Origin of the sequence: Burkholderia sp. BCC0398 (genome assembly GCF_902833245.1) — a bacterium.
Taxonomy (GTDB): Bacteria; Pseudomonadota; Gammaproteobacteria; order Burkholderiales; family Burkholderiaceae; genus Burkholderia; species Burkholderia sola.
In genome coordinates, this window is sequence record NZ_CADFEM010000004.1 from 288,356 (window position 1) to 346,026 (window position 57,671).

A 57,671-nucleotide genomic window follows, 5' to 3' on the forward strand; every position below is an offset into this window, starting at 1 on the left:
GAACCGCTTCTACCTGAACCGGGCTGGCTGATCGCGCGTAGCGGCTTGTCGCCATCCTACCTTTTCAAACTTCGATCCCAAGGCGGCTCGTTGCCGCACGCTGCAGTCAGGTAGTCGACGAACCGTCGAACCTTGAGCGGGATGCGCCGCGCACTCGGGTAGACCGCCTGTATCGTCAACTCGGTTGCTCGGTAGCCTGGCAGTAGCGCGACGAGCTCGCCACGTCGCACATGCTCCCCGAAGACGAAAGTCGGGCCGTACGCGACGCCGGCGCCCGCCAACGCGGCAGACAGCAGCATCTGGGTGTTGTTGGCAGCGATTCGACAGGGCCCTTCGATGACATGCGCGCGGTTTTTCGCATCGAATAATGTCCAATCCCCGGCCGAGACGGCCTCGCTGAAGACGAGCCGCTGTGCATGAACCAGATCACTCGGCTTACGCGGCATTCCATGCCGCTCGATGTACGCTGGCGACGCGCATATGACCATTCGACATGGCGCGATGCGACTTGTAACGAGCGCGCTGTCCTGCAGCTTCCCAATTCGGATGGCGACGTCGATGCCGTCCTCCAGGAGATCGACATAGCGGTCGCCGAGCAGCACTTCCACGTTGACCTGCGGGTGGTCCTTGAGATAGCGGGCCGTGACCTCGCCCAAGTGCATCGCACCGAACGTGACAGGCGCCGCAACGCGTAGAACGCCGCGCGCCGTGCGTTGCGAATCGTGTGCTTCCCGGTTGGCGTCTTCGAACGCTTCCAGGATTTGCTTGCTGCGAGCGTAGTACGTCTGGCCGATATCGGTCAGGCTCAAGCGCCGCGTGGTGCGTTGCAGAAGTCGCGCGTTCAGTTGAGCCTCGATCGCACTCACGTGCTTTCCGGCCATCGCCGGCGACAATCCAAAGCGCCGCGCGGCCGCGGCCAGACTGCCCTCTTCGACAGCAGCGACGAACACGCCAAGGCTGGTCAATCGGTCCATTTTCGCCCCCGCCTGATTCGATAACACCATTATCGACTGCCGCTATCCCGCGTGCAATTATCAAATTGCAGGCGCGACACTACGATTCATCCATCCAACCGAGAAGAGGCAGCGCAAATGGAAATCGAAGCGAATGGCACGCGAATCCACGTGACCCAAGCCGGCCAGGGCGACCCGGCCCTGGTGTTCCTGCATTACTACGGCGGCTCGTCGCGGACATGGCAACGCGTGACAGACCTGTTATCGAGCCGATATCGCACCGTCGCCACTGACCATCGGGGCTGGGGCAAGTCCGATGCGCCGGCGGATGGCTACGGTATCGCCGATCTCGCTGCCGACGCCGAGGGCGTCATCGAGACACTGGGTTTGCAACGCTACGTACTCGTCGGTCATTCGATGGGTGGCAAGGTCGCGCAGTTCATCGCGTCGCGACGGCCGAACGGGCTTCAAGGCCTTGTGCTGGTCGCGCCATCGCCACCATCGCCGATGCTGCTTTCCGCGGAAGAACGTGCGACGCTGACGGGCGCCTATCAATCGCGCGAGTCGGTCGAATTCGTTATCGACCACGTACTTACCGCCAAACCGCTCGACACCGCCTGCCGCGAAATGGTCATCGAGGATAGCCTGAAGGCTGCGCCGCAGGCTAAAGCCGCCTGGCCGGAGGTGGCGATGCGCGAAGATATCAGTGCGGCGGTAACTTCGATCGACGTACCGACGATCGTCCTCTCCGGGGAACTGGACCAGGTGGATCGCGTGGTCACATTGCGAACGGAACTGCTGCCGCGTATTCGGCAAGCGACCATGCATATTCTTCCTGGCGTCGGCCACTTGGCGCCGCTAGAGGCGCCGACCGAAGTTGCGCGACTCATCGAAGACTTCGTTGCTGCGGCAAAACCTGAATGGCGTGCCGCACCCACCGCACAATGAGCACCCGACGCCCACGGCGCGCAGACTCACTCTTCGTGCGGAATTCCGTCGATCGGACATTCCGGCGTGCCGGGTGTTGCGCGCGTGAGCGCTTCGACACGGCGACGCGTGGCGTCGGGATCCGCAATCCAGTCGCGATAGAAGCCGAACGGACATTCGGCGACGCCATTCGCGCCATCGCCGGAATGGATCGTGCCGGTATAACCGCGATGCAGCAGCTTGTACAGATGGTTCTGCGACTGCATGTTGCGCCGCGCGTCGCGAATCATGCCCAGCGACAGCTCCGCATACTGCACGCCCATTTCCTCCTCGCCGCATTCGCCGAGCGTGCGCCCGTCAAACCCGACGATCGCCGAATGGCCGAAGTACGAATACACGCCGTCCCACCCCGTGGCGTTGGCCACGGCCACGTAGGTGTTGTTCATCCACGCCATCGCCTTCGCGACCATCACCTGCTGCTCTTTCGCCGGATACATATAGCCCTGGCAGCGCACGATCAGCTCCGCGCCATTCATCGCGCAGTCGCGCCAGATCTCCGGATAATTGCCGTCATCGCAGATGATCAGGCTGATCTTGAGGCCCTTCGGCCCATCCGTCACATAGGTGCGGTCGCCCGGATACCAGCCTTCGATCGGCGTCCACGGCATGATCTTCCGATACTTCTGCACGATCTCGCCGCGATTGTCGATCAGCACGAGCGTGTTGTACGGCACCTTGCGCGGATGTTCCTCGTGGCGCTCGCCCGTGATCGAGAACACGCCCCACACGTTGGCCTTGCGGCACGCCGCCGCGAAAATATCCGTCTCTTCGCCGGGAATCGCGGACGCCGTATCGAACATCTCCTGGCGGTCGTACATGATGCCGTGCGTGGAATACTCGGGAAACACCACGAGATCCATGCCCGGCAAACCCTGCTTCATGCCGACCACCATGTCGGCGATACGCCGCGCGTTGTCGAGCACCTCCGCCTTCGTGTGCAGACGCGGCATCTTGTAGTTGACCACTGCGACGCCCACACAGTCGCGGCTACTCGAAATATCACCCTGTCGCATGACGCTTCCTCCTCTAACACGTACACGTTGACGCCGCGCGCGATGGCCGCTGCTTCCGCGCATCGGCTCGCGCGCGGCACACCTTAGTGGCTGATCATCCACGGCCGTCCCGCCGGCCGCTTGAGGCCGTCCGACGCCGTGCCTGCGAGTTTCGACGCGCCGCCCGAGCAGCAACTGCAACCGGCGCGATGGCGTAGTGGCGGCCCGTCGCCGGACTGACGCGGCGCGTGCGCGGCACGTTCGTTGGTCGTGTGTGCGGCGCGGCGCGTACCTCCCATCAACGCCAGTGATGGCGCGCTGATGACGCGCCCGCCTTCGGCGCCGCAATCGGGACAGCGGCACGGTTTCTCGCGATCCGCGATGCGACGCATGACGGAGAACGGCCCGCAGCTCGCGCATTCGAAGTCGTAGATTGGCATGACGGCCTCCTATTCCTGCGTCATTTCAGTGTGTCGGTCACGCGTTCGCGAGATCCGGCGAACACGGCAGATCGACGCCGCCCTGGATGTGCCGGATCGGGCCGTCGGCATTCGGGCGAATGTCGAAGTCGAAGATCTGCGTGGGCAGCCACAAGGTCGCACACGCGTTCGGAATATCCACCACGCCGCTGATGTGCCCCTGCACCGGCGCACAGCCGAGCAACGAATAGGCTTGCGCGCCCGAATAGCCGAATTTCTTCAGGTACTCGATCGCGTTCAGGCACGCCTGGCGATACGCGGTGGTGACATCGAGATAATGCTGGCCACCCTGTTCGTCGACCGAAATGCCCTCGAAAATGAGGTAATCGTTATAGGTCGGCGTGATCGGGCTGGGCTGAAAGACGGGGTTGCGAATCCCGTATTTCGCCATGCCGCCCTTGATGAGATTCACGCGCATATGCACCCAGCCGGCCATTTCGATCGCGCCGCAGAACGTGATCTCGCCGTCGCCCTGGCTGAAGTGCAGGTCGCCGACCGACAGGCCCGCGCCATCCACGTACACGGGGAAAAACACCTTCGAGCCGCGCGACAGATCCTTGATGTCGCAATTGCCGCCGTGCTCGCGCGGCGGCACCGTGCGCGCGCCCTGCGCGGCGGCCCGGTCGCGCGCGTCGCCCGCGAGCTTGCCCATGTGCGCGGTGGCCGCGAATGGCGGATTCGCGAGCGGCGGCACACGATCGGGCGCGGTGGCGATCAGGCCGGTTTCGCGCGCGTTCCAGGTCTCGAGCAGCGCCGGGTCGGGCAGGCAGCCGATCAGGCCCGGGTGAATCAGGCCCGCGAAATTCACGCCCGGAATATGGCGCGAACTCGTGTACACCCCGTGAAAATCCCAGATCGATTTCTGCGCGCTGGGGAAATGATCGGTGAGAAAGCCGCCGCCGTTGGTCTTCGAAAAGAAGCCATTGAAGCCCCACTGACTATCGGCCTTCGCGCCGATGTCGAGCAGGTCGACCACCAGCAGGTCGCCGGGCTCCGCGCCATGCACGCCGACCGGGCCGGACAGAAAGTGCACGATCGACAGGTCGATGTCGCGCACGTCGTCGGCGCTGTCGTCGTTCTTGATGAAGCCGCCGGTCCAGTCGTAGGTTTCGAGGATGAAATCGTCGCCGGGCTTGACCCAGCAGGCCATCGGAATATCGGGGTGCCAGCGGTTGTGCACCTGTTCGTTTTCGTAAGCCGACTGGTTCAGATCGACCTTGATGAGAGTCTCGGGCATGGCGTTCGCTCCTGGGTTCGCGGATTGACATACGGCGCGGCGCGCGAACGCCGCGCCGCGCTCAGACGGACAGATATTCGCGGATGCGGTCGGTGTCGCCCGCATCGCGCGTGCTTTGGTGCACGAAGCGCCCGCCCTCGATGACGAACAGGCGGTCGGCCACGTCGAGCGCGAAGCTCAACACCTGCTCCGACACGACGATGGCGATATGGCGGCTCGTGCGAATCTGGTTGAGCGCCTTGGCGATGTCCTTGATGACGGACGGCTGGATGCCTTCGGTCGGCTCGTCCAGCAACAGCACTTTCGGGTCGGTCGCGAGCGCGCGCGCAATCGCGAGTTGCTGTTGCTGGCCGCCCGACAGATTGCCGCCCTTGCGCTTTCTCATGTCGAACAGCACGGGAAACAACGCGTAAAGTTCGTCGGGCACGCGCTGGCTCTGCGCGTTTTCGAGGCCCGTCTGGATGTTTTCCTCGACGGTCAGCGACGCGAAGATCTGCCGCCCTTGCGGCACGTAGCCGATGCCTTTCGACACGCGGCGGTAGCTCTCGTCCTTCGAGACGTCGGCGCCGGCCACGCGCACGGTGCCGCGATTGGCGGGCAGCATGCCGATCAGCGCCTTGAACAGCGTCGTCTTGCCCATGCCGTTGCGGCCCATCACGGCCACGCTTTCGCCTTGCGCAACGGCAAAGCCGACGCCGTGCAGCACCTCGCTCTGACCGTAGCTGACGACGAGATCGTCGACTTCCAGCATGATGTGTTCTCCGTGTTGTCGTTCGGTTGCCGGCTCAGTGGCCCAGGTACACGTCGATCACGCGCGGATCGGCCTGCACCTGCGCCATTGGTCCTTCCGCGAGAATCTTCCCCTGATGCATGACCGTGACCTTGTGCGCGATGCGCTCCACGAAGGCCATGTCGTGCTCGATCACGATCATCGAGCGGTTGCGGCAGATGCGGTCGAGCAGATCGGCGGTCAGTTCGCGCTCGCGCACGCTCATGCCCGCAATCGGCTCGTCGAGCATCAGCAGTTCGGGGTCCTGCATCAGCAGCATGCCGATTTCGAGCCACTGTTTCTGGCCGTGCGACAGCAGCCCCGCTTCCAGATCGAGCGTGCCGGCGAGGCCGATTTCATCGGCCACGTCGCGCACGCGATCGGCCACGTCGGCGTCCTCGCGATACGCGAGCGCGCCGAACACGCTGCGTCCGCGCGGAAACGACACTTCGAGGTTCTGCGCCACGCTCAGGTTTTCGTAAATCGACGGCGTCTGGAACTTGCGGCCGATCCCTTTACGCACGCGGCGGAATTCCGCGAGATGCGTGATTTCCTCGTTGCGGAACTTGATGCTGCCCGCCGTTTCCTTCGTCTTGCCGCAGATGAGATCGAGCAGCGTGGTCTTGCCTGCGCCGTTCGGGCCGATCACGACGCGCAGCTCGCCGCGTTCGAGATAGAGATTGAGCGAATCGATCGCCTTGAAGCCGTCGAACGACACGGTCAGGTCTTCGATCGCGAGCAGAAAGTCGGTATTGCTCATGCTTCATGCCTCCTCGTTCGCCGCGCCGAGCAGCCGCCGCACGCGCGGGCGCACATGCTCGTCGTACAGACCCGCCAGCCCGTTCGGAAACACCATCACCACGCCGATGAACATCGCCGCCATCAGATAGAGCCAGAGGTTCGGAAAACTCTCCGAAAACCAGCTCTTGCCGAGATTGACGAGAATCGCGCCGTATACCGCGCCGACCAGCGACATGCGCCCGCCGACGGCCGCATAGATCACCATTTCGATCGACGGCACGATGCCGACGAACGACGGCGACATGAAGCCCACCTGCAGCGTGAACATCGCACCGCCGATGGCCGCGAGCATCGCCGCGAAACAGAACGCGAACACCTTGAACATGGCGACGTCGTAGCCCGAGAAGCGCACGCGGTCTTCCTTGTCGCGCATCGCGAGCAGCAACGTGCCGAGCTTGCTGCGCTGAACCCAGCGGCACGCGAGCAGCGCGCCGATCAGCAACGCGGCGTTCACGAAATACAGCACAAGCTTCGCGTGATCCGTGCGGATGTCCCAGCCGAGCAGCGTGCGCAGGTCGGTGATGCCGTTCACGCCGCCCGTATAGCCCTGCTGGCCGATGATCAGCACCGACAGAATCAGCGCGACCGCCTGCGTGATGATCGCGAAGTACACGCCGCCCACGCGCCGCTTGAACATCGCATAGCCGATCACGAACGCGAGCGCCGTCGGCACGACGAGCACCGCGAGGATCGAGAACGGCAACGAGTGAAACGGCTTCCACCACGTGGGCAGTGCGGTGAGCTGGTTCCAGTCCATGAAGTCGGGAATGCCGGGCGTCGTCTGCGTGTGCGTGGCGGCCGGATCGGATGCCTCGAGCTTGAGAAACATCGCCATCGCGTAGCCGCCGAGGCCGAAGAACACGCCCTGGCCGAGACTGAGCACGCCGCCGTAGCCCCACGCGATCACGAGGCCGATCGCCACGAACGCGTAGGTCAGGTACTTGCCCATCAGGTTCAGGCGGAACGTGTCGAGCGCGAGCGGAAACACGACCACGATCAGCAGCGCGAGCAGCACGATGCCCGCGTAGCCCGACGCATCGAGTCGCGCCACGCGCACGCGCCAGCCGGCCGGCGGCGCGCCCGGGCCGGATCGCGGGGATACGCCGCTCGCCGCGGATTGGATGGGTTCCATGTCCCTCTCTCCAGTCGAATGAAGCTGTCAATGACGCTTGTGCATGAACGCACGCTCAAACTCGCCGCACCTTCGACGCAAACAGGCCTTGCGGACGCAGCATCAGAATCACGACGACGGTCAGCAGCGTGAGCACGCGCGCAATCGAGCCCGACAGAAAGAACTCGCTGATCGACTGCATCTGCGCGATGCCGAACGCCGACGCCACGGTACCGAGCAGGCTCGCCGCGCCGCCGAACGTCACGACGAGAAACGAATCGACGATATACAGCGAGCCGCTCGTCGGTCCCGTCGAGCCGATCGCCGTGAAGGCCGCGCCGGCCACGCCCGCGATCCCGCAGCCGATCGCGAACGTCATGCGGTCGGTGCGCCGCGTGTTGATGCCCGCCGCGTTCGCCATCGGCCGGTTCGCGACCGTGGCGCGCACGCGCAAGCCCCAGCGCGACCGATAGAGCGCGAGCAGCAGGCCGCCCGTCATCAGCAGCGCGAGGCCCATCACGAACATGCCGCTCACCGGAATGTCGAGGCCGGGCGTGGGCTCCCACGAACCCATCAGCCAGTCGGGCAGCGCCGGACTCACCTCCTTCGGCCCGAAGGTCGAGCGGAACACCTGCTGCATGCCGAGGCTCAGGCCCCAGGTGGCGAGCAGCGTGTCGAGCGGCCGCTTGTACAGATGGCGGATCAGCGCCCATTCGGCGAGCCAGCCGGCCGCGAAGGCCAGCGCGAACGCCGCGAGAATCGCGAAGAAGAAATACACGGGCGTGAGCGCGTGCCAGACGTTCTGCGAAAACCACGAAAACAGGTAGACCGTATACGCGCCGATCGTCATGAATTCGCCGTGCGCCATGTTGATCACGCCCATCTGGCCGAAGATCACGGCGAGCCCGAGCCCCATCAGGAGCAGGACGCTGAAGAGGCTCAGACCGGCGAAGCCCTGCATCAGCGTGATGTTGAAAATATCGGTAGCGGACATCGAACGCTCCTCGCGCGGCGGCGTCATCGGCCGCCGCGCCGCTGCGGTTGACGGATTACATGTAGCCCTTCGGGAACGGATTCGGCTGGATCGGCTGCTCCGACTGCGCGACGACCTTGAACTGGCCGTCCGCCTGGCCCTGCCCGATCAGCGAGCGGCTCCACAGGTGATGGTTCGCATCGACCTTCGCATAGCCTTGCGGCGCGTTCGCCACTTCGATGCCGGCCGAATGCGCGACCACCTTGTCCACGTCGAAACTGCCCGCGCGCTCGCACGCGGCCTTCCAGATCCACGGGCCGAGATAGGCGGCCTGCGTCACGTCGCCGATCACCGACTTCTGGCCGTAGCGCGCCTTGAATGCCGCGACGAACTTCTTGTTGTTGTCGGTATCGAGCGACTGGAAGTACTTCATCGACGAATAGAAGCCCGCGAAGTTGTCGCCGCCGATGCCGAGCACTTCGTCCTCGGTCACCGACAGCGTCAGCAGAAACTGCTTCTGCGGCGTGATGCCCGCGGCCTTGAGCTGCTTGTAGAACGCCACGTTCGAGCCGCCCACCACGGTCGCGAAGATGCAGTCCGGGCGCGCGAGCTTGATCTTGTTCATCAGCGACGCGAACTCGGTCGTGCCGAGCGGGTAGTACTCCTCCCCCACCACCTTCGCATGCAGATGCTGTTCGATATGGCGCCGCGCGATCTTGTTCGACGTGCGCGGCCAGATGTAGTCGGAACCGATCAGGAAGAAGGTCTTGGCCTTCTTCGTGTTCGACGCCCAGTCGAGCGCCCAGACAATCTGCTGGGTCGCTTCCTGGCCCGTGTAGAACACGTTCTTCGACTGTTCGAGGCCTTCGTAGAAGGTCGGGTAATACAGCAGGCCGTTGTCCTTCTCGAACACCGGCAGCACAGCCTTGCGCGAGGCCGAAGTCCAGCAGCCGAACACGGCCGCGACGTGGTCGTTCTCCAGCAGCTTCTTCGACTTTTCGGCGAAGGTCGGCCAGTCGGACGCGCCGTCTTCCTGAATGATCCGCACCTTGCGGCCAAGCACGCCGCCCATCGCGTTGATCTGCTCGATCGCGAGGCGCTCGGCCTGGATCGAGCCGGTTTCGGAAATCGCCATCGTGCCCGTGGCCGAGTGGAGCTGGCCGACCGTCACGGTCGTATCCGTGACCGCGAGGCCCGTGGTGTTGACCTTCGCCGTGGGCGGCGTTTGCGCCAACGCGCCGCGCGGCAGGCCCAACGCCATCAGCGGCGCGGCGGCGAGACCGCCGAGCATTTTCCGGCGCAGCGGCGAAGGCTTCCGGGCTTCGTCATCGAGTCGATCGTCTGCGGACATCACGTTCTCCTTATCGGGCGCCCGGCGCGGATCGCTGCGGGCTGGGTCGAGGTTGGACGCAATGTAGAAAGCCAATTTGACGATCGAAATACGTCAATCGACGTATTTCCGGCGCACGTACTGGAATGTAATTTGCATTGCAGGGCGATCCTGGGCGCCGTGGTCCGCCGTTGTGCCGTTCACGCCCCGCTCGTGCCGCTTTCGCACCAATTCGGATCATCGTCATGTCCCAGAGTCACCCGTCAATGGGCGCGCCCGGTACCCAACGCATCGTCAAGGTGCGCCGCGACTACAACGCGTGGGTCGGCGACGAAACCCTCGAGGACTACGCGCTGCGCTTCACGCCGCGCTCATTCCGGCGCTGGTCGGAGCTGCGCGTGGCCAATACGGCGATCGGCGCGGTGTCGTTTCTGGTGCTGGAGGCGATCGGCGGCAGTCTCGTCGTGAACTACGGCTTCACGAACGCGTTCTGGGCCATCGCGGCCGTCTCCGTGCTGATCTGGCTGACCAGTTTGCCCATCAGCTATTACGCGGCGCGCTACGGCGTCGACATGGACCTGCTCACGCGCGGCGCGGGCTTCGGCTATATCGGCTCGACGGTCACGTCGCTGCTGTACGCGGTGTTCACGTTCATTTTTTTCGCGCTCGAAGCGGCCATCATGTCGCTGGCGCTCCAGCTGTATTTCCATATTTCGCTGGCGATCGCCTACGTCGTGAGTTCGCTCGTGGTGATTCCGATCGTCATGTTCGGCATCACGCTGATCAACCGCCTGCAAAGCTGGACGCAGCCGCTGTGGCTCGTGTTGTTCGTACTGCCCTACGCCGCCGTGCTGTGGCGCCATCCCGACCTGATCGCGCAATGGACCACCTTCGCGGGCTTCGCGCCGCAAGGCCGCGCGTTCAGCCTGATCGCCTTCGGTCAGGCGTCGACGGTCGTGTTCGCGCTGATCGTGCAAGTGGGTGAACAGGTCGACTATCTGCGGTTCCTGCCGCCGCTCACCGCGAAGAACCGCACGCGCTGGTGGTTCGCGCTGCTCTCGACGGGGCCTGGCTGGATCGTGCCCGGCGCGCTCAAGATGCTGGGCGGTGCCCTGCTCGCCTTCATCGCGCTCCAGTATGAAGTCGATGCCAGCCACGCCACCGAGCCGACGCAGATGTACCTCGTCGCCTATCATCTGCTGCTCGATCCGCTGGGGCTCGCGAGCTGGGCGCTGCCCGCGATGACGCTGTTCGTGATCGTCTCGCAGTTGAAGATCAACGTGACCAACGCCTATGCGGGCTCGCTCGCGTGGTCCAATTTTTTCGCGCGGCTCACGCACAGCCATCCGGGCCGCGTGGTGTGGCTCGTGTTCAACGTCATGATCGCGTTGCTGCTCGTGGAAATGGGCGTGTTCGATGCGATCGCCAAGGTGCTGTCGCTCTACGCGAACATCGCGATCGCGTGGATCGGCGCGTTGTTCGCCGATCTCGTCATCAACAAGCCGCTCGGCTACAGCCCGCGACATATCGAGTTCAAGCGCGCGCACCTCTACGATGTGAACCCCGTGGGCGTCGGCGCGATGCTGATCGCGGCCGCCGTCGCGATGCTGGCGCATAGCGGCCTGTTCGGCGCGCTCGCCCAGGCGATGTCGTCGTTCATCGCGTTCGGCGCGGCGTTCGCGTGCGCGCCCGTGCTCGCGGTACTGACACGCGGTCGCTATTACATTGCCCGCGCCGCGCAACCGACCGGCGACGCCACCTCGCTGCGCTGCGCGATCTGCGAAAACACCTTCGAACCCGACGATACGGCGTACTGCCCGGCCTATGGCGGCACGATTTGCTCGCTGTGCTGCTCGCTCGACTCGCGCTGCCACGACCGCTGCAAGCCGCACGCGCGCTTCTCGTCGCAGGCCGGCCGCGCGCTGCATCGCGTGCTGCCCGGTGCGCGACTCGGCCCCGCCGCGCTACGCCTGATCCACTATGCGAGCCTCGTGTTCGCGATGCTCGCGGTGCTGGGGAGCGTGCTCTATCTGATCTGGTCGCAGAGCGCGACGTCGATGAGCGCCGCCGGACCGTCGATCGGCCATGCGCTCTCGGGCAGTTTTCTGAATATCTTTCTCGCGCTCTCGCTGGTGGGCTGCATCGCGGCCTGGTGGTTCGTGCTAGAGCGCGAAAACCGTCGTGTCACGCAGGAAGAATCGCAGCGGCAAAACGAATTGCTGATGCTGGAAATCGACGCGCATCAGAAAACCGACGCGGCGCTCAAGCGCGCGACCGCCGCCGCGGAATCGGCCAATCAGGCCAAGAGCCGTTACGTGTCCGGCTTGAGCCACGAGTTGCGCACGCCGCTGAACAGCATTCTCGGCTACACGCAGTTGCTGCTGCAGGCGAAGGAAGAACTCACGCCCACGCGCTACAACGCCGTGCGCACGATCCATCGCAGCGGCGAGCATTTGCTCGCGCTCGTCGACGGTCTGCTCGACATCGCGCGCATCGAGGCGGGCAAGCTTCAGTTGAACATCGCCAAGGTATCGCTTGCCGATTTCGTCGCGCATCTGACGTCGATGCTCCGTCCGCAGGCGCTCGAAAAGGCGCTCGCCTTCGATGTGCAGACGGCCGGCCGGCTGCCCGCCACCGTGCGCACCGACCAGAAGTGCATGAGCCAGATCCTCACGAACCTGATCGGCAATGCGATCCGCTTCACGTCGAGCGGCACGATCACGCTGCGCGTGAGTCACGGGCTCGATACGCTCAAGTTCGAGGTGATCGATACCGGCCCCGGCATCCCGCCCGCCGAAATGGAGCGCCTGTTCCTGCCGTTCGAACGCGGCGAAGCGGCCCATGCGTACGATCACGGCGCCGGCCTCGGACTCACGATCTGCCGCCTGCTCACGCACGCGCTCGGCGGCAGCCTCGAAGTGGACAGCGAAGTCGGCCACGGCACGCGCTTCGTGGTACGCCTGTTCGCCCCGGCCGTCGACGCGGCGGCCGAAACCCCGACCGAACTCGCGTCGATTCGCGGCTATACGGGTGCGCGCCGCACCATTCTCGTGGTCGACGACCTCGACGACCAGCGCGATATCGTCGTGCAATTGCTGACGCCGCTCGGCTTCGACGTCGCCGAAGCGGCCAGCGGCACCGATGCGCTGCGCTGGCTGGCGATGCACACGGCGGACGCGATCGTCATGGACATTTCGATGCCGTTGATGGACGGCTACGAAACCAGCCGCCTGATCTCCGAGAATCAGTTGTCGAGCGCACCCATCGTGCTGCTCTCCGCCAACGCGTTCGCCGACGACCGCGATCGCGCGAGCGCGACCGGATGCAAGGGTTATCTGGTGAAACCGCTGCAGGTGAATCTGCTGCTCGACAAGCTTGCGCAACTGCTTGCACTCGACTGGATCGCGTCCGATATCGGCGCGAGCGCGCCGGTCGCGACAGCGCCGCTCACGGCCGCCGTGTGGCCGCGGGGGCTCGTCGAGCATCTGCATGCGCATCTCGAAGTCGGCTACGTACAGGGCGTGATCGAACAGCTCGACGCCGCCCGTGAGGCCTGGCCCGCGTTGCGGGATCAAATCGACGCGTTGCGCTCGTTGGCGGAACGTTTTCAGCTAAGGGAACTCGAGCATGAACTTGACCGACTCGCGCGCGGCGCGGACGCATGACGCACACACCCCGATCGCGGCCTCCCCGATCGTCGAGGCTCCGGCCGTGTGGCTGCGCGAACGGCCCATGATATTGATCGTCGACGATACGCCGGAGAACCTCGCCTTTCTCTCCGATACGCTGCAGGCGCACGGCTACGCGGTGATCGTCGCGCTGTCCGGCGACGACGCGCTCAAGCGCCTCGCGCGCGTGACGCCCGACGTGGTGTTGCTCGACGCAATGATGCCCGGCATGGACGGCTTCGAAACCTGTGTGCGCATCAAGCAGGACGGACGGCACGAGCATCTGCCCGTCATCTTCATGACTGCATTGACGGAAAGCGAGCACGTCGTACGCGGCTTTCGCGTGGGCGGCATCGATTACGTGACCAAGCCGGTGCAGCCCGAGGAGTTGTGCGCACGCATCGGCGCCCACGTGCGGCGTTCACGCGCACAGTTGTATGCGGAGGCCGCACTGTCGCTCGACACGCGCGCGGCGCTGATCGTCGGCGCGGACGGCACGATTCGGTGGCAGAGCCCTCAGGCTGCGCATCATATCGCTGCATACACGGCCGCGCATGACGACCGCTTCGATGCCGCGCAAACCACGAACGCGCGCGATACCGAGGCGCCGCCGAAACTGCCTGCGCCGCTGCGCGCCTGGTTCATCGACTGGCTCGCGCGCGGCGCCCAGGACGACGCCGTGCATGAATTCGGCTCGGGCCAGATACGCCGCTCGGCCAGTGCGACGCTCGGTCCGGAGCCGGGTGAATGGATCGTTATCCTCAAGGAAAGGGACGACACGGTGCATTGCAATGCGCTCGCCGAACGCTTCGGCCTGACCATGCGGGAGGCCGAAGTGTTGCTGTGGGTGTCGCACGGCAAGACGAACCGCGATATCGGCGACATTCTGGGCATCGCCCCGCGCACGGTCAACAAGCATCTCGAACACCTGTTCCGGAAGTTGCATGTCGAGACCCGTGCGGGAGCCGCCGCAGCAGCGATCAAGATGCTCGAGCGCACGTGAAAAGCTACCGCTTTCCCGCATATCGGTGGCGCGAACGTTGCTGGCGGGGCGATGCGTTGAACGACCGTCCGAACGATCGGCGGATAGCGGGTGCCGCCAACGATAGCCAGTCGGCAGCCCGATGCGCGAGATCCGTCGATTCCTAGGGTCTGTTTACATATGGAACGCGCATGCGAATGCCCGAAATCGCTCGTCCCCCAAGGGGACTTCCTCCGGGGCGTATGGCAAGGAGTGAGGAGCGCCGTTTGGCCGAGCCAAACAAGCGACGAGCGACGCCGCCATACGGGCGATTTCGGGCATTCCCGTGGAATGATTTTTTAATTTGGGGTTGCCACGAGAACGGCCGTTCGCCACGTTGCGCTCCTTGCGAATACGTCAGTATTCGCGGCGTCGCGCGCCTCGCGAGCGGCCGTTCTCGTGGCAACGCATGCGCGTTCCATATGTAAACAGACCCTAGCGCACCAGAATGCGTGTCAGCGCTCAACGCGCGAGCGATGCGAGCGCCGCCGTTATCTCCGCCACCGTTCCTCGCCCGTCACTTTTCCGAACAGCGCGTGCTCGAATGCCCGGTTGAGTTCGGTCAGCTTCGCGTCGAGCCGAGCCAGTTCCGGATGGGCCGGTAACGGACGATCACCGGATATCGCGAGCGTTCCGTGCCCCACGTTCGCGGCCGCGTCGAGTCGCATCGAGCGACTGTGATCCAGATCGTCCATCAACGCATCGATTCGCGTGACGATGGCTGCGCGTGAATGCCGTTCGAATCCGACAACCGAGCCGTCGGCTTCAGCAGGCAGGAGCGTCGCGACGATCCGGCCATGCAGCCAGCAAGACAGCAGCGTGTCCGACAACCGTCGCGCATCGCCGGATACGCGGAACATGCTCCACGCAGCCAGCGGCCTGATCGCCATACGCACGTCGTGAAAACGGCGATCGGCCGCGCGCATCTGCGCCGCCTCCGGCCGCGTGCCATCGTCGCGCTCGTGCATGAGTTCGCGCAGCGCCGCCAACAGGTTGTGCGAACGCATCGCGATGTGGCGCGACGCCGCCAGTGGCATCACCAGCATCGCCGCCGCGAGCGAAACCGCGCAGCCGATCAACACCTCGCCGATACGCAGTTCCGCAAGCGTTCCGATCTCGAAGCCCAGTTGCGCATAGACGACGCCGATCAGCACCGTCAAAAAGAATACGCCGCGCCCGTAGGCATGCAGGATGTGGTACGCCCAGGCAAACACGCACACGCCCATGACGATGACCACGACTGCATTCGCATGATGAACGGCACTGACGACGAGTACGCTCGCAAGCGCGCCGGCGAGCGTGCCGACGACACGTTGCGTGCCGCGATAGATCGTGTCCGCACACGAATACGTGCCGAAGAACACGACGAACGTGCTAAGCACCGCCCACATCCATCGCTCCGACGACAGCGTCTCGCCGATCAACATCGCGGCGCACGCAGCCGCCACGGCGCGGATCGCCGGCAACCATGCAAGCGTGCGCCAGCCGGCGCCCCACCGAACCGCACGCGCATGCGGCGGGGACGCGGGCGGACGTGTGGCGGTCCTGCGCGCCGCCACGTCGCCGGCGACGGCATCGAAGCGCGCAATCGCCGCGCGTAGCGCCGCGGCGGCGGCATCCGTCCGGTCGTGGTTCAGCACGCGCCGGGCGGCTGCGAGCTCCAATGCGACGAGCGCGGCGTGCAATGCACGCGCGTCGCGTTCACCGAATGTCGACGCATGATTCTCGAGTGCGATGGCGGCTTCGTTCAACGCGAGCAAATGCGCCATCGCATCGAACTCGCCCGCGTCCGACACGGCGCTTCGCGCAATGCATGCCGCGTGCAGCGATACCGAGCGCGCGATGAGCCGGGGCGTGTGCGCCGCATGCGTCGGCAACAGCATCCGGCAGACGAGCACGACGCCCGCCGGGCCCGCGATCGACATCGCCAGCATGTGGCCGACCTGTAGCGCGGCCGGATGCAGATAGAGGCCAAGGTAGTACATCGCGATCGCCAGGAACGCACATCCGATCGTGCGCGGCCCTTGAGTCTGGCACAGCATCGAACAGAACAGGACGATCACGAAACCCGCCTTGCCGACCGCTGGCCACGCACTCGCGACGGCGGCCGCGGCGAAACTCGCGCATGCGACGCCGTATTGCCACGCCAGCGATTCATACCAGTCCAGCCGGCGAGCATCGCGCAGGAAGAGCGGCGCGATCATCGCGAACAGTATGCCCACGGCGCCGGTGGTGATCGCGAGACCGAGATGCAGCGCCGATGCAATGCCGAGCGCGCCGACGAGCACGCTCGCGAGTGCGGCGCGCACACCGCCCAGCAGCCGGTGAAGACCGGGGTCGACAATGAACAAGCGGTCCATGGCGCGTGACAACGAAACAGCTGACATGATCAAAGCATTCCAGGAGGCGGCACGGCTGCTTCCGGCCGGCATGCCGGCCGCGGCTTTCAGGACGGCCGCCACGACACGCGATGGCCGCCGTGCCGAACTCAAAACACGCGGTCCACCCAGCCGTGGCGATCGGCTTCGCGCCCGTTCTGGATATCGAGCAGCGCCCCCTTCAGCCGCGACGTGACCGGCCCCGCGCCGCCTTCGCCGATCGTGAAGTCGTACGCGCGACCCTTCACCCGGCCGATCGCCGTCACGACCGCCGCCGTGCCGCAGGCGAACGCCTCGACCAGCCGACCGCTGCGCGCGTCCGCCTGCCACTGCTCGATCGTGTAGCCCTCCTCCCGCACCGTGTAATTCAGTTCCCGAGCCAGCGTGATCAACGACGCGCGCGTGATGCCAGGCAGAATCGTCCCGTTCAGCGGCGGCGTCTGGATCGATCCGTCGTCGAACACGAAGAACACGTTCATCCCGCCCAGTTCCTCGATCCAGCGGCGTTCGACCGCATCGAGAAACACCACCTGCTCGCAGCCTTCGCGAGTCGCCTCCGCCTGTGCGGCCAGGCTCGCCGCGTAGTTGCCGCCGCATTTCGCGTCGCCCGTGCCGCCCGGCGCCGCCCGCGTGTACTGCTCCGACACCCACAGCGTCACGCCCGACGCGCCGCTCTTGAAGTACGCGCCGACCGGCGTCGCGATCACGCAATACAGATACTCCGGCGACGGCTTTACGCCGAGCACCGCCTCCGTCGCGATCATGAACGGCCGCAAATACAGCGCCGCGCCGTCGAACGCCGGAATCCAGTCGCGATCGGTGCGGACGAGCGCACGTACCGATTCGACGAACATCGCCTCCGGCAACGGCGCCATCGAGAGCCGCTCGGCCGAATGACGAAAGCGCCGCGCATTCGCATCGGGACGGAACAACGCCGCGCCGCCGTCCGGCAGCCGGAAGGCTTTCAAGCCCTCGAAGATTTCCTGCGCGTAGTGCAGCACGAGCGTCGCCGGATCGAACCGGAACGGCTCGCGCGGCCCGATTTTCGCGTGATGCCACCCTTCGTCCGCCGAGTACCGGATCGTCACCATGTGATCCGTGAAGACCCGGCCGAAACCGGGATTGGCGAGCAGCGCGGCGCGCTCGGCCGCCGCGACGGGGTGAGGATTTTGTTCGAATTCGAAGTGCTGGACGGAATCGGTGCTCATCGTTTGCCCCTTGATCGGCAGCGGGACCGTCCCGGCTGCTACGGGCAAAAATTTATCGTAGAAAAAATAATTTCAGGTTGCGTGTTCGCCTTAAGATGGGCGCGATTTAGCAATTCCATGCTTCAAAACCCGAAAACCCGGGCACCGCGTGCCTCAACCGAATAGGTCCGATCAATGGCCGTCATCGAACTGGACGAAATGGACCGTCGCATTCTGAACGTGCTTCAGGAAGACGGACGAATCCAGAACGTGGAACTCGCGCAGAAGGTGGGACTGTCGCCGTCACCGTGCCTGCGTCGGGTCAAGCAGCTGGAACAGGCTGGCGTCATCGAGCGCTACGCGGCGCTGCTCGACGCATCGAAGATCGGCGCGGGGTTGACCGTCTTCGTCCGCATCTGGCTGACGAGCCAGGACGCGAAAACCGTCGACCGTTTCACCGAAGCGGTTCAGCGTCTTCCACAGGTGCTCGAGTGCCACTTGATGGCGGGCGATTGCGATTGCCTGCTGCGTGTCGTGACCGCCGATATCGACGCCTATCGGCAACTCCAGATCGACCACCTGACCCGGATCGAAGGCGTGCAGAGCGTGAAGACCGAGATTCCGATGCAGAAGATCAAGCAGACTTCCGTGCTTCCGCTGTGATCGCGCACGGCGCCAGGAAACGCCGGCGCGTCGTGTCGAACGGGGCATGGGCATCAGAAGTGATGCAGCAGCGCGATACGTGCGACATATTGATTCGGGCCTGACGAGATATCGGCGGCGCCCGGAATGTACGCGTAATCGAAGTCGGTTCCCGTGTGCGCGTTCATCGCATGCTGATAGACGCCCTCTACGAATACCGACGTGCGTTTCGACAAGTCGTAATTCACCTTCGTGCTCAGCTGATGCCACTTCGGATTGAACGCGCCGACCGTCGACGCGACGCGGGCCTGCGTGTACGTGTATGCCGCGCCGACGTAAAACGCAGTCGTGAAGTGATAGAGGCCGTTCACCTCGAAGTTGTCGAATTTCCACGATTTCCATGCACCGCCCGCCGGCTGCGTCGTGCCGGTGAAATACGCGTTCGAAGTCGGGTCGTAGACGTCGACGTGCGAATACGTGAATCCCACGAGCGCATTCGAGAACGCATAATTCACGCCGATACCGATGTTCTGCTGCGACGACGCATCGAACGTGTTGTCGCCGGTGATCGCCCCGGTCGAATCGGCATTGCGTGCGTTGTTGATCTTCAAATACGACGCGCCGACCGTCAGCCCGCCCTGCTGGTATTGCAGCGCGGCGCCATACAGGCGGTTGTTCGCGAAACCGCCCGCCTGATTGCTGAACCCGTACATCGCCTCCGCGGTCACGCCGTGCCACACCGGCGACACGTACTTGACCGCGTTATTCACGCGGAACGAGTAGTCGGTGTTGTCGTTGTCGTACGGATGCGAGAACAGGTAGCCCGTCCAGTTGCCGTTCGCGGTGAGCGGCGAGAAGAGATCGACGCTCGGGTCGTACTGGCGACCGAACGTCAGCGTGCCGTATCGATCCGACGCGATGCCGACGAAGGCCTGGCGGCCGAACTCCCGACCACCCTGGTTCATCTTGCCGGTGTTGACGTCGAAACCGCTCTCGAGCGTGAAAATCGCCTGGTAGCCCGCGCCAAGGTCTTCCGTGCCCTTGATGCCCCAGCGGCTCCCGTAGTCATAGCCGCTTTGCAGTTGCACGGTTCCGTGGCCGCGTGCGTTGCTCGTGTAGTTGATACCGTCCTCGATCTTGCCGTACAGGGTCACGCTGCTCTGCGCATGAGCGGCTGCAGCAAGCAACGCGGCGGGTGCGACGATCCCCCAACGCTTGTTCATGACGATTTACCCCCAAATCTTTCGTTTGCCGGTCGTAACGCTTGCGCGCTGCGTCTGTGCCGCGTCGAGACTGCTCGGCGATGCGACGGGCGCAGTGTAATGAGCCGATTTTTTACTGTTAGCCCCTCGCGGCAGGAAGGTGCTCTTCAAAATGGGGGATGTTTGTCAGCGAGGAAAGCGGCTAGCGGGCGGTTGAACGGTGGACCGGCCGGCGCTCCATGGACAGTCGCGCGCCGTTTGGCGCGTAGCCCGGAGCCGGGATCCGGACGTGTCGATCGAAGGCTATTACAGGGTGCGAGGGGAATCGTCCATTCGCGCTAACGGCGATGTCGACCAGCCGTCAGCGTGATCGAGCCCGCCTGCCTCTTCCGCGGCCTTACCCGTGTCACGGCGCGGCGATCAACGCCTGGACCAGATTGGCGGCCATCGGGCGCCCGAGACCGGTTACGTAGTCGTATCCGGTTGCCGCCGTGCAAAGCGTGCCGCATGCGCCGTTCGAGCCGCTGACGATGTCGCGGAAGTTCGTCGCGTAGGCGCTCGACGCGAGCCCGTACAGCACACTCTGGATCGCGCTCACCGCGTTCAGCGTCGTCTTGCCGCGCGCGATGCGCACGCTGTTCGCGATCGCGATCAACGCGGACCATTGTGGTGCGCCGGCGCTCGTGCCGCCGACGACGAACCACCCGCCCTGCCCCGCATAGCCGTACGAATCGTAGACCGCGAAGCCGGACGCCGGGTCGGCGTCATAGGCGACGTCGGGCAGGCCGCGCAGCCCGAGGCTATTCGACGGCAGTCCGAAGTTCGACTGATACGTCGGCGCCGTCTCGACGGCGCTCTGCCCGCCGCCGCTGCCGACCCACGCCGTTTCGTCGACATAGGCGCCGCTCGCATCGGTTGCGATCGACGTGCCGCCGACGCTCAGCACATACGGCGACGCGGCCGGGTAGTCGACCCCGTTGCCGCCGTCGCCGGATGCCGCGACGAACGACACGCCGTTCGCGCTGGCGAGCTGCCCGTCGAATTGCGTTTCGGCCAGGAACTCGCCGCTCCCCCAACTGATCGACACGACCTTCGCGCCGACCCCGCCCGGTGCCGGACGCGTCGCGAGTGCGACCGCGCTCATCAGGTCATCGAGCGAACTCGATGCGGCTTCGACCAGCACGATCCGCGCATTCGGTGCGATCGCGTGCGCCCACTGCACGTCCAGCGAACTCTCGAGTGCCCACAGTGCGTCCGGCGGCGGCGGACGCTTGTCCGCCGTCGCGTACACCTTCGTGAAGCAGCGCGGCGACGCGCACGGCGGCAGGCCGAACGTGCGGCTGAACAAGCGCAGATCCGCCTCGACGTTCGGATTGTCGTACGCATCGACGATGGCGATGATCTGATCGTCGCCACCGTAGCCGCGCGCCGGCAACGCGTCGAACCCGTAGAAACGGCGAATCTGCTGCGGCGACAGGCCCACAGGATTCCGTTTCGCGGCGCCATGCAGATGGAGCGGCGGCCGTGCAAACCCGCGCGGCGCTCGATGCGCGGACTGTGCGAACGACACGCCGAACATCAGCGCGATGCTCGCCGATACGGCCAGCATGCGCAGCGCACGCGCAAACGAAGCTCGCTTCATGGTGTTCCCCGTTGGCAAAGGAGCCGGCGCGCGTCAGTGCACCTTCGCGCTCGTGAACGTCAGCGACTTGCCCGAGCCCGCGATGACCAGCCAGTTGACCGGATCGGTGCTCACGACCGTCGCGCTGCCGCTTTTCACGCTCGGCAACTGGTACGTGCTCTTCGGCAACAGCCACGTCATGTCCTGCAGACTGGTCGGCTGCGTCGCGCTGAACGTCCAGCTGGTGCCGGTATCGGTCGCCGTCCAGTTCACGAGCAGACGGCGCCGGTCGAACTGCGTGAGCTGATCCATCGTGAACCACTTGAACTGGCCGGTCGTCGCCAGCGACGACGCGTAGCCGAGAATCGTCGTGACGACGTTCGGATACCACGACGCGCCCAGCGGGTGCATGTAGATCAACCGGCTCGTGCGGTTCGCGACGACGAAATCCATCAGCGACAGATACCAGTTCTGGACGTCCGTCGTCGGCACCGCGAACTCCTGGAACTCTTCGAACGTCGCATACTTGCCGAACGGCATCACCGGAAACGCCCAGATGCCCGGATTCAGCAGCGAACCGTTGCGATACGCACGCGTTTGCGCATTGCCGGTATGGCCGGTGAAGTAGTAGCCGGAGTAGCCGTTCGATTCGAGCCAGTTCACCGCCCACGTCGGCGTATTGCCTTCCGGGGCCGCCCACTCGACGTCCGGCTTGCCCGTCACCGACTGAACCGCATTGTGGTTCAGCACCAGATACTGCGTGAACGTGCTCGCATTGGTTTCGCTCGCGTTCGCCCCCCAGTAGTCGTGCGCCCAGCCGCCGTGGCTGCCGACCTTGTGCCCGCGCTTGAGCAGGAACGCGACCAGTTGTTTCGCCTGCGTATTGTTCGTCAGGTTGATGCCGAGACCGTCGCCGATCGTCACGTCGTCAGGGCCGGCCGTCATCACGATCGAATACGGGCCGCTGTTCCAGACGCCGTAATTCTTCAGGTACTGCGCCGGCTGAATCTGATCTCGCGCACAGAAGTGCCAGTTCAGGACCATCCCGGCCTGCGCCCGCGGCTGCAGCGACAGGTGCGGCATAGACAGGATGTTCGTCGTGAAGTAATGCAGGAAGCCGTGGATCGGCATGCTGTCGGTTTGCCCGTCGAGATACGCGAGCGGCAGGTTGACGAACATCACGCCGCCGTTTCCATACGCCTGATAGCCGGCGACGAGCCCGAAGTTCGGCGACGTCAGCAGCGTCGTGCCGGTATACGTGCCTTGCGTGACGTAGCTCGGATAGGTGAGGAAGCCGTATACGTAGCCGGAGATGCCTTCGAGCACGTCGGTCGTCGCGGCGGGCGACGCGGTCGCGAACGACGTCGCGCCCTTCACCGCCGTCGATACCGGCGACAGCATCGTCGAGGTCGGCGAGTACGATCCGGATCCGACCTTTGCGCCGGCCGACACGCGCCCGAGATTCAGCGGCACGCCGGTCATGCGCCCGTTGACCGTCTTGTACGTGAAATACGCCTGATGGTTGTAACCGGCAAGCCCGCCCGGGTTCGACGGGCTCGGCTGCAGGTAGAGCAACGGGTTCGTCGTCGAGCCGGTCGATGTAGTCGACGCGGTTGAGGCCAACGCGGTCGCCGCCGTCGTCGAGCCCGGCCATGCCATCGACTTCCCCGGAGGAATCTGTAGCGCGCGCAACGTGCTGCCCATGCCGGTCACGTTGCCGAGGCCGATCATGTTCCCGCCGAGCGTGTCGTAGAGCACGTAGTTGACGCCGGCCATCGAGCTGAAACGCGATTGCCCGGCCGGATAGAAACCCGTCGCGTTCAGTACGCCGAAATCATAGACGAGCATCACGCGCCCGCCGTTCAACGCATAGCTCTGGATGGCGGTCACGAGCGTATCGTCGGCGACCGTATGCACCTGGTCAGGCAGGATGAGTCCCTGGTACTGCTGCAGCGACGTGCCGCCCTGCTTGAATTGCGTGTCGCTGATCAGCGAGATCTGCAGTCCCTCCTCCGCCGCGGAATCGAGCCATGCGGACACACGCGGGTCCGGCAACGTGAAGTTGTCCGGCAGCAGCAACAGCAACTGGTTCGACAACGCGCTCGCCCGCCCGGGTGCCAACGTCATCAGGCAAACGGAAAAGACGATCAGAAACGCTCGTAGGGTCCGGATTGGCTTGGCCGACATTTTTTCTCTCCCCGTAGGAGGTGGGATGACAGCCGATGCTCGACTCGTCACTGCGTGCGCGTTGCGCTCGTCATGATCGAGCGGTCCGCGTCCGGATCGGGGTGCGCCATCGGCTGGCGGCGCAGAGCGAACGTGCCGTGTTTCGGACGCCCCGCGACGCATGCGCGTCGATTTGTCGGACGATCAGGAGTGCATGGCGACTATCGTTCCTACCGCCCCCCGGTGAAGCGAACAACGTGCCAGTCTCGCGACTGCGTTGTCGGGACGGCCCGCGGCGATGCCGGGCATCCGGCACGGGAAAATCGCGCCAAAAACGTTACAGCGCCGATACGGCGCACGTGGCGGGTAATGAAGCGGGGCCGGGGGAACCGTCGCGATGGACGACGTGAGGCTATTCGGCGCCGCGCCGGATGGGGCTTCCGATCGCTGCCTGCGTTGTCGGGCATCGGCAAGCGCGCGGGGATTCAACGGAAAATGATTCCGCCGTGCAACACCGGCTCGGCACGCATGTGGCCGTGCCGGGCTCGCCTGCACGGCGTGCGGTTCTACCTGCGAAGCATAGGAAATTGACGACGGTTCATCGATCGATTGAAGACGAGGGACAACCCGCCACATCGAAAGACCCGTTTCACCATCCCTGTTCCCACGCGGTCAGAACCTGGAATTGACGCGCACATATGCCGACTGCGCCGACACATGGCCCGTATTGATCGTCGCATCCAGCCCGAGCGATACCGTGGTCGTCTTGGCGGCCTGCAGCGTGACGCTGGCGCCCGTGGTGAGGAACGAGCGTGGCAGATCGGTACCCGGCGCCGCGAACACGGTCCCGTCCTGGCTCTGCACCTGGACGACGCGACTGCCGCGCAGCACCTCGTGCGCATAGCCGACGCGCAGCTGGACGTCGACCGGGCGCACGGCATCGCCGAACGCCTTGGCGAGCGACACACCCACGTATGGCTGGAGGCTCCTCGCGCTGTCGGGGCCGACGTGCAGGTTCTGGCCGTTGGCGCCGTCCTCGCTGAAGCCGCTGCCGCGCACGTATGCATACCGCAGCCCGACGTGCGGCGCGAACCGGAAGCCGCCGGCCGCCATCGGCAGGCTGGCCTGCGTAGCGGCGGTGAATTCGTGGCCGAGATGGTCGCCTTCGGCGGTACCCGCGCTGCCGAATGGCCGCTTCTGCGACAGGAAATCGAGACCGTAACCGAGCGTGGCCGACAGGTTGACCGCGCCGATCGGCTGCGCGCCGTACAGCGCGACGCGCAGCGTGTCGATGGCGCCCGATGCGCCTGTCGTGTCTTCGGACAGCGCGGTGTGCGTGTAGCCGCCGGCCGCACCGACGGTGGCGTCGCCGAGCCGTCCCTGCCCGCCCGCCAGGAACCCGTACGCGTGCGTGAGGAAGCCCGGCGCGCCGCTCGTGCCGCCCACCTTGGTGCTGGAACCGCTGGCAACGGCCCACACGTTGCGGGAGCCGGACGCGTCGTCCTCCGGGGCCGCCAGACGCCCGAGCAGCGTCGAACTGGCGCTCTGCGCCTGCAGCAAGGCCATCGTGCCGAGCGCCGAGTAGATCGACGTCCTGGTCGGCGCGATGATCGTCGGGCCGGCCGGCGTACCGGGCCCCGTCGGCTCGGCGAGCAGCAGGTCGACCGCGTTGGCGCCGTAGTCCACCGACGATTGCAACGCGCCGAGATTCGCGCCGGCCGTGGTGGTGCCGACGGTCGCGAAATGGCCCGTCACGCCGTTGGCCGCGCTCAGCACGGTGTAGCGGCGGGCCGTATAGGTGCCGGGATCGAACAGAACGGCCAACGTGCCGCCGAGCGTCGCGGCGCCGCCTACGCGCAGTTGCGATGCTTCCGTCGGGCTGACCTCGATCGACAGCGTGCCGCCGGCCGCCTGCGTATAGTTGCCGCCCACCGACAGCGTTCCGATCGAGCCGCCCGGTGCGACCACGCCGCTGCTGCTGACGTCGCCCGATATCGTGCCGTGGCCGCGCAACGCGCCGAGCGAATTCACCACGACGTTGCCACCCAGCACCGCGGCGGGATTCGCCGCGTCGCCGACGGCCAACGTGCCGCCCGCCACCGTCGTCGTGCCGGAGAACGCGTTGCTGACACCGTTCAGCGTCAGCATGCCCGCGCCCTGTTTGACCAGGCCGCCGGTGCCGACGAGACTGCCGCCGAAGGTTTGCGACGAGTCGTCGGACAGCGTGAGCGCACTGCCGCCCAGCACCACGCGGCTGCCTGCCACGCCGGACAGATGCGCGACCGTCTGGCTGCCGGCCGCGGACAGGTCGAGCGCGGCCACGGGGCCGGCGAGCGTGACCGCCGTGGACGATGCCAGCCGACCGGCGCCCGACAACGCGAGCGTGCCCGCGTTAACCGTCGTCGCGCCTGTATAGGTGTTCACGCCGGACAGCGTCTGCGTACCGCCCGCAACCGTCAGCCCGCCGCTGCCGCTGACGGTTCCGCCAAACGTGCCGGCCGCATTGGCGAGTGTCAGCGTGCGGCTGCCCAGCGCGACCGTGCCGCTGCCGGTGAGCGTGTTGATCGTGGCGCCGGAGGTGGTCGCCGAAATGTCCAGCGTGCCGTTGTCGACGACGCCGCTCGAGGCGGCAATGCTGCCGGCGCCGGTCAGCGCCAGCGTGCCGGCATTGACCGTGGTGGTGCCCGTGTAGGCATTCGCCGCCGACAGTGTTTGCGTACCGCCGCCGACGGTCACTCCACCGGTCCCGTTGATGGTCCCGCCGAACGTGCCGGCCGCATTGGCCAGCGTCAGCGTGCGGCTGCCCAGCGCGACCGTGCCGCTGCCGGTGAGCGCATTGATCGTCGCGCCGGTGGTGGTCCCCGAGATATCGAACGTGCCGTTATTGACGACACCGCTGGACGCGGCGACGCTGCCCGAACCGGTCAACGCCAGCGTACCGGCGTTGATCGACGTTGCACCGGTAAAGCCGTTGGCGCCGGATAGCGTTTGCGTGCCGCCCGCCACGGTGAGCCCACCCGTGCCGCCAATGGCGCCGCTGAACGTGCCGGCTGCATTGGCCAGCGTCAGCGTGCGGTCACCCAGCGCAACCGTGCCCGTCCCGGTCAGCGCATTGATCGTCGCCCCCGCGGTCGTCCCCGAGATATCGAACGTGCCGTTGTTGACGACGCCGCTGGACGCGGCGACGCTGCCCGAACCGGTCAACGCCAGCGTACCGGCGTTGATCGACGTTGCACCGGTAAAGCCGTTGGCGCCCGACAGCGTTTGCGTACCGCCCGCAACCGTCAGCCCGCCCGTGCCGCCAATCGCGCCGCTGAACGTACCGGCCGCATTGGCCAGCGTCAGCGTGCGGTCGCCCAGCGCAACCGTGCCCGTCCCGGTCAGCGCATTGATCGTCGCCCCCGCGGTCGTCCCCGAGATATCGAACGTGCCGTTCGCGACGACTCCGCTGGAAGCAGCAATGCTGCCCGCGCCGATCAGCGCGAGCGTGCCGGCGTTGATGGTGGTGCTCCCCGCATAGCCGGCGACGCCGGATATCGCGAGCGTGCCGGTCCCCGCCTGCATGAGGCTGCCCGTCCCGCTGATCGTGCCGCCATACGACACCGTGTCGCTGCGGTTGAACGCCAACGTGCCGTTGTTGACGATGTCGCCGGCGACGGAGCCCGTGGTCCCGCCGCTGCCGATCTGCAGCGTGCCGGCGGTGATCGTGGTGCCGCCGGTATAGGTGTTGTCTCCCGTCAGCATGATCGTTCGGCCACCGCGCACAGCGACGTTGCCCGCCCCGGATATCACGCCTGACACCACGAGGTCGGTCGTGGTGGAATCGAAGGTCACGCGGGACGCGGCATCGCCGAGCGTGACCTGGTTGGACAACGAGAGCCCCGCGGAGCCCGCGGTGATGGTGGTCGTCGCCCCGGCCGTCACCTCGAGGTTACCGACGATGTTGGACCCGGTGACCAACTGCAGCGTATTGTTCGCGCCGTTGAACCGGATGGCTGATGCGCGCGTCACGCCGTCCGCGTACAAGCCGCCCGCGATCGTGCCGCCGTTGACGACGACATCGCGGCCATTGGCGATGACACCGGCACCGGCAGCCCCGCCGTTGCCGGCGCCGCCGGTGATCGTGCCGACGTTGGTCAGCACGGTGAAGTCGCTAGCCAGGTTGACGCCCGCGCCGCTGGCGCCGGCCGTGCTTGCGCCGCCGCCGCTGACGCCGCCCACGCCACCGACGACGGTCCCGAGATTGGTTACCTGCGAACCGGGGCCCAAGGTCAGCAGCCCGTCGCCGCCCCCGCCTCCGCCGCCCGGGTTTCCGCCGCCGCCCCCGGTGCCGCCGTTTCCGCCGACGAGCGTCCCCTGGTTCATCACGTCGGCCGCCGGCGTCACCATGACCAGCCCACCGCCTCCGCCCCCGCCACCGCCGCCGTTCGACGCAGGCCCCGACGTGCCGGCACCGCCATTCCCGCCGCTGCCGCCCTGCACGGTCACGCCGTTGCTGACGGTCACGCTGGTGCCGGTCGAATACACGCCCGCGCCACCGCCGCCCGCGCCACCGGCAAAATTGAATCCGTCGAAGGCCTGACCTGCGCCGCCTTGCGCGTTCGCGTTGACCACCGCATCGCCGGCAAGCACCACCGCGGGTGCACCGCCGACGCCGCCCTGCCCGCTGTCGTTCGTCGCGCCGGTGCCGCCGGTCCCGCCCGACGTGGGGCCGCCGGGAACCTGGACCGTGGCGGAGCCGCCGCCCAACGTGGAGGAACCCCCGCCACCGCCGTTACCGCTGCCGCCGTTGCCGCTTCGGTCCGGGATGCCGGCGCCGCCGGGGGCGCTGCAATTCGCGATGGTGCCGGAAGAGCACGTGACGGCCCAACCCGGGACGGCCGCGCCGGCCAGGCCGAGCGACACGCCGATCGAAACGACGGAAGCGATGGAAGCGCAGCGGCGCGCGGGCGTGGCGCCATGACCGGCGTCGACTCCGCCGTGTGATGCCCTCGTGTGTTCGGATACCACTTGCGGAGCACGCAAGCCACGGCTCCAGACCAGCCGATAGACCCGGTTCATGTCGATCCCCTCGGTGCATAGACCCATGGGCCTGGCGCTGGTCACGAAGAGGCTGTACCGGTGGCGCGACGGACCCGTCGTTGTTGTCTTTCTATGGCGCGCCGGTCCGCGGATACTGATTGTGTTGGCTCATCGGTCGGGGCGCATGCGCGCGCAATATAACACCTGCCGCGAACACACATCCAGCGCTGTCGCGGGGCCGCCACTGTCCAAGGGCGAGAGGAAGATAAAGCACGGCCGACTACCCCTCGCGATCGAGCCGGGCAACCATGCTTGACTTGCATCATCATCGCTTCGTCGCGGCCTTCGCGTCACGCTCGCGTCAAACGCGGCCGCGCTCGCTGCCCCCGTCGATATGCCGTCGGCGCAGGTCCGGACATGCGCTCGAACGCGTGACTGCATGCGCTTTCGGTCGATGTTCGATGCATCCGCGCGCATACGCGGCGGAGCAACGATCTCGCCACACGCTACGCGATGAGGAATTCGTCGCCGTGTTGCCCGATACCGGCGAACGAGGTGCCGCCAAGTTGGCGATCGCCTCCGAAAAGTCGCCACCGCGTCCCTACCGCGCCAGAACCCGCTCCACCAACTTCACGAAATAACTCGCGCCCACCGGCAACAACGCATCGTTGAAGTCGTAGCTGGCGTTATGCAGCAGGCAAGGCCCGCCGCCATGCCCATGCTCGCGATGATCGCCCGCCCCGTTCCCGAGGAATGCATAGCAACCCGGCTTCTCGCGCAGCATGAACGAGAAATCCTCCGCCGCCATGGTCGGATCGACGGCTGCGTTCACATGCGCGTCGCCCACCAGCTCGCGCATCACCGTCACCGCCACCGCCGTCTGCCCGGCGTCGTTCACGGTGGCCGGATACTGGCGCTGGAAATCCACCTCGCTCTCGCAATCGAAGGCCGCGGCCGTCGCGGCCGCCACGGCGCGCATGCGCGTCTCGATCAGGTCGAGCGTCGCCTCGGAGAAGGTCCGCACCGTGCCGCCGAGCCACGCATCGGTCGGCACCACGTTCATCGCCTCGCCCGCATGCACCTGCGTGACCGACAGCACCGCGCCGTCGATCGGATTGCGGTTGCGCGTGACGATGCCCTGCAGGGCGCTCAGCACCTGTCCCGCCGCGAACACCGGATCGCGGCCCAGGTGCGGCATGGCCGCGTGGCAGCCGGCGCCGCGCAAGTCGATCCGGAACAGACTGGTCGACGCCATCAGCGGCCCCGGCCGCACCGCGAAATCGCCGGCCGCGATGCCGGGCCAGTTGTGCAGCCCGAACACGGCATCCACCGGAAAACGCTCGAACAGGCCGTCCTCGATCATCGCGCGCGCGCCGCCGCCCGCCTCCTCGGCCGGCTGGAAGAACAACTGCACGGTGCCGTCGAACTCGCCATGCCGCGCCAGATGGCGCGCGGCCCCCAGCAGCATCGCGGTATGCCCGTCGTGGCCGCACGCATGCATCGCGCCGGGCACCGTCGAACGATGCGCGAAGGTGTTGGCCTCGTGCACGGGCAGCGCATCCATGTCGGCGCGCAGGCCGATCGCGCGCGCGCTGCCGCCGCGCTTCAAGGTGCCGACCACGCCGGTGCGGCCGACGCCGCGCGTGACGGCGTAACCCCATTGCTCGAGCCGCTCGGCGACGAGTTCGGCGGTGCGGAACACGTCGTAGCCCACCTCGGGATGGGCATGGATATCGCGGCGAATCGCCGTCAGTTCGTCGGCGTACGCGACGATGGAATCGATCAGTGTCATGCGGAAGGAAGCGCTCTTGTCGGTCGTCGCGTCGCGGCACGGCGGCGGGCCGCGCCGCGACGCATCGGATCAGATATGGAACAGCTGCGCCACCAGGGTCGCGCCGATGAAGGTGCCGGCATTGGCCACGAAGGACACCAGCACGATGCGCCAGCCGAGCCGGCGGAAGGCCGGGATGTCCTTGGCGATCGACAGCCCCGCGAACACCAGCATCGGCGTGGTCACGCCGAGGAAATCGTTGTGCGAGCTGAGCGCGGCGATCTGCGATGCCCACGGGGACCACGGCGAGGTCAGGAACATCGCCACCACCGATACCCAGCAGACCGCCGGAATCCGCCGCCCCGTCACACGCGCCAGCGCATCGCCGACGATCGTCGCGCACACCATGATCGCGATGCCCGGCAGTCCCGCCAGCGGGGTGGTGCCGTGGGCAATCCAGTCGCACACCAGCGCCATCGCGGCCGTCACGATCCAGGCCAGCAGCTTGCCGCCGTAGCCGAGCGCGGGCGCCTCGGTCCGCACGTCGCCCAGCGACGGGCTGGCCGCCTCGGGCTGCGCCGATGCCTTGGTGGTGCGTCCGATCAGCGGCTCCAGCACGCGATAGCCCCAGACCGCGAGCGGCAGCGAGATGAACAGCGTGAAGTAGGTACCGATGGTGGTGGTGATCAGGTTGCTGGCCGCGGCGAACGCGAGCACCGATTTCGCCGTCTCCGGGTCCTGCTGCGCGGCGATCGCGCCCGACGCGGCCGCCATCATGCTGCCCGAGCCGACGCCCGAGCCCATCGCCAGCGCGAGTGGATCGAAGATGCCGAGGCTGCTCACGAAACCCGCGAATACGGCGATGAACACCGCACCGAACACTGTGCCGGTCAGGTACTCGGCCAGCACGCCGCGGCCTTCGGCCGAATCCATCCCGTACTTCTCGCCGATGATCGCGAGGCTCGGCTCGCGGCCCACCGAGAAGGTCGCGCCAATCGCTTCGCGCTTGATGCCGAGCAGCAACGCAAGCGGCAGGCCGAGCAGGATGGTGCCGACGAAGTGGCCGAATTCCTGGAAGGCCAGCGCCCAGCCCGCGGACGCCAGCTTGGGCAGCGCGCTGCCCACCATCAACCCGAGCTTGGAGACGAACAGCAACAGCGCCGGCTGCAGGATCGCGGCCGCGAAAAACTGGTCGGGCACGCTCAGGCGCGCGCTGCTGTTCCAGCGCGCGCTGGCCAGTCCGACCGCGGCGCCGAGCAGCAGCGCCCAGATCATCGGCAGCAGCACGACCTTGCCCGGTCCGAGCTTGAACGTGAACGAACCGATCCATTCGGCGACCAGCAGGATGCCGGCCGCGTAAAGCAGGACCTTGGCGGTGGCCGCGCCGCCCAGCTCGCGGCGCTCGATACCCAGTGCGTGTTCCATGACGAGTCTCCCCTTGAAGCCCGGCTGCCGTCGCATGCGGGCCGGTGATTACAAATAACCGAACGCGGTGGGCGGCGCTTCGGCCGTCTCGACCCACACGCTCTTGGTCTGCGTGTATTCGTACAGCGCCTCGACCCCGCTCGAGCGGCCGTAACCGCTCATGCCGTAGCCGCCGAACGGGGAAGCCACGTTGATGGTCTTGTAGCCGTTGACCCAGAAGGTGCCGGCATTCACCTGCGCGGCCACGCGATGCGCACGCGCCACGTCGGTAGTCCAGGCCGCGCCGGCCAGGCCGAAGTCGGTGTCGTTGGCGATCGCGATCGCCTCCTCCTCGGTGTCGAACGGGATGGCCGCCACCACCGGCCCGAAGATCTCGGTGCGCGCCACGTCCATCGCGTTCGACACGCCGGCCAGCACGGTGGGCGCCACGAAGTAGCCGCCGCGGCCTTCCCCGACGCGCTCGGCCGAGCCGCTGGCAAGCGTGGCGCCCGCCGCCACGCCGCGCGCGATCATCGACATCACGTGGTCGTACTGCTTGCGATTGTTGATCGGGCCCACCTCGGTCGCCTCGTCGAGCGGTGCGCCGACACGGATCTTCTTCGCGCCGGCCGCCACCATCGCGACGAATTCGTCGTAGACGGCGCGCTGCACCAGCAGACGCGAGCCGGCCACGCAGCTCTGGCCCGCGCCGGCGAAGATCGCCGCCTGGGCGGTCAGCGCGGCGCGCTTGAGGTCGGCATCGGCGAACACGATATTGGCCGACTTGCCGCCCAGCTCCAGCACACAGGGCAGCACGCGGCGCGCGGCGGCCTCGGCGATGCGCGCGCCGGTGGCCGGCGAACCGACGAACACCACCTTGCTGACCACGCGATGCGCGATCGCGGCCTGCCCGGCGGTGTGGCCGAAGCCGGCCAGCACGTTGACCAGGCCGCGCGGCAGCCCCGCACGCTCGCCGAGTCTGGCGACCGCCAGCGACGTGAAGGGCGTCAGCTCCGAGGGCTTGAGCAGCACGCCGTTGCCCATCGCCACCGCGGGCGCCACCTGCCAGCCGCAAGTGAACACCGGCGCATTCCACGGCGTGATCTGCAGCACCACGCCGGCCGGCTCGCGGCGCGTGTAGTTGAGGTGCGAGGTCGGCACCGGGATCACGCTGCCGTAGAACTTGTCGGTCCAGCCCGCGTAGTACTCGAACATCTCGGCGACCTTCGCCACCTCGCCCCGGCAGTCGCGGATCGGCTTGCCCGAGCCTAGCGCCTCCAGCCGCGCGATCGCCTCGGCCTCGGCGCGGATCGCGCGCGCCACCTCCTGCATCACGCGACCGCGCGCGGCATGCGTGAGCGCCCACCATTCGCGCTGCGCGCGGCGCGCGCTTTCGGCGGCATGGTCGACCACGGCTGCGCCGGCGTCGCGATAGGCGAGCGTGGCCTCGCCCGTCGCCGCATCGTCAAGCTGGATCGTGTCGCCCTGGCCGGCGACGAGTTCGCCGTCGATATACGAGCCGATCGTGGCGGCACCGGGGAAAAAATGGGCGAAGGCGGCAAGCAACTGGTCTGCGTGCTGGGTCATGTCGGGTTTCCGTATAGGTGGGTCGAGCGGAATCGTGGCGCGGGCTGCCCGGCCTCAGGCAGGATCGACGAAGTCGACGATGCGGTTGAAGTCCTCGCCGTCGGCGACGGAACCCTCGCTCGCGGCCCACACGCGCGCGGCCTCGCGCGCCACCGGCGCGACGCTGTCGAACTGGTCGAGCAGGCCCAGCGCGAGCCGCACGTCCTTGCGCATCAGCTTCATCGTGAAACCGGAATCGAACTTGCCGTTGAAGATCCAGGTCGGGTAGTTGGTCAGCGTCGCGCTGTTGCGGCCGGAGCCGCCGTTGAGCGCGTCGACCAGCTTTTCCGGATCGACGCCGGCCGCGCGCGCGGTGCGCACCGCCTCGCTGGCGACCAGCAAGTGCACGCCCGTCAGCAGATTGTTGAGCAGCTTGGTGACGTGGCCGGCGCCCACCGGGCCCACATGCACGCGCTTGGCGCTGATCGCCGCGAGGATCGGCTCGATGGCCGCGATATCGCTGTCCGAGCCGCCCAGCACCATCGTCATGGTGGCGGTGGCCGCGCCCTTCGGGCCGCCGCTCACCGGGCCGTCGACGAAGCCGATGCCGCGCTCGGCCAGGGCTGCCGCCACGCGCCGCGTGCTGTCCGGATCGGCCGTGGTGGTGTCGATCACGATGCTGCCCGGCTTTGCGTTCTCGAGCACGCCACCCGCGCCCAGCACCACCGCCTCGACCACCGCCGAGGTCGGCAGCGACAGCAGCAGCACGTCGGCGTCGCGCGCGATCCCGGCCACCGAATCGCGCGCCGACAGCACTTCCTGCCCGGCCAGCGCGAGCGCCACGCCGGGCGCCGCGTCGTAGCCGAGCACCGTGTAGCCGCCGCGCCGCAGCGAACCCGCCATGCCGCGCCCCATGTTGCCCAGACCGATCACGCCCACCGTTTTCATCCGACGACTCCCGATAGCTGTTGGTTCGAGGCCGGCGCATCAGCTTGCACCCGCCTTGCATGGCAACGATGTTCGGTCCGGCGACCCGTATAATCAATCAACGCCAATATTGATATTGTTCTCTTTTTTAGAACACCCGAATCATGAGCGATACCCTGACCGACAGCCGGATCGTCTATTTCTACGAGGCCGTGCGCTGCGGCACGATTCGCGCCGCGGCGGACTGGCTCGACGTGGCGCCGTCGGCCGTGAGCCGCCAGATCGGGCTGCTGGAGAAGGAGCTCGACGCCACCCTGGTGGAGCGCCACGCGCGCGGCGTGACGCCCACCGAGGCGGGACACTGCGTGATCGAGTATTTCCGCGAGCAGCTCGCGCACCGCGACGACCTGATCTCGCGCCTGCAGGAGCTGCGCGGGCTGAAGACGGGCCAGGTCAGCCTGGTGCTCGGCGAGGGCTTCGTGTCGGACCTGCTGGCCGGGCCCATGCAGCAGTTCTGCCGGCAGTTCCCCGGGATCCGCGTCAACCTCGACGTGGGCAGCACCAACGACGTGATCCGCAAGATCTCGAACGACGAGGGCGAGATCGGCCTGGTCTACAACCCGCCCGCCGAGCCCAAGCTGGTGTCGCGCGCGTCGAAGCGACAGCCGATGATGGCGATCGTCGGCCCCGACTTCCCGCGCCGCAGCCACAAGGTGCTGACGGTGCAGCAGCTCGCCACCTACCCGCTGGCGGCCACTCACCCGTCCTACGGTACGCGGCAAATGATGGAAGCCGTGGAATACGCGGAGCGCGTGCGGCTCACGCCGGTCGTCACCACCAACTCCTTCGCGATCCTGAAGGAGTTCGTGAAATCGGGGCTCGGCATCGCGGTGATGCCGGCGTTCGCGGTGACGGCCGAACTGCAGGCCAGGGAGTTGTTCGCGATCGACATCGCGCATCCGATCCTCGAGAACGCCGAGGCGCACATGGTCACGCGCGTGGGACGCAAGCTGTCGGTGGCCGCGAACAAGATGCTGCAGATGATGACGGGGCAGATGCGGGCGTTTCGTTAGCGGGGGGCTGGCCCGACTCCTCCTCGCGACGCCTGACCACCCCTGTCGGAAACGCGGGTTTTCGCCGCTGGCGATCCGGACCGGACTTTTTTCAAGAATTCGACGCGTCTGCCGTTATCTCGGTATTCCCTCAACCTTTCCTCGTCGTGGCGGGGACTCGCCTTGGCGTCGGCAATGACAGTCGATCTAGCTACCCTCTACCTGCTGGCGATCGGAACGTTGCTTGCCAGTTCCGCCATGACGTACTGGGAACATATTTCACATCCCAAGCGCGGCAACGAACTGCGAATGCTGGCGATTGGATATGCGGCACTCGGTGGCGGCTGCGCACTCGCGACATTTCGGCGCGAACTGCTGGGCGCCGCTGGCGCCGCCGTGAGCAACCTCGTGATTCTGGGTGGCTATCTGCTGGTTCTGCACGCCGTGGCAATGTTCAATGGCCGACGGTATGTCAAAAGCTCAACGGGTTTGCTTCTCTTGATGGGGCTGACATGGACAGCCTCTACAGCGTCCTCTCAGACGGTCATCTGGCTCTATGTCAGCGCAATCCCGATCGCGCTCGTCTCCGCCATGACGGCCTTCGAGCTCACGCGACGCGATGGCATTCCAGCGGTTCAATCCCGACGCGTCGCGGTGGCGGTGACGGGAATCCACGCCCTGTTCTATGCCACCAGAGCATTCGCCCTGCCATGGCTGATCTCGGTCTTTGGAGCCGGCGCACAATCGATTGCCAGCAAAATCACCATGTACGAAGGGGTCCTTTATTCCGTTATTTTGCCGATGACGTTGCTCCGCCTGACACGGGAAGAAATTCATGGCGAGCTCTTGCAGGAGTCCCGTACCGATTACTTGACTCGCCTGGGGAATCGCCGGCTGTTTTTCGAAGAGGGAGACCGGGTTATCCACGAGCACGGGATACGTCGGCTACCTGTCGCTCTCCTTGCATTTGATCTCGATCAATTCAAGAGAATTAACGATCGCTTCGGGCACCAAACCGGCGACGAGGTATTGAAGTCATTCGCGGATACGGTTCGATCCGTTGTCGACGCAGAGACGAGCGTGGTTCTCGCGCGCATCGGCGGCGAAGAATTCGCTGCGCTGCTGCCAGGTTACGACACCCACCGCGCAAGAACGGTGGCAGAGACCATCGCAAACCGGTTCGCGGCGATATCGCATGGCACTGACGGCAATCGCATTCGCGCTACCGTAAGCATTGGCCTGGCCGAGTCGGATCATGAGACGGCTTCGCTTACCCACTTGCTCTCGGTTGCCGACCAGGCACTGTATCGAGCAAAATCGCTCGGCGGAAATCGTCTCGTCCACGCAACGGGCGAACACACCGGACATGCAGCAGTGTTTTGAAAGAATGGAGCCCTTGCGGCCCGACTCCGGATATCGTTGCAGGCCAGGATGGCTATATCCGGCAATTCAGCTGAAATAAAAACAGTCAATCCATTGAGTTATCAAAACTCAAAACGCCCTCAAACATCCGGATCCGGAATCCGCGCCGACTGAATCACCACCAGCGTGTCGCCCGCCTCGATCCTGCACGGCGGATCCTCGTAAAACGAATAAATCTTCCCGCAGCGATCGAGCCCGATCACGATCGCGCCCGGCACGACGTTCGTCAGGCAGCCGATTTCATGCGGCAACGCCTCGCGCTCCAGCAGCGTCGCGCGCCCGCGCGTCGACAGCATGTCGTTGACGAACGGCACGATGTAGCGGCTATGGACCGCATCCGCCAGCAGCAGCGCGCCGATCTTCGTCGACGATACGATCACATCCGCGCCGGCCTGCCGCAGTTGCCGCTGGTACAGGTTCTCCTGGATCCGCACGACGATCTTCGTATCGGGCGCGATGCTGCGCACCGACAGCGTCAGCAGGATCGCGGTCGGATCGTCGGTCACCGAAATGATCACGGCCTTCGCCGCGCGCACCTGCGCCTGCTGCAGCAGATCCTCGTGCGCCGGATCGCCGAGCAATCCGGTCACGCCGAGCGACGTCGCCGCCTCGAGAGCTTGCTGCTGCGAATCGATCACGATCACCGTCGCCGGATCGACGCCGCTTTCCAGCAGCTCGCGCACCGCGATCGACCCCGACAGGCCATAACCGCACACGACGATGTGATCGGACAGTTGCTTCTGCAGGCGTTTCATGCGGAATTCCTCGATGACGCGCTGGATCACGAACTGATACGCCGTGCCCAGGAAAATGAACCAGATGCCGATGCGGATCGGCACGATGAAGAACGCATCGAGCAGGCGCGCCCGCGCCGTGACGGGCACGATATCGCCGTAGCCGACCGTCGCGACCGTGACCATCGTGAAGTACACGAGATCGGCGACCGTCATCGGCGTGCTCTTGGTCGAATCGCGCAGGCCGTCGCGATCGAGATACAGCACGAGGAACGCAAGCATGCACAACAGCACGACCGCGCCGAGACGGAACAGCAGCGTGCGCCGCGGCGACGTCGCGGGGCGTGTGAACAACGTGCGCGCACGCGGCGCCTGCCACGGATTGCGGGCGCGACGCAGGCGCATGCGCAACGAGCGGCGCTGATCGGATGGCGTGGCCAACGGGGAATCTCCTGAAGGATGCGGGCTCGATTCTACGACGGGAACGCATGCGCCCGGCCGTCACAGCATGCTGCGCGGCCGCACCATCGTCCCGTCGACGAAACGCCTTGCGCGAAACGCCGACAGGTCGAGCGACGGCGCGCCCGTGTCGATCCATTCGGCGAGCAGCCGGCCGACGATCGGCCCCATCGCGAAACCGTGCCCGCAGAACCCGGTCGCGATCGCGAGCCCCGATGGCGTGCCGGGTGCATCGATCACCGGGATGCCGTCGGGCAACACGTCGATCAGGCCGGCCCACGCCTCGACGATCTGCGCATCCTTCAGCGCGGGAAAGATCGCCTTGAGCTTCGCGAGCGCGTGCGGCGCATGCGTGCGATTCGGCTGCGGCTGAGGATCGCGCGGCTCGATCGGCCCGGTCGAGCCGTTGATGCGGGCGAGCACGTCGCGCCACGCGGACGCACCCAGTTGCAGCCGGAATTTGTCGCGCTGCGACCAGAATTGCGGCCAGAAGAGGCTCAATCCGCGCAAATGGCCGAGCGTCAGATCGACGTCGACCTGCATGTCGTCGGCGAGATTGATCGCGCCGCTCTTGCGCTGCCGGATGCCGAGGCCATGGCCCCACACCGTCGCCGCCGTCACCGGCGGGACCACGTTGGTGCGCATGCAGGTGCCGCGCACGGCCTGCTGCGGCAGCCGGATGCCGACGCCGTCGAGTAGCCGGAAACTGGTCGCGCCGGCCGCGCAGATCACGCGCCGCGTGCGGATCGTGCCGCGTTCGGTCGCGACGCCGACGACCGCACCGCCGGCCGTCTCGATCGCGGTCACGCCGCAGCCTTCGAAGAAACGCGCGCCGGCCTCGGTCGCGCGCGCCGCGAAGGCGGCGGCCACGCGACGCGGCTCGGCCTGCCCGTCGGTCGCCGTATACAAGCCGCCGAGGGTACGCGCGTGCGTCGACAGCCCATTCACGCGTTCGTCGATCTGCGCGCGCGTCAGCGTGCGCGTGTCGAGCCCGTGCTCGCGCGCCACGGCGAGCCACGCCTGGAACGACGCCCAGTCGTCTTCGTTGTCCGCCATGTAGAGGCAACCGCCCTGCCGCCATTCGAGATCGAAACCGAGCGCCTGCTCCAGGCGTTCCCAGATCCGCATGCCGGCCATCATCAGCGGCACTTCGGCGGATTCGCGTCCCTGCTGTCGCACGAAGCCCCACGCGCGCGTCGATTGCTGGCCGGCGATGCGCGACTTGTCGAGCACGACGGCTTTCAGGCCGCGCAGGCCGAGGTAGTAAGCAGCCGCGCAGCCCATGATGCCGGCGCCGGCGATCACGACGTCGGCTTCGGGCGGAAACGCCGTATCGGCGTGGCTCAATGCGTCGTGCAGCGGATAGGTGGTGGTCATTGTTTTCTGTCGAGTGTCAATGCATGGCCGGCAAAGCTTATCGCGGCAACGTCGTCGCATGAAGCGATAAATGGCGGGAAACCGTCATTCGGCCATCCCGTCGAGGCCCACCATCGCATTGACGCCGACGGCGGTCGCGCGGGTCTGCCGAAGCCACGGCGCCGGAGCCGCGCATTGCATTGACGGTTGCCGTCGCTTGCGCATCGATACCGGTAGCGATGAAAACGTCGACCGACACCGGCGCGCCCACACCCAACGCCGTTGCGGAAATTCCATTCGACGATGCGAAGCCGCGGAGCGCAACGCGAACGGCTGCTTCGAATGGGCTCGACGCTCGATGCAATCGTCCTCTCAAACATTCGGCGTTTTTTATTCAATCAGGACTGCCAATGCAACGGCAAACCATGCCCGCTCCATGTCGGGCATCTAGCCATGTCATGCGCGGTCGGCGCCGGTCAACAAGCAATTGCGGCAATCGCTTCCGGCTACCCGAGCAGCGGCCGATCCGGCGCGATCGACCGGCCCTGTTTTTTCGGCTTGACGACCCCGGACCGCCGCGAGATAAACTGTATATCCATACAGTATCATCGCAGTAAAAATGATCCTCCCCCCATTCGATCCCCCGAAGCTGAACGACCTTACCGAATGGTGGACGAAGTGCACCTACGCGGACGTACAGCGCCTGATCCTCGAAGTGCAGCACCTTCGCCTGACGCTGTGGGAGTTGAAAGCCCACGTCGCGGACGCATCGCGCCGCATCCGCGTGCTCGATCCGGACATGCTCGCGCATGGGTCCGCGCTCCGGCGGCTCGGCTACCTGCTCGACAAGGAGATCGAGCGTGCCAACCCGATCGGGCGCACGCGCGACGTGTATGCGCCGTTTTCGGACGAATGGCGTGCGCGCGCGTCGCTGCGCTGCGCGTTGCGCGGGCAGCCCGAGCCGGCCGAGGCAGGCACGCTGCCGAGCACGATTCCGGAATTTCAGCGCATCACCTGGGCCGAGCTTCGCGATCGCTGGCGCCACCTGAGCGACAAGCAATCGAATCGGCAGAACGTCGAACAACGGATGGTGCTCGAGATCGCGCGTCAGCGCTCCGTGATCCTTGCGCGGGCGCGCAAGCTGGTCGACGCGGCGATCGCCGAAGCCGCGGCGGATGGAAAACGGCTGTTCGCGCTGGATCAGCTCCAGCGGCTGCTGTCCGTCGAGCGGGAGGACGGCGAGCCGTTCATGTATATGCCGGCGTAGCGCGAACGCGCAATCCATCCGTATCGGCGCCACGGCGACATGGCAGCGCTGGATCAACCACACGGCCATTGAGGCGGGCGTCTCGATCTCCACGGGCGCCGCCGCCATGCAAGCGCCGTCAGTGCGAATAGCGCGCTTGGGTGCCTGCCGTGCGGTCGAACGGCTGCAGCCTCGCAAGCTGCTCGATCGACATCGCGACGACCTCGAGAACATGCCGCGCGATTTCGTCGGCGGCCATGCCGGCATTGACGTACCGCTCGATGCTCATCGTGCGGGGCGGATAGCTGCCGGTTTCGTCATCGACGATGTCGATCCTGGCGGTACGCCGCTCGGGCGACAGCACGATCTGGACAGTTTTGCCGTGAACGACGGTCTGCATGCACAAAGTGGACATTCGCAGTCTCCAATTGCGTTGCCTTCGGACGATCGATACCTCACAACAGGAGTCGTCAATCTACAAATTTCCGAACGCATTCGCAATATTCAGGCAGGAATGACGGCCGTTCGGGGCGTCGCACCGGTCAACCCGATGCCGTCTTTGCACGGGCACGGGCACGGGCATGCGCACGCGCCGCGCTACGCATAGCGACTCAGCCACTCTTCGGAGAATTGTCTCGCGTACGCGACCGCTTCGGCTTCGGTCTCGAACTCACCCAGCTTACGGAACGCAGCCTCACGGCTGAAACCCACCTTCGTGACCTCGACCTGCGCGGCGTATTTGCCGGCCTCCGTCACGCGCGGCTCGCAGTTCATTTCGTATCCGCGCATCAAGAATTTCTTCTGCATCGGTTCAACACTTTTTTGAGACGGCAAAAATCGTAGCACGCAGTTGCGCTGGCGCCCAAAAGTGTATCCACGTTGGTTTCACTAGAGGAAACAGTCAATCGCTCGTCCTGCAAAGGCGTCAGCGGCCGTCGCGCGATATCCTTCAAAAATGGGGCGAATACCTCGGTCCGGGCGAGGACGCGCCCCGCGTTGGTGCATGGCGCGGCGATTACCTGCCGCCTCGTGCGGAATCGCCTCCCGGCCGTAGAAATCCCGACGCGGAGCTGCCGAACGCACCTTTTCGCGCACGCGCCGCGGCAGGCCGAACGTAACTTCATGACACACCTTTCACACAAACGCACCTTTCACCACACTGAATGGCGACCATTTTGCGGTAAAGTTATCTTTTCCGTGCGTGGCCGGTCGGCTCGCCATTGGACGTCATGAAGACTGTCCGCCGAGACTGCCGCAAGGCGTCGTTCTGAACGTCACGATCCGTTCCCGTAGCATGACCACTGAAGCAATCACCACGGATTCCCTCGCGGTTGCCGAGCGCGTGCGCGAGCTGATGACCCGCAACGGCATCGGCAAGCGCCAGCAGACCACCGAGCTGTGCCGCATCCTCGATCTGAGTTTCTCGCAAGGCCACCGCAAACTGCGCGGCAGCAGCCCCTGGACGCTCGCGCAGATCAAGAAAGTCGCCGAAGCGTACGGCGAGCCCGCCGCCCAGCTGTTCGGCGCGCAAACGCTCGACCCCGGCATGGTCGGCGCCTATTCGCAGGAAGCCGTCCTGTATGCGGGCGTCGCAGAAATTCCGTGCACCGCCTGGATCGGCGCACCGCTCGAAGCCGGCGCGCGCCCCGAGTTCGTCGCGTACGAACAGAATGGCCGCTGGCGCGTGCTGCGCCATACCGGCGTGCTGTACCAGAACGCGTACGACGTGCACAAGATCGAGATCTACCCCCGCCGCGCGGAGAGCGACAAGCTCGTCGTCGCGGTGATCGATCCCGATCGCGTCAGCGCGACCGAGCTGTGCCGCTATCTCGAACGGCAAAGTTTCGCGACGGCCGCGTTCGACGGCCTCGCGGCGTTCGTCGACGCGCTGCAGGGCCAGGCCTTCGACGCGGTCCTGACCGAATGGCTGTTCGACGACGGCACGGCCGCCACCGCGATCAAGGCCGTGCGCACGTCCGACAACCCGGGCGCGCCGATTTTCGTGCTGACGGGCGACCTGCTCACCGGCCGCGCGAGCGAAGCCGACATCAGCGAAGTGATCCGCGCGTTCGACGTGGTGTGCTACGAAAAACCCGCGCGCATGGCGATCCTCAGCGCCGATCTCGCGAAGCGGCTCGCGCGCGGCTGACGTCCGCCGGGCCGGCCGCCCGTCGAAGGGCCAACGCACGCGCGGCGCCGCGGGCATGAACGGGTTCCTCAGTACAATAGCCGCACCCGTTCACGCCCACGCCGGCATCCGGCGCACGACTCCATGGCCCGCCTCATCCCCGACGACTGGAAAAGCCTCGCCGCGACCGGCGCGGCCGAACGCGAGCGCGAAACGCTCGCCGCGCTCGAACACGCGCTGCCCGACGGCTACACCGTGTATCACGGCGTCCACTGGACGCGCGCCGACCAGGCGTTCTCGGTGTTCGGCGAAGCCGCGTTCGTCGTCGTGAGCCCGGCCGGCCGCGTGCTGCTGATCGAACAGAAGGCCGGCTTCCTGCGCGAAACCCCGAAAGGGCTCGTGAAGGTCTACCTGCAGAAGGAGCGCAATGTCCCGATCCAGCTCGCGCGCACGCAGGAAACGCTGCATCGGCGCCTGACGGCCGCGCTCGGCGCGGGCGTCTACGGCGTCGAGGCGCTGCTGTACTGCCCCGACTACGCGATCCGCGACGCGTCGATCGCGGGCGTCGCGCCCGACCGCATCGTCGATGCGTCGCGCAAGGCGCAGCTGGCGCAGGTGATCCTGCAGATCCTGCCCGAGAACGACGAACCCTTTCCGAACGCGCCGAAGCTCCACCATTTCCTCGCGGACGAGCTCGCGCTCACGCCCGACACGAGCGCGCTCGTCGGGCAGGCCGGCACGCTCGTCACCCGGTTGTCGGGCGGGCTCGCCGCATGGGCACGCCAGCTCGACTTCACGCCGTTCCGGCTGCGCATCACGGGCACCGCCGGGTCGGGCAAGACACAGCTCGCGGTGCAGGTGATGCGCGACGCCGTCGCGGGCGGCCAGCGCGTGCTCTACGTCTGCTTCAACCGGCCGCTCGCCGACTACATCGCGCGCATCGCGCCGCCCGGCGCGAAGATCGCGAACTACCACCAGCTGTGCGACTGGGTCGCGCGCGACAGCGGCTATACGCCCGACTTCCAGGTACCCGGCGAATTCGAACGGCTCGAGGCGCGCTTCGCGCAAGCGCCGATTCCCGAACGCTGGCGCTTCGACGTGCTGATCGTCGACGAAGGGCAGGATTTCCATGCGCCGTGGGCGGCCGCGCTGGAGCGCCTGCTCGCGCCGAACGCCGCATGGTGGTGGCTGGAAGATCCGCTGCAGAACCTGTACATGCGCGAACCCGTCGCGCTGCCCGGCTGGGTCACGCTGAAGGCGCTCACGAATTACCGCAGCCCGCGCGACCTGCTCGACTTCGTGCGCGACGTCGTCGGCCGCGTCGAGCCGCTCGCGGCCGAACTGCGCTCGGGCAGCCCGTTCGACGGCTCCGATCCGTCGGTGTCGGCATACGGAGAAGACGGCGCGTCGGGCGACGCATTGGCGCAAGCCTGCATCGACGCGACCAAGCGCGCGATCACGCAGGCGCTGTCACTCGGCTTCCGCAAGCAGGACATCGCGGTGCTGTCGTACCGCGGCCGCGAAGGCTCGGTGCTCGCGCCGCTCGACCAGCTCGGCCCACACCGGATCAAGCGCTTCACCGGCAAGTACGACCTGTTCGGCAACCCTGAGTATCGCGAAGGCGACGTGCTGCTCGATTCGATCTACCGCTTCAAGGGCCAGTCGGCGCCGTGCGTGATCCTCACCGAAGTCGACTTCGACACGCTCGACGCGCGTGCCGCGCGCAAGCTGTTCGTCGGCGCGACGCGCGCGACGATGAAGCTGCTGATCGTCGCGTCGTCGCGCGCGGCCGCGCAACTCGCGGACGCCGCGGGTTGACGCGGCGGGCGGGCGAACGCCTGTCCGCTTCGGGGACACTCTTCGATATCGGGGCCGTTGACACAATCGGGCACATTTCTCGATGCTCCGGACCCTTGTCCACGCTCGTTTCGACCTGTTAAGGCCATCCTGACGGTTTGTCCGTTTGCAGCCGGCTTTTACGATGCCAGGCCATTCGTTGCAAACGGAATAGCCCATGGCCGACGTGAAAAAACTGCCGTACTACAAACCGACAAAGGGATTGTTCGGATCGGAGTTGAGGGAATACAAGGGTTCCCAAGGGTGCGTTCCGCTTGATACGCAAAGGAGCGTATCGATCGACCGGCTTGCACCGGGCGAAAAGCCGCCGCCACCGCCTCCGAAAGCGATTTCCGGGCCTTCGAATGCCCCGAAGCCTCCTGCGCCACCTCGACCGCCGCCGCAAACCGATCAGGCAAGAACCAAAGAACCGCCGACGCAGGCGGAGTCGGAAGTTTGCGAAAACCCGCCGCCTTTCGATCTCCAGGACGTGCCGATTGCGATGGACAATCTCGGCTGGAAGGTTTCAGCCAGGCTTGCGCGAATCTGGTTTGCGGGCGCGGCGCATACCTACAATGACGATCCAACGTCGGTCCAGCCGATGAATAACGATGACGTTACCCTTGATTGGGTGTTGAAATTCGGAAATGTCAGGGAAAAATACGAGAAACTTCTTGAGAGCGATATTTACAGCGATCGCTCCATACGCACAGCAACAGACATCACGAAGTCCTTTGTCAAAGAGCTATTTTTTGACAGAAATTCGACATTCAATTTCAACACCTCGTCGTTTATAGGAAATTTTCAAAAATTTCACAACAATTGGCAATTTCAACTATCTAAAATAGGTAATTTTGACACCCCGAAAAACCTTTCCCCGACGGATCTCACAGGGGCATTGGCCAATTTTAATATTTATGCGTCCATTGGAAACATCGAAATTTCCAGTGAAAAATACTTCAAATATGAAAAATCAAGCACCTTTTATTGCCTAAGCGCCACGGGGAAAATTACGCACATCTATGTTTACGTGAAAGACAACTACTCATTCAACGAAAAACAATATTTAGGCCACTGGAACAAACATGGAGTGATCATTGCGACAGGGTCGCTTCTCACCGGATCAGGATCGCCAAGGCGAGAATTCGACATTGATATTTGGTCAAAAAATATCAAGCCAGTCGACACCCGAAGAAGCATGTTCGGAAAATTCAAAAGGCCCGACGTTTACTTTCCGATCTACAACGCAGATTACAGTCGCTGGAGAGAGAGGCATCACAGAGGCCGAGACTTCATGATATATTCAAAGCCAGTCTATTTTAAGCTGAATAATCCGATCGACCTTAATCTTGGTGAAATATGCCGAATAGAGCCATCAGATACATTGGCCTAACCATTGCCATTTACATATGCGCAGGTTTGATCATTCATTTCAGTCGCCCCGCCTACGGACGATGCGATTTCTATGATCGCGCGGATACATTGGATGGCGGCAAAAAAAACATGAATGGCGTTTGGTATCGATTCAAGCTGTGTGGCACTGGCGGGAATGATCAGGACGCGACCGACGACAACATCGAACTAAGCGTGTTTAGTGAAAATGGCGAGCTTCTTGCGAGACGATATTTCTCCGTCAACTGGTATCACGGAGATAGCTCTCACCCGCCCCTGCGCTACGAGGGCAACCTGGTTCGCTATATCGACTTGACCGATGAATCGAATATAAAAAAACATCTGATGATCCCTCCCTCCAAGTGGGATTGGCTTCGCGCCAGATTGCCTTTGTTTTAAGGGTTACAACCTAAGTTTTTGATTTATAAGAAACAAAGCCCCGCTAGCGGGGCTTTGTTTCTAGACAGACTGCGCGCTCGGATCACCGACGAGAGCATCGACCAACCCGCGAAACAGGTCGCATCAGCCCACAGGTCCGCGGCAATTCACCTCGTCACGCTCAAGCCACCCGAAACGCCCCCACCGCGCGACGCAGCCCATCCGCCTGCTCCTCGAGCGATGCGGCCGCCGCGGCCGCCTGCTCGACGAGCGCCGCGTTCTGCTGCGACACCTGATCCATCTGCGACACCGCGCGGTTCACCTGCTCGATCCCGTCGCGCTGCTCGCTCGATGCGGCCGCGATCTCCGTCATGATGCCCGTCACGCGCCCGATCGCCTGCTGAATGTCCTGCATCGTCGCGCCGGCCGTACCGACGAGCCGCGAGCCGGTCGCGACACGCTCGACCGATTCGCCGATCAGCGTGCGGATTTCCTTCGCCGCGGACGCCGAACGTTGTGCCAGCGTGCGCACCTCGCCCGCGACCACCGCGAAGCCGCGCCCCTGCTCTCCCGCGCGCGCGGCCTCGACCGCCGCATTCAGCGCGAGGATGTTGGTCTGGAACGCGATGCCTTCGATCGTGCCAATGATGTCGGCGACCTTCTGCGAACTGCGGTCGATCTCGTTCATCGTGCCGATCACCTCGCCGACGACCGTCGCGCCGCGCGTCGCGATCTCGCTCGCGCTGTCCGCGCAGGCCTGCGCCTCGAGCGCGTGGTCCGCGTTCTGCTTCACGGTGGCCGTCAGCTGCTCCATGCTCGCGGCCGTCTCCTGCAGCGCCGACGCCTGCTCCTCGGTGCGCTGCGACAGGTCGGTGTTGCCGGCCGCGATCTGGTGCGTCGCCGTCGAGATCGCTTCGGAACCCTGGCTCACCTGACGCACCGTATCCGCGAGGCTGCGCTGCATGCCGGTCACGCCGTTGACCAGTTCGGCCATCTCGTCGCGCGACGACCAGTGCACTTCCGACGTGAGATCGCCGTCCGACAGCCGGCGGAAATGCGACAGCAGGCGATTCACCGGTTGCGTGATCGCGAAATGCAGGCCGATCGCGCAACCGAGGCACGCGGCAAGCCCAAATGCGATGCCCGCGATCGCGCCCATGCGCATCCAGCCGTAATAGGTTTGCGCGGTGTCGTACACGTCCTTGCCGCGCGCGGCCTGGTACGCATCGAGCGCGTCGGTCGCCTGCGTGAGCGCGACCGACAGCGGCGGCGCGACCGTCATCAGCAACCGGTCGGCTTCGTCGCGCCGCCCTTCGCGAATCGCATCGATCATCGGCTTCAGCGCCTGTCCGATCAGCGCCTGGCGCGCGGCATCGAGGCGACTCGCGAGCGGGCCTTCGTCGTCGCCGTGCGGCATCGCCGCGTAGTTGCGCCACGCCGTGTCGGCCTTCGACAAATAACCCTCGGCCTTCTTGACGAGCTCGGGCACCTCCGCCGCTTCCGGATGCAGCAGCGCGCGGTCGAGCGTGGTGCGCACGATCGTCAGGTTCAGGCTCGCCGCGGACAGCGCGGTCTTCGCGGCCAGTTGCCGCGTGTAAGCCTCGTCGAGGGCGCGGTTCGAGCTCTGCATGCCCGCGAGGCCGATCAGCCCCGACACGACGAGCAGCGCGGCGACGAGGCCGAGCGTGGAGAAAATCCGCGTACGGATCGAGAAACGGGAAAACAGGGCGTTCAGGTTCATGACGGCACGTGAGCGATGAAAAATGCCGCGGCAATCGGTCCGCGGCCCTCTGTATTACGGTTTGCCTGCAAAAAACTTGAGTCCGTCCCTGCATCGACGCTGACCGTGGTCAATTTTTCGGGCGGGCAACCTCCTGTTACGACTGCAACATATCGAGGCTGGGCAGAAATTGACTAGTCAATCATCCATGGCTATATTTCGATCCAATTCCCTGCCATGGCAGATATCTCGATGACAACGGACACTTTCCTCACCCGGCCGGCCGCCGACGCGGCCCGCCGCGACGCGCCGACCGGGCTGATCGTCGCCGCACTGCTGCTCGTCATGCTGCTGTCCGCGCTCGACCAGACGATCGTGTCGACCGCACTGCCGACGATCGTCGGCGAACTCGGCGGGCTCGACCAGTTGTCCTGGGTCGTCACCGCATACCTGCTGTCGTCCACCGTCGTGCTGCCGCTGTACGGCAAGCTCGGCGACCTGTACGGCCGCAAGATCGTGCTGCAGGCCGCGATCGTGCTGTTCCTCGCCGGCTCCGCGCTGTGCGGCGTCGCGCAGGACATGACGCAGCTGATCGTGCTGCGCGCGCTGCAGGGGCTCGGCGGCGGCGGCCTGATGGTCGTCACGATGGCCGCGATCGGCGATCTGGTTCCGCCCGATCGCCGGGCGCGCTACCAGGGGATGTTCGGCGGCGTCTACGGCCTCGCGACGATTGTCGGCCCGCTGCTCGGCGGCTTCCTGGTCGAGCATCTTTCATGGCGCTGGATCTTCACGATCAACCTGCCGCTCGGCCTGCTCGCGCTCGCGGTGATCGGCACCGCGTTCCGGCCGCACACCGCGCACGTGAAGCACCGGATCGACTATATGGGCGCCGCGTTCCTCGCGACCGCCCTCACCTGCGTGATCCTGTTCACGAGCGAAGGCGGCTCGCTGCTGCCGTGGACGTCGCCGCAGCTGTGGATGACGCTCGTGCTCGGCCTCGTCGCGATTGGCGGCTTCATTTATGAGGAACGCATCGCGGCCGAACCGATCATGCCGCTCGAGCTGTTCCGTCATCGCACCTTCGTGCTGGTCAGCCTGATCGGCTTCGTGGTCGGCATCGCGCTGTTCGGCTCGGTGACGTTCATCCCGCTCTACCTGCAGGTCGTGAAAGGCTCGACGCCGTCGCAGGCCGGCATGCAGCTGCTGCCGATGATGGGCGGGATGCTCGTCACGTCGATCGTCAGCGGGCGGCTGATCTCGCGGCTCGGCTCGTACCGGCCGTTTCCGATCGCGGGGACGCTGACCGGCGGCATCGCGATGGCGTTGCTGTCGACGCTGACGCTCGATACGCCGCTGCATACGATGTACGCGTACATGGCGCTGCTCGGGATCGGGCTCGGAATGGTGATGCCCGTGCTGACGCTCGCCGTGCAGAACACCGTCGAATTCCGGCATATGGGCGTGGCGACGTCGGGCGCGACGCTGTTCCGGTCGATCGGCGGCTCGCTCGGCGTCGCCGGGTTCGGTGCGCTGTTCTCGCACGGGCTGCAGTCGCGCATGATGCACGCGCTGCCGGCCGGCACCGAGCTGCCGCCCGCGCTCGGCCCGGCCGCCGTGCGCCAGTTGCCGGATGCCGTGCGCGACGCGTACCTGCACGCGTTCGCCGGTTCGCTGCACGTCGTGTATCTGGTGGCTGCGGCGATCATCGCGATCGCGTTCGTGTTCGCATGGTTCGTCGAGGATGCGCCGCTGCGCAAGCATCACTGAGCGGCCGGCGGAGCGCGACGCGCTCCATCCGCACCCGCCGTCACGCCAGCAGCACGACCCCGCCCGTCGTCGCGCGCGACTCCAGCAACCGGTGCGCATCGGCCGCCTGTTCGAGCGGCAGCCGCGCGCCGATCTCGACGTGCATCCCGCCCGCCAGCCGGTCGAGCGTCGCACGCGCGGCGTCCCGATACGCGCCGACGTCGCGCGCGATGAAACCGAGCACGCTCGGCCGCGCCAGCGCGATCGAACGGGCCGGCCCGAGTTCGTCGAGATCGAACGTCTGCCGCGCGCCGATCGCCGCCACCTGCCCGATGCTCGCGACCATCCCGAACGGCCGCACCGCCCCGAGCGTGCGGGTCAGCACGTCGCCGCCGATTCCGTCGATCGCGTAGTCGACGCCCGCACCGCCGCCGAACGCACGCGCGGCCGCGACGAAATCCTCCTCGCGATAATCGACCACCGCTTCGGCGCCGTGCATGCGCACGAGCGCGGCTTTCGCGGCCGATCCGACGGTACCGATCACGCGCGCGCCGAGCGCACGCGCCCACTGCGTCGCCAGCAGCCCGACGCCGCCGGCCGCCGCATGCACGAGCACCGTATCGCCGGCGCCGACCCGCCGGACGCGATGCAGCAGCATGTAGACGGTGATCCCCTTCAGCAGCCCGGCCGCGGCGGCTTCGTCGCTCAGCCCGCCGGGAATCGGCAGCACGCGCTCGGCCGGCATCGTGCGCAGGCTCGCATAGCTGCCGGTCGGCATGCCGGCATACGCGACGCGCTGACCGGGCACGAGCGCCGTCACGCCCGGCCCGACCGCGTCGATCACGCCGGCCGCCTCGACGCCGAGCGCGTCCGGCAGCGCGGGCAACGCGTGCGCACCCGTCCTGAAATAGATGTCGACGAAGTTCACGCCGATCGCGGTCTGGCGAATCCGCACTTCGCCGGCGCCGGGCGGCGCGACGGGCGCATCGACGCGGCGCAGCACGCCGGCGTCGCCGTAACGGTCGATCCCGATCCGGATGGCGTTGGCTGTTTGGATCATGACGTTCCTCGCTATCGAATGAAGTGACACAATCATCCCATCGTGCATAATCGAACGGAATTCACGTTGAACGCCCACTTACTGTGCAAAATTCGACCGATTACGATTCTGCCGCGACGCCCGCGCTGCCGATGAGTTGGGACGACATCCGCTACTTCCTTGCGGTGATGCGCGGCGGCAGCCTGTCGGCCGCGGCGCGGGCGCTGCAGGTCCAGCACTCGACGGTCGCGCGGCGCATCGACGCGCTCGAGTCGGCGCTCGGGATCCGGTTGTTCGACCGTCTGCCGCGCGGCTGGCCGCCGACCGACGAAGGACTGCACCTCGCCGAGCACGCCGCGCGCCTCGAAGCCGACGCGCATGCGTTCGCGCGTGCGGCACAGGGCGCGGCCGCGCTCGACGGCATCGTGCGCGTATCGGCGTCGCCGGTGTTCGCCAGCCATTTCCTCGCGCCGCGCCTGGCCCGTGCGCAGCGCGCATGGCCGGCGCTGCGGATCGACCTGATGGGCGAGATGCACGCGGCGAACCTGTATGCACGCGAAGCCGATCTCGCGGTGCGGCTGTCGCGGCCGAGCGAGCCGGGGCTCACCGCGCGCCGGCTCGGCACGATGCGCTTCGCGCTGTGCGCGACGCCGGAATGGGCGAACGCGACGCCCGACAGCTGGCCGTTCATCGGCTACGACGATGCGCTCGCGCAAACGCCGCAGCAGCAATGGCTCGAACGCTTCGCGGCCGGCCGTCGCTTTGCGTTCATCGCCAACGACCTCGCCGCGCAGCATCGCGCCTGCGCAGCCGGGGCCGGTGTCGCGCTGCTGCCGCGGTTTCTCGTCGACGATCCGGCCGCGCACGCCGGCGCGCCGCTCGTCGAACTCGCGAACGCGCCGCGCTGCGACATCGAGCGCGAGATCTGGCTCGTCGTTCACCCGGACGTACGCCGGTCGCCGCGCGTGCAGCGCGTCGCCGACGCGATCGCCGATGCGGTTCATGCGGCGGACGGACGGCTGTAAGCCGCCGAAACCGCAAACGGGCTTTGCCACGCGCGTCGACGGCCGGCATAGTAGCGTTTTGACTTCAGGCCCTGCCGCCATGTCCACCGCCACCGCCTGCGTCGTGCGCGACGCGACCGACGCCGACCTCGACGCGATCCACGCGATCTATGCGCACCACGTTCACCACAGCGTCGCGTCGTTCGAGGAAACGCCGCCCGACGCCGCCGAACTGCGCGCACGCCGCGACGCGGTGCTGAACCACGGGCTGCCGTATCTCGTCGCCGAATGCGACGGCCGCGTGGCAGGCTACGCGTACGCGACGCCGTACCGCACGCGCAGCGCGTACCGCTTCACGATCGAGGATTCGATCTACATCGACGACACGCAGCGCGGGCGCGGCATCGGCCGCGCGCTGCTCGAGGCGCTGATCGCGCGCTGCGAAAGCGGCCCGTGGCGGCAGATGATCGCGGTGATCGCCGACGGCGGCACCGGCGGCTCGACGTCGCTGCATCGCGCGTTCGGCTTCGAACCGGCCGGCCTGCTGAAAGCGGTCGGTTTCAAGCACGGCCGCTGGATCGACACGGCGCTGATGCAGCGCCCGCTCGGCGACGGCGCGAACACGCGCCCCGCCTCGCCCGAGCCTGCCGCGGCGCGCTAAAATCACCGCATGTCAAAACAGACTCATTCCACGCCCGACGAGGCCGCGCCGGATTCCCGCAACGAGTACACGGTCGACGAACTCGCGCGCGTGTCCGACACCACCGTGCGCAACGTCCGCGCGTACCAGGATCGCGGGCTGCTCGCGCCGCCGGAGAAACGCGGACGCGTCGGCATCTACGACGACACGCACGTCGCGCGCCTGAAGCTGATCAACCATCTGCTCGCGCGCGGTTACACGCTGTCGAACATCCAGGACTTGATCAAGGCGATCGACGAAGGCCACGACCTGCGCTCGATCCTCGGCCTCGAAAACGCGATCGGCGGCCGCTGGTCGCACGAGCTGCCGAAAACCTATTCGCTCGCGCAACTCGCTCAGATGTTCGGCCCGCAAGCGACCACGCAACTGTCGCGCGTGACCGAGCTCGGGCTGCTCGAACGGCGCGGCCTGTCGTTCGTCGCGAAAAGCCCCGCGCTGCTCGAGGCGGCCGCCGCGATGACGAAGGAAGGGATTCCGCCGCGCGAGCTGCTCGACGTGATCAGCCTCGCGCGGCCGCATTTCGACGCGATCGCGCGGCTGCTCGTCGATCTCGTCGTGAAGCGGCTCGACCGCTACGACGCCGGCACGCTGCCGCCGGCCACCGACGTGCCCGAACTGGTCGACGCGATCTGGCGGCTGCGCCCGCTCGCGGCCGTGTTCGTCGAAGGCGAGACGAACCGCGCGCTCGAAACCGCGGCCGGCGCGTATCTCGGCGGCCGGGTCGCGACGATCCTCGACAAGAAGCTCAGCGACGAAGCGGCGCGGCAGTCCGGTACGAGCGATACGCAAGGCGACGGCGACAACGGATAGCCGCGCGGCCGTCATGCAGGCGTCGGCTTGTCGCCGCGACGCGTGCGTAGTCGGTTCGCGGCAGCGCCGACGGCCATTGCCGGTCGCAACCGCGGTCCGCATGGGTCGGCGAATGGCCAGGCGCGCCGCTCGGCGCGCATTCCAGCCGGACGGCGTCGCATCGCTCCCCGCACGGTAACCCCGCGTGCCGCGACACAGTTACAAGTTATCGGTTGACGCAAGCCCGCCCGGCGGTTAGTGTACGCATCGAAGTCCAAGAAGTCCGATTGCTGTTCATCAATTGCTCGCTCCTCCCCAGCGGTATTCGTTGTCCTCTCCCTCCTTGACGCTTCACGCGCTCTTCAACAGAGCAAATCTCTATTTTTTTCTCAAGGAATCTTCATGGATACCGGTATCGTCAAGTGGTTCAACGACAGCAAAGGCTTTGGTTTCATCACGCCGGACAACGGCGGCGACGACCTGTTCGCTCACTTCTCGGAAATTCGTGCCGACGGCTTCAAGACGCTGGCTGAAAACCAAAAAGTGAGCTTCGAAACGAAGCAGGGCCCGAAGGGTCTGCAAGCGGCCAACATCAAGCCGCTGTAAAGTTTGAAGGGCCCGGCGTCCGTCGACGGACGCCGGGTCGCAGCGACATCCCCACGGAGCTTCGTCTCCTAAAGTTGGCACGATCGGCTTGAGCTGCCTTTGTTCAGTGAGCAGCTTGCCAGGCGCCACACGTCTCGTTGCACTTCATCCCCCCTCCGGCCGCAACGCCTTATTTTTCGCTTTCCGACTGCGTCAGATTCCGCTCGCAATGGCGTTGAATCGGCATACCCGTGCGCATTTCGCACGGCACGCGCGCACTCGATCATCATTAAAATTAAAATGCACAACCAACGAATTCAACAGTACAACGGCTATGCCGTCCAACCCTCGGCGCATCGCCTGCCCGACGGGAGCTTTTCATCCAACCTGCTGCTCGAACGCGCCGATAGCACGCGCGACGAAGGCCGCTACCAGTTCTATTCGCTCGACTACTTCGCGAGCGAAGCGCAGGCGATCGCGCATTCGGCACGCTGGGCACGCAACTGGGTCGATACGCGCGGTTAAAGGCCACGCTACTGTCGATATCAGCAGACGGTCATAAAAAGCCGGCGGGCAACGTGCCCACCGGCTTTTTGCATGACACGCCCGTTCACCTGTTTCGCCGCATTCCGGCACGACGGAGTCGTCCGATCCGGCAGGCCACGACGCCAAAGCATAGGGCGGCCGCCGTCATATCCATATCGGCAATGCTTCGTTTGCGGGCGCGATCGCCCATGCGACGATTCTTCCAACCGAGCGGCGCCCGCCGCTCCCCGAAGATGCCTCGCATGGAGTTCGTTCGATGATTCGTTTCACCCGCTGGATCACCCGCGCCGCCGCCGTCTCGCTCGTTGCGCTGTCCGCCGCGTCGGCATTCGCGCAAGGCGGCACCGACAAAATCGTGCGCATCGGTTATCAAAAGGCCGGCCTGCTGTCGATCGTCAAGGCGCAGGGCGCGCTCGAAGCGCGACTCAAGCCGCTCGGCTATGACGTTCAATGGTTCGAATTCCCGGCCGGCCCGCAACTGCTCGAAGCACTGAACGCGAACAGCATCGACTTCGGCTACACCGGCGCGCCGCCACCCGTGTTCGCGCAGGCGGCCGGCGTGCAGTTCGTCTATGTCGGCGCGGAACCGCCGGCGCCGCACAACGAAGCGGTATTCGTGAAGAGCGATTCGCCGATCCGGACGGTGGCCGGCCTGCGCGGCAAGAAGGTCGCGCTGCAGAAAGGCTCGAGTGCGAACTACCTGCTGCTCGAGGCGCTGAAGAAAGCCGGCGTGCGCTATGACGAAATCCATCCCGTGTATCTCGCGCCGGCCGACGCGCGCGCCGCGTTCGAAAGCGGCAATGTCGATGCGTGGGCCGTGTGGGATCCGTACTACGCGGCCGCGCAGAACGCGCTGAAGGTGCGCACGCTGTCCGATTACGCGGGGCTCGCGGCGACCAACAATTTCTACGAGGCGACGCGGCGTTTCGCGCAACAGCATCCCGACGTGGTCGGCGCGATCCTGAAACAGGCGCGCGAAACCGGCCAGTGGGTCAACGGGCATCCGGCCGACACGGCCGCGCTGCTTGCACCGAAGGTCGGGTTGCCCGAGGCACTCGTCGAAACATGGATCAAGCGGGTGCCGTTCGGTGCGGTGCCGATCGATGAGCGCATCGTCGCCGCGCAGCAGGGTGTCGCCGATGCGTTCTACGCGGCGAAGCTCATTCCGCAGAAGCTGAGCGTGGCCGACAACGCATGGGTCGACAAAACCGTGGCGAGTGCGCTGGCGGCGAAGTAACGCTCGCGGCCCCATCCATCAGCAGGCCGGCCGGGCGCGATGCCCCACCGGCCGCTTTCGTGTCCAGAGCGGCACGCGCTCAACGCAGCGCCCCCGCCACCTTCTTCTGCCGCCACAAACACAGCAGATCGCACGCCACATGCGCAGCCGCGATCGCCGTGATGTCCGCGTGATCGTACGCGGGCGCGACCTCCACCACATCCGCTCCGACCAGATTCACCGCGCCGAGCGAGCGCACGATCGCCAGCGCCTGTGCGGACGACAATCCGCCCGCGACCGGCGTCCCCGTCCCCGGCGCGAACGCCGGATCGAGGCAATCGATATCGAACGTCAGATACGCAGGCCGCGCGCCGACGATCTCGACGATCCGCTCGACCGCCGCTCGCGGACCATGGTCATGCACCCACGCGGCATCGAGCCGCTCGATCCCGAGAAAGTCGTCGTTCCACGTACGGATGCCGACCTGCACCGACGTCGCGGGATCGATCAGTCCTTCCTTTACCGCCTTGTAGAACATCGTCCCGTGATTGAGGCTGTCCGGATCGTCGTCGGCCCACGTATCGCAGTGCGCGTCGAAATGGATCAGCGACAGCGGCTTGCCGTAGCGCTCCGCGTGCGCGACCAGCAGCGGATACGTGATGTAGTGGTCGCCGCCGAGCGTCAGCATCTTCGCGCCCGAGCTCAGGATCGTGCGCGCATGCTCGACGATCGCCGGCTTGATCGACAGCGGGTTGTGCGCATCGAACCAGCAGTCGCCGTAGTCGACGGCCGCGAGATCGTCGAACGGATCGAAGCCCCACGGATACGGATTGAGCTCCGCGAGCTGCACGCTCGCCGCGCGGATCGCGGCCGGCCCGAGCCGCGCACCGGAGCGATAGGTCGTCGCGAGGTCGAGCGGCACGCCGGAGATCGCGACGTCGACGCCGTCGAGCGCGCGCGAGTAGTTGCGGCGCATGAACGACAGCACGCCCGCGTAGGTGTTTTCGATCGACGAGCCGTACGGCGTCGTGCGACGGATCGCGCCGTCGCCGTGGAAAAGTTCGGTCATGGTCGGACCTGTTTTCGTGATGGCCGGACCGCCCCGCTTCGACTGAGCGCGCGGGCCGGGCACGGCGGGGATTCATCGGGCATGTACCGGCTCGCGCATCCAGTCGCGAAGCAAGGCGGGACATCGACAACGACAACGACAACGACAACGGTAATACCGCGGCGATCGTAGCAAGCCGAATCGGAACCGTTGCCCCGGTTCAGCCGGGGCAACGCGCGAAAAAAGTCCGGTGGCGGCGTCGCCCGCGGTCGCCGTCGTTTCCTAGAAGGGTTCGCCGGTTTTCGCGCACCCGTTCTTCCGGATAATGGCCGGCAGCCACGCGGTGAACGGCCCATCGCCCACCGCGGACAACAACAAACCGGAGACACCCGCCTTGATCGCCACGCTTCCCGCCACCTACCGCCGGCTCTGGCCGCTCGCCATCGCGGCTGCGCTCCTGTACGGGCTGTCGCTCGCCGCCGCGCCCTATCCGGGCCAGGCCGCCGCGAAGGCCGCGATGGGCATCCTGCTGCTCGCGGCGGGCGGCACCTGCGGCGCGGCGCGCGAACGCGCGTGGCTGTGCGCGGCACTCGCGACGGCCGTGCTCGGCGACGTGCTGCTCGCGTTGCCCGACTGGCCACTGTCGTTCGTGTTCGGCCTCGGCGCGTTCCTGCTCACGCACCTGTGTTATTGCGCGATTTTCTTCCGGTGGCGCGCGCGGCCGCGTGGCTGGCGCATCGTTGCGCTCGTCGGGCTGTGGATCGCCGCGCCGGCGTTCTACGTGGCGTTCTTCCCGCACCTCGGCGAGCTGCTGGCGCCGGTCGCCGTCTATATGCTCGTGCTGTGCGCGATGGCGAGCTTCGCGCTCGCCGCCCGCACGCACGGCCCGCTGGTCGCGACCGGCAGCCTGATCTTCGTCGGCTCGGACACGCTGATCGGCGTCGGCCGGTTCCTCGGCGGTTTTCCGGGCATCGACTATCTGATCTGGGGCCTTTATGCGCTCGCGCAGGTCACGATCGTGGCCGGGGTTTTCCATGAGACGGCCGCTCGATCGATCCGTCCCTGATA

At 65.9% G+C, this 57,671-nt stretch carries 46 protein-coding genes (1 of these 46 cut by a window edge); 20 read left to right on the forward strand and 26 right to left on the reverse strand.

The features are described 5' to 3' along the window. On the forward strand, positions 1–17 hold the 3' portion of the coding sequence (locus tag HWX76_RS10545; RefSeq protein ID WP_124554990.1) for a LysR family transcriptional regulator. The gene continues 877 nt to the left of window position 1, outside the view; 17 of the gene's 894 nt are visible here — the last part of the coding sequence; the start codon falls outside the window, past its left edge; its stop codon occupies positions 15–17. A gap of 39 nt (positions 18–56) precedes the next feature. On the opposite strand, the gene HWX76_RS10550 is transcribed toward HWX76_RS10545, so the two are convergent. Then, positions 57–974 carry a LysR family transcriptional regulator gene (locus HWX76_RS10550; protein WP_176015784.1) on the reverse strand — a complete coding sequence of 306 codons (918 nt, stop codon included), beginning with the start codon at positions 972–974 and terminating at the stop codon, positions 57–59. Positions 975–1,091: 117 nt separating this feature from the next. On the opposite strand from HWX76_RS10550, the gene HWX76_RS10555 reads away from it, so the two are divergent. Continuing rightward, a complete protein-coding gene (locus HWX76_RS10555; RefSeq protein ID WP_089489468.1) occupies positions 1,092–1,901 on the forward strand; it encodes an alpha/beta hydrolase in 810 nt (269 codons plus the stop codon). Between the two features lie 26 nt (positions 1,902–1,927). Here HWX76_RS10555 and HWX76_RS10560 read toward each other — a convergent pair whose 3' ends face one another. The 8 genes from HWX76_RS10560 to urtA all read right to left on the reverse strand — a co-directional run bounded on the left by HWX76_RS10560 (position 1,928) and on the right by urtA (position 9,653). Then, the gene (locus HWX76_RS10560) at positions 1,928–2,953 is read right to left on the reverse strand and encodes an aliphatic amidase (RefSeq protein WP_050012858.1); all 1,026 of its coding nucleotides are present in this window, start codon (positions 2,951–2,953) and stop codon (positions 1,928–1,930) included. Between the two features lie 83 nt (positions 2,954–3,036). Further along, positions 3,037–3,372 (reverse strand): zinc ribbon domain-containing protein, encoded by a 336-nt coding sequence (locus HWX76_RS10565; protein ID WP_050012859.1) that lies wholly within the window; start codon positions 3,370–3,372, stop codon positions 3,037–3,039. Positions 3,373–3,409: 37 nt separating this feature from the next. Further along, complete coding sequence (gene fmdA, locus HWX76_RS10570; protein ID WP_050012860.1) at positions 3,410–4,648, reverse strand: formamidase; 1,239 nt, start codon at positions 4,646–4,648, stop codon at positions 3,410–3,412. Between the two features lie 61 nt (positions 4,649–4,709). Beyond that, positions 4,710–5,399 (reverse strand): urea ABC transporter ATP-binding subunit UrtE, encoded by a 690-nt coding sequence (gene urtE / locus HWX76_RS10575; RefSeq protein WP_089489469.1) that lies wholly within the window; start codon positions 5,397–5,399, stop codon positions 4,710–4,712. A 34-nt stretch (positions 5,400–5,433) separates the two neighbouring features. Beyond that, positions 5,434–6,177 carry an urea ABC transporter ATP-binding protein UrtD gene (gene urtD / locus HWX76_RS10580; RefSeq protein WP_050012862.1) on the reverse strand — a complete coding sequence of 248 codons (744 nt, stop codon included), beginning with the start codon at positions 6,175–6,177 and terminating at the stop codon, positions 5,434–5,436. A 3-nt stretch (positions 6,178–6,180) separates the two neighbouring features. Beyond that, positions 6,181–7,350 (reverse strand): urea ABC transporter permease subunit UrtC, encoded by a 1,170-nt coding sequence (gene urtC, locus HWX76_RS10585; RefSeq protein WP_050012863.1) that lies wholly within the window; start codon positions 7,348–7,350, stop codon positions 6,181–6,183. Between the two features lie 55 nt (positions 7,351–7,405). Then, positions 7,406–8,323 carry an urea ABC transporter permease subunit UrtB gene (urtB, locus tag HWX76_RS10590; protein ID WP_011875582.1) on the reverse strand — a complete coding sequence of 306 codons (918 nt, stop codon included), beginning with the start codon at positions 8,321–8,323 and terminating at the stop codon, positions 7,406–7,408. A 55-nt stretch (positions 8,324–8,378) separates the two neighbouring features. Beyond that, a complete protein-coding gene (gene urtA / locus HWX76_RS10595) occupies positions 8,379–9,653 on the reverse strand; it encodes an urea ABC transporter substrate-binding protein (RefSeq protein ID WP_176015785.1) in 1,275 nt (424 codons plus the stop codon). A 224-nt stretch (positions 9,654–9,877) separates the two neighbouring features. Here urtA and HWX76_RS10600 point away from each other — a divergent pair, with 224 nt between their 5' ends. Next, on the forward strand, positions 9,878–13,297 hold the full coding sequence (locus tag HWX76_RS10600) for an ATP-binding protein (RefSeq protein WP_176015786.1): 3,420 nt from the start codon (positions 9,878–9,880) through the stop codon (positions 13,295–13,297). 67 nt (positions 13,298–13,364) lie between these two features. Further along, positions 13,365–14,303 carry a response regulator gene (locus HWX76_RS10605; protein WP_050012877.1) on the forward strand — a complete coding sequence of 313 codons (939 nt, stop codon included), beginning with the start codon at positions 13,365–13,367 and terminating at the stop codon, positions 14,301–14,303. Positions 14,304–14,812: 509 nt separating this feature from the next. Here HWX76_RS10605 and HWX76_RS10610 read toward each other — a convergent pair. Next, positions 14,813–16,681, reverse strand: coding sequence for an FUSC family protein (locus HWX76_RS10610; protein WP_239468977.1), 1,869 nt, complete (start codon positions 16,679–16,681; stop codon positions 14,813–14,815). Positions 16,682–16,809: 128 nt separating this feature from the next. Continuing rightward, entirely contained in the window at positions 16,810–17,907 is a 1,098-nt protein-coding gene (locus HWX76_RS10615) for a branched-chain amino acid aminotransferase (protein ID WP_124640423.1), read from the reverse strand. A 183-nt stretch (positions 17,908–18,090) separates the two neighbouring features. Between HWX76_RS10615 and HWX76_RS10620 the strand changes: the two genes are divergently transcribed. Next, a complete protein-coding gene (locus tag HWX76_RS10620) occupies positions 18,091–18,549 on the forward strand; it encodes an Lrp/AsnC family transcriptional regulator (RefSeq protein WP_050012095.1) in 459 nt (152 codons plus the stop codon). A gap of 53 nt (positions 18,550–18,602) precedes the next feature. Here HWX76_RS10620 and HWX76_RS10625 read toward each other — a convergent pair whose 3' ends face one another. The 8 genes from HWX76_RS10625 to HWX76_RS10660 all read right to left on the reverse strand — a co-directional run bounded on the left by HWX76_RS10625 (position 18,603) and on the right by HWX76_RS10660 (position 34,228). Beyond that, positions 18,603–19,751, reverse strand: a complete 1,149-nt coding sequence (locus HWX76_RS10625; protein WP_050011869.1) for a porin — start codon at positions 19,749–19,751, stop codon at positions 18,603–18,605. Between the two features lie 385 nt (positions 19,752–20,136). Beyond that, entirely contained in the window at positions 20,137–21,372 is a 1,236-nt protein-coding gene (locus HWX76_RS10630) for a S53 family peptidase (protein WP_050011870.1), read from the reverse strand. Positions 21,373–21,405: 33 nt separating this feature from the next. Then, a complete protein-coding gene (locus tag HWX76_RS10635) occupies positions 21,406–23,538 on the reverse strand; it encodes a polysaccharide deacetylase family protein (RefSeq protein ID WP_089489472.1) in 2,133 nt (710 codons plus the stop codon). A gap of 651 nt (positions 23,539–24,189) precedes the next feature. Next, entirely contained in the window at positions 24,190–28,578 is a 4,389-nt protein-coding gene (locus HWX76_RS10640; RefSeq protein WP_176015787.1) for an autotransporter domain-containing protein, read from the reverse strand. 562 nt (positions 28,579–29,140) lie between these two features. Further along, on the reverse strand, positions 29,141–30,331 hold the full coding sequence (locus HWX76_RS10645) for a M20 aminoacylase family protein (protein WP_050011873.1): 1,191 nt from the start codon (positions 30,329–30,331) through the stop codon (positions 29,141–29,143). Between the two features lie 69 nt (positions 30,332–30,400). Continuing rightward, positions 30,401–31,735: a DUF3100 domain-containing protein gene (locus tag HWX76_RS10650; RefSeq protein WP_050011874.1), complete on the reverse strand. Its 1,335-nt coding sequence runs from the start codon at positions 31,733–31,735 to the stop codon at positions 30,401–30,403. Positions 31,736–31,783: 48 nt separating this feature from the next. Beyond that, on the reverse strand, positions 31,784–33,301 hold the full coding sequence (locus tag HWX76_RS10655; RefSeq protein ID WP_050011875.1) for an aldehyde dehydrogenase family protein: 1,518 nt from the start codon (positions 33,299–33,301) through the stop codon (positions 31,784–31,786). A gap of 54 nt (positions 33,302–33,355) precedes the next feature. Continuing rightward, the gene (locus HWX76_RS10660) at positions 33,356–34,228 is read right to left on the reverse strand and encodes an NAD(P)-dependent oxidoreductase (protein ID WP_050011876.1); all 873 of its coding nucleotides are present in this window, start codon (positions 34,226–34,228) and stop codon (positions 33,356–33,358) included. 143 nt (positions 34,229–34,371) lie between these two features. On the opposite strand from HWX76_RS10660, the gene HWX76_RS10665 reads away from it, so the two are divergent. Together HWX76_RS10665 and HWX76_RS10670 are read left to right on the forward strand one after the other, a co-directional pair. Then, positions 34,372–35,280 carry a LysR family transcriptional regulator gene (locus HWX76_RS10665; protein WP_050011877.1) on the forward strand — a complete coding sequence of 303 codons (909 nt, stop codon included), beginning with the start codon at positions 34,372–34,374 and terminating at the stop codon, positions 35,278–35,280. Positions 35,281–35,454: 174 nt separating this feature from the next. Further along, positions 35,455–36,642, forward strand: coding sequence for a GGDEF domain-containing protein (locus HWX76_RS10670; protein ID WP_089489474.1), 1,188 nt, complete (start codon positions 35,455–35,457; stop codon positions 36,640–36,642). 119 nt (positions 36,643–36,761) lie between these two features. On the opposite strand, the gene HWX76_RS10675 is transcribed toward HWX76_RS10670, so the two are convergent. After that, complete coding sequence (locus tag HWX76_RS10675; protein ID WP_176015788.1) at positions 36,762–37,856, reverse strand: potassium channel protein; 1,095 nt, start codon at positions 37,854–37,856, stop codon at positions 36,762–36,764. 60 nt (positions 37,857–37,916) lie between these two features. Then, entirely contained in the window at positions 37,917–39,251 is a 1,335-nt protein-coding gene (locus tag HWX76_RS10680) for an FAD-binding oxidoreductase (RefSeq protein WP_050011880.1), read from the reverse strand. A gap of 598 nt (positions 39,252–39,849) precedes the next feature. On the opposite strand from HWX76_RS10680, the gene HWX76_RS10685 reads away from it, so the two are divergent. Then, entirely contained in the window at positions 39,850–40,497 is a 648-nt protein-coding gene (locus HWX76_RS10685) for a hypothetical protein (RefSeq protein WP_050011881.1), read from the forward strand. Positions 40,498–40,615: 118 nt separating this feature from the next. On the opposite strand, the gene HWX76_RS10690 is transcribed toward HWX76_RS10685, so the two are convergent. Then, positions 40,616–40,891, reverse strand: a complete 276-nt coding sequence (locus HWX76_RS10690; RefSeq protein ID WP_050011882.1) for a hypothetical protein — start codon at positions 40,889–40,891, stop codon at positions 40,616–40,618. A 182-nt stretch (positions 40,892–41,073) separates the two neighbouring features. Continuing rightward, positions 41,074–41,283, reverse strand: coding sequence for a hypothetical protein (locus HWX76_RS10695; protein ID WP_027780901.1), 210 nt, complete (start codon positions 41,281–41,283; stop codon positions 41,074–41,076). A gap of 487 nt (positions 41,284–41,770) precedes the next feature. On the opposite strand from HWX76_RS10695, the gene HWX76_RS10700 reads away from it, so the two are divergent. From HWX76_RS10700 to HWX76_RS10715, 4 genes are all read left to right on the forward strand, one after another. Then, positions 41,771–42,625, forward strand: coding sequence for a helix-turn-helix domain-containing protein (locus HWX76_RS10700; RefSeq protein ID WP_050011883.1), 855 nt, complete (start codon positions 41,771–41,773; stop codon positions 42,623–42,625). 123 nt (positions 42,626–42,748) lie between these two features. Continuing rightward, positions 42,749–44,422 carry an ATP-binding domain-containing protein gene (locus tag HWX76_RS10705; RefSeq protein WP_050011884.1) on the forward strand — a complete coding sequence of 558 codons (1,674 nt, stop codon included), beginning with the start codon at positions 42,749–42,751 and terminating at the stop codon, positions 44,420–44,422. A gap of 196 nt (positions 44,423–44,618) precedes the next feature. Beyond that, positions 44,619–45,833 (forward strand): DUF6402 family protein, encoded by a 1,215-nt coding sequence (locus HWX76_RS10710; RefSeq protein ID WP_176015789.1) that lies wholly within the window; start codon positions 44,619–44,621, stop codon positions 45,831–45,833. 26 nt (positions 45,834–45,859) lie between these two features. Beyond that, positions 45,860–46,231: a hypothetical protein gene (locus HWX76_RS10715; RefSeq protein WP_239468978.1), complete on the forward strand. Its 372-nt coding sequence runs from the start codon at positions 45,860–45,862 to the stop codon at positions 46,229–46,231. 160 nt (positions 46,232–46,391) lie between these two features. Here the strand turns inward: HWX76_RS10715 and HWX76_RS10720 are convergent, their stop codons facing one another. Continuing rightward, positions 46,392–47,951 (reverse strand): methyl-accepting chemotaxis protein, encoded by a 1,560-nt coding sequence (locus HWX76_RS10720; protein ID WP_089489478.1) that lies wholly within the window; start codon positions 47,949–47,951, stop codon positions 46,392–46,394. Positions 47,952–48,182: 231 nt separating this feature from the next. Between HWX76_RS10720 and HWX76_RS10725 the strand changes: the two genes are divergently transcribed. Continuing rightward, positions 48,183–49,697: an MDR family MFS transporter gene (locus tag HWX76_RS10725; RefSeq protein ID WP_089489762.1), complete on the forward strand. Its 1,515-nt coding sequence runs from the start codon at positions 48,183–48,185 to the stop codon at positions 49,695–49,697. A gap of 40 nt (positions 49,698–49,737) precedes the next feature. Here the strand turns inward: HWX76_RS10725 and HWX76_RS10730 are convergent, their stop codons facing one another. Next, the gene (locus HWX76_RS10730; protein WP_050011886.1) at positions 49,738–50,736 is read right to left on the reverse strand and encodes a quinone oxidoreductase; all 999 of its coding nucleotides are present in this window, start codon (positions 50,734–50,736) and stop codon (positions 49,738–49,740) included. 131 nt (positions 50,737–50,867) lie between these two features. Between HWX76_RS10730 and HWX76_RS10735 the strand changes: the two genes are divergently transcribed. The 6 genes from HWX76_RS10735 to HWX76_RS10760 all read left to right on the forward strand — a co-directional run bounded on the left by HWX76_RS10735 (position 50,868) and on the right by HWX76_RS10760 (position 55,576). Further along, positions 50,868–51,740 carry a LysR family transcriptional regulator gene (locus HWX76_RS10735; RefSeq protein WP_050012097.1) on the forward strand — a complete coding sequence of 291 codons (873 nt, stop codon included), beginning with the start codon at positions 50,868–50,870 and terminating at the stop codon, positions 51,738–51,740. Between the two features lie 79 nt (positions 51,741–51,819). Beyond that, complete coding sequence (locus HWX76_RS10740; protein ID WP_050011887.1) at positions 51,820–52,380, forward strand: GNAT family N-acetyltransferase; 561 nt, start codon at positions 51,820–51,822, stop codon at positions 52,378–52,380. Between the two features lie 9 nt (positions 52,381–52,389). Beyond that, the gene (locus HWX76_RS10745) at positions 52,390–53,229 is read left to right on the forward strand and encodes a MerR family transcriptional regulator (protein WP_050011888.1); all 840 of its coding nucleotides are present in this window, start codon (positions 52,390–52,392) and stop codon (positions 53,227–53,229) included. A gap of 381 nt (positions 53,230–53,610) precedes the next feature. Next, complete coding sequence (locus HWX76_RS10750) at positions 53,611–53,814, forward strand: cold-shock protein (RefSeq protein WP_006485974.1); 204 nt, start codon at positions 53,611–53,613, stop codon at positions 53,812–53,814. Positions 53,815–54,093: 279 nt separating this feature from the next. After that, positions 54,094–54,318, forward strand: coding sequence for a hypothetical protein (locus HWX76_RS10755; RefSeq protein WP_050011889.1), 225 nt, complete (start codon positions 54,094–54,096; stop codon positions 54,316–54,318). 277 nt (positions 54,319–54,595) lie between these two features. Further along, positions 54,596–55,576, forward strand: a complete 981-nt coding sequence (locus tag HWX76_RS10760; RefSeq protein ID WP_050011890.1) for a sulfonate ABC transporter substrate-binding protein — start codon at positions 54,596–54,598, stop codon at positions 55,574–55,576. Positions 55,577–55,655: 79 nt separating this feature from the next. Here HWX76_RS10760 and speB read toward each other — a convergent pair whose 3' ends face one another. Next, positions 55,656–56,624 carry an agmatinase gene (gene speB, locus HWX76_RS10765; protein WP_050011891.1) on the reverse strand — a complete coding sequence of 323 codons (969 nt, stop codon included), beginning with the start codon at positions 56,622–56,624 and terminating at the stop codon, positions 55,656–55,658. Between the two features lie 373 nt (positions 56,625–56,997). Here speB and HWX76_RS10770 point away from each other — a divergent pair, with 373 nt between their 5' ends. Then, complete coding sequence (locus HWX76_RS10770) at positions 56,998–57,669, forward strand: lysoplasmalogenase (RefSeq protein WP_050012098.1); 672 nt, start codon at positions 56,998–57,000, stop codon at positions 57,667–57,669. The last annotated feature ends 2 nt before the right edge of the window (positions 57,670–57,671 follow it).

Excerpts from the sequence above, each read along its gene's own strand:
- HWX76_RS10550 (WP_176015784.1), bottom strand. The coding sequence starts at position 974 with ATGGACCGATTGACCAGCCTTGGCGTGTTCGTCGCTGCTGTCGAAGAG.
- HWX76_RS10555 (WP_089489468.1), top strand. The coding sequence starts at position 1,092 with ATGGAAATCGAAGCGAATGGCACGCGAATCCACGTGACCCAAGCCGGC.
- HWX76_RS10560 (WP_050012858.1), bottom strand. The coding sequence starts at position 2,953 with ATGCGACAGGGTGATATTTCGAGTAGCCGCGACTGTGTGGGCGTCGCA.
- HWX76_RS10565 (WP_050012859.1), bottom strand. The coding sequence starts at position 3,372 with ATGCCAATCTACGACTTCGAATGCGCGAGCTGCGGGCCGTTCTCCGTC.
- fmdA (WP_050012860.1), bottom strand. The coding sequence starts at position 4,648 with ATGCCCGAGACTCTCATCAAGGTCGATCTGAACCAGTCGGCTTACGAA.
- urtE (WP_089489469.1), bottom strand. The coding sequence starts at position 5,399 with ATGCTGGAAGTCGACGATCTCGTCGTCAGCTACGGTCAGAGCGAGGTG.
- urtD (WP_050012862.1), bottom strand. The coding sequence starts at position 6,177 with ATGAGCAATACCGACTTTCTGCTCGCGATCGAAGACCTGACCGTGTCG.
- urtC (WP_050012863.1), bottom strand. The coding sequence starts at position 7,350 with ATGGAACCCATCCAATCCGCGGCGAGCGGCGTATCCCCGCGATCCGGC.
- urtB (WP_011875582.1), bottom strand. The coding sequence starts at position 8,323 with ATGTCCGCTACCGATATTTTCAACATCACGCTGATGCAGGGCTTCGCC.
- urtA (WP_176015785.1), bottom strand. The coding sequence starts at position 9,653 with ATGTCCGCAGACGATCGACTCGATGACGAAGCCCGGAAGCCTTCGCCG.
- HWX76_RS10600 (WP_176015786.1), top strand. The coding sequence starts at position 9,878 with ATGTCCCAGAGTCACCCGTCAATGGGCGCGCCCGGTACCCAACGCATC.
- HWX76_RS10605 (WP_050012877.1), top strand. The coding sequence starts at position 13,365 with ATGATATTGATCGTCGACGATACGCCGGAGAACCTCGCCTTTCTCTCC.
- HWX76_RS10610 (WP_239468977.1), bottom strand. The coding sequence starts at position 16,681 with ATGGACCGCTTGTTCATTGTCGACCCCGGTCTTCACCGGCTGCTGGGC.
- HWX76_RS10615 (WP_124640423.1), bottom strand. The coding sequence starts at position 17,907 with ATGAGCACCGATTCCGTCCAGCACTTCGAATTCGAACAAAATCCTCAC.
- HWX76_RS10625 (WP_050011869.1), bottom strand. The coding sequence starts at position 19,751 with ATGAACAAGCGTTGGGGGATCGTCGCACCCGCCGCGTTGCTTGCTGCA.
- HWX76_RS10630 (WP_050011870.1), bottom strand. The coding sequence starts at position 21,372 with ATGAAGCGAGCTTCGTTTGCGCGTGCGCTGCGCATGCTGGCCGTATCG.
- HWX76_RS10635 (WP_089489472.1), bottom strand. The coding sequence starts at position 23,538 with ATGTCGGCCAAGCCAATCCGGACCCTACGAGCGTTTCTGATCGTCTTT.
- HWX76_RS10640 (WP_176015787.1), bottom strand. The coding sequence starts at position 28,578 with ATGAACCGGGTCTATCGGCTGGTCTGGAGCCGTGGCTTGCGTGCTCCG.
- HWX76_RS10645 (WP_050011873.1), bottom strand. The coding sequence starts at position 30,331 with ATGACACTGATCGATTCCATCGTCGCGTACGCCGACGAACTGACGGCG.
- HWX76_RS10650 (WP_050011874.1), bottom strand. The coding sequence starts at position 31,735 with ATGGAACACGCACTGGGTATCGAGCGCCGCGAGCTGGGCGGCGCGGCC.
- HWX76_RS10655 (WP_050011875.1), bottom strand. The coding sequence starts at position 33,301 with ATGACCCAGCACGCAGACCAGTTGCTTGCCGCCTTCGCCCATTTTTTC.
- HWX76_RS10660 (WP_050011876.1), bottom strand. The coding sequence starts at position 34,228 with ATGAAAACGGTGGGCGTGATCGGTCTGGGCAACATGGGGCGCGGCATG.
- HWX76_RS10665 (WP_050011877.1), top strand. The coding sequence starts at position 34,372 with ATGAGCGATACCCTGACCGACAGCCGGATCGTCTATTTCTACGAGGCC.
- HWX76_RS10670 (WP_089489474.1), top strand. The coding sequence starts at position 35,455 with ATGACAGTCGATCTAGCTACCCTCTACCTGCTGGCGATCGGAACGTTG.
- HWX76_RS10680 (WP_050011880.1), bottom strand. The coding sequence starts at position 39,251 with ATGACCACCACCTATCCGCTGCACGACGCATTGAGCCACGCCGATACG.
- HWX76_RS10685 (WP_050011881.1), top strand. The coding sequence starts at position 39,850 with ATGATCCTCCCCCCATTCGATCCCCCGAAGCTGAACGACCTTACCGAA.
- HWX76_RS10690 (WP_050011882.1), bottom strand. The coding sequence starts at position 40,891 with ATGTCCACTTTGTGCATGCAGACCGTCGTTCACGGCAAAACTGTCCAG.
- HWX76_RS10695 (WP_027780901.1), bottom strand. The coding sequence starts at position 41,283 with ATGCAGAAGAAATTCTTGATGCGCGGATACGAAATGAACTGCGAGCCG.
- HWX76_RS10700 (WP_050011883.1), top strand. The coding sequence starts at position 41,771 with ATGACCACTGAAGCAATCACCACGGATTCCCTCGCGGTTGCCGAGCGC.
- HWX76_RS10705 (WP_050011884.1), top strand. The coding sequence starts at position 42,749 with ATGGCCCGCCTCATCCCCGACGACTGGAAAAGCCTCGCCGCGACCGGC.
- HWX76_RS10710 (WP_176015789.1), top strand. The coding sequence starts at position 44,619 with ATGGCCGACGTGAAAAAACTGCCGTACTACAAACCGACAAAGGGATTG.
- HWX76_RS10720 (WP_089489478.1), bottom strand. The coding sequence starts at position 47,951 with ATGAACCTGAACGCCCTGTTTTCCCGTTTCTCGATCCGTACGCGGATT.
- HWX76_RS10725 (WP_089489762.1), top strand. The coding sequence starts at position 48,183 with ATGACAACGGACACTTTCCTCACCCGGCCGGCCGCCGACGCGGCCCGC.
- HWX76_RS10730 (WP_050011886.1), bottom strand. The coding sequence starts at position 50,736 with ATGATCCAAACAGCCAACGCCATCCGGATCGGGATCGACCGTTACGGC.
- HWX76_RS10735 (WP_050012097.1), top strand. The coding sequence starts at position 50,868 with ATGAGTTGGGACGACATCCGCTACTTCCTTGCGGTGATGCGCGGCGGC.
- HWX76_RS10740 (WP_050011887.1), top strand. The coding sequence starts at position 51,820 with ATGTCCACCGCCACCGCCTGCGTCGTGCGCGACGCGACCGACGCCGAC.
- HWX76_RS10745 (WP_050011888.1), top strand. The coding sequence starts at position 52,390 with ATGTCAAAACAGACTCATTCCACGCCCGACGAGGCCGCGCCGGATTCC.
- HWX76_RS10750 (WP_006485974.1), top strand. The coding sequence starts at position 53,611 with ATGGATACCGGTATCGTCAAGTGGTTCAACGACAGCAAAGGCTTTGGT.
- HWX76_RS10755 (WP_050011889.1), top strand. The coding sequence starts at position 54,094 with ATGCACAACCAACGAATTCAACAGTACAACGGCTATGCCGTCCAACCC.
- HWX76_RS10760 (WP_050011890.1), top strand. The coding sequence starts at position 54,596 with ATGATTCGTTTCACCCGCTGGATCACCCGCGCCGCCGCCGTCTCGCTC.
- speB (WP_050011891.1), bottom strand. The coding sequence starts at position 56,624 with ATGACCGAACTTTTCCACGGCGACGGCGCGATCCGTCGCACGACGCCG.